Origin of the sequence: Collinsella aerofaciens, assembly GCF_001405375.1 — a bacterium.
Lineage (GTDB): Bacteria > Actinomycetota > Coriobacteriia > Coriobacteriales > Coriobacteriaceae > Collinsella > Collinsella aerofaciens_F.
Window position 1 is genome coordinate 89,746 of the sequence record NZ_CYYP01000004.1, and the last position, 57,671, is coordinate 147,416.

Annotated in this window: 49 protein-coding genes (1 of these 49 running past the window's edge); 32 read left to right on the top strand and 17 right to left on the bottom strand. The window is 59.0% G+C overall.

Annotated elements, in window-relative coordinates:
• Window positions 1-266: hypothetical protein (locus tag ARB25_RS03265; RefSeq protein WP_055285749.1), on the top strand; the 266-nt coding region annotated here is incomplete at its 5' end.
• A 94-nt stretch (window positions 267-360) separates the two neighbouring features.
• Here the strand turns inward: ARB25_RS03265 and ARB25_RS03270 are convergent.
• Both ARB25_RS03270 and ARB25_RS03275 read right to left on the bottom strand, forming a co-directional pair.
• Window positions 361-2,847: a phosphatidylinositol-specific phospholipase C gene (locus tag ARB25_RS03270; protein WP_055285751.1), complete on the bottom strand. Its 2,487-nt coding sequence runs from the start codon at window positions 2,845-2,847 to the stop codon at window positions 361-363.
• Between the two features lie 305 nt (window positions 2,848-3,152).
• The gene (locus ARB25_RS03275) at window positions 3,153-3,746 is read right to left on the bottom strand and encodes a hypothetical protein (protein ID WP_055285753.1); all 594 of its coding nucleotides are present in this window, start codon (window positions 3,744-3,746) and stop codon (window positions 3,153-3,155) included.
• Between the two features lie 460 nt (window positions 3,747-4,206).
• Here ARB25_RS03275 and ARB25_RS03280 point away from each other — a divergent pair, with 460 nt between their 5' ends.
• The 7 genes from ARB25_RS03280 (at window position 4,207) to ARB25_RS03310 (ending at window position 14,628) form a co-directional block, all read left to right on the top strand.
• Complete coding sequence (locus ARB25_RS03280) at window positions 4,207-4,839, top strand: cyclodeaminase/cyclohydrolase family protein (protein ID WP_055285754.1); 633 nt, start codon at window positions 4,207-4,209, stop codon at window positions 4,837-4,839.
• Between the two features lie 2 nt (window positions 4,840-4,841).
• Window positions 4,842-5,696 (top strand): bifunctional 5,10-methylenetetrahydrofolate dehydrogenase/5,10-methenyltetrahydrofolate cyclohydrolase, encoded by an 855-nt coding sequence (locus ARB25_RS03285; protein ID WP_055285757.1) that lies wholly within the window; start codon window positions 4,842-4,844, stop codon window positions 5,694-5,696.
• 354 nt (window positions 5,697-6,050) lie between these two features.
• Window positions 6,051-7,574 (top strand): C69 family dipeptidase, encoded by a 1,524-nt coding sequence (locus tag ARB25_RS03290; protein WP_055285758.1) that lies wholly within the window; start codon window positions 6,051-6,053, stop codon window positions 7,572-7,574.
• Between the two features lie 99 nt (window positions 7,575-7,673).
• On the top strand, window positions 7,674-8,090 hold the full coding sequence (locus tag ARB25_RS03295; RefSeq protein ID WP_055285760.1) for a hypothetical protein: 417 nt from the start codon (window positions 7,674-7,676) through the stop codon (window positions 8,088-8,090).
• Window positions 8,091-8,098: 8 nt separating this feature from the next.
• Window positions 8,099-9,862 carry an ABC1 kinase family protein gene (locus ARB25_RS03300; RefSeq protein WP_055285762.1) on the top strand — a complete coding sequence of 588 codons (1,764 nt, stop codon included), beginning with the start codon at window positions 8,099-8,101 and terminating at the stop codon, window positions 9,860-9,862.
• A 431-nt stretch (window positions 9,863-10,293) separates the two neighbouring features.
• The gene (locus tag ARB25_RS03305) at window positions 10,294-13,710 is read left to right on the top strand and encodes a DUF4430 domain-containing protein (protein ID WP_055285764.1); all 3,417 of its coding nucleotides are present in this window, start codon (window positions 10,294-10,296) and stop codon (window positions 13,708-13,710) included.
• A 9-nt stretch (window positions 13,711-13,719) separates the two neighbouring features.
• A complete protein-coding gene (locus ARB25_RS03310; protein WP_055285766.1) occupies window positions 13,720-14,628 on the top strand; it encodes a DUF4430 domain-containing protein in 909 nt (302 codons plus the stop codon).
• 471 nt (window positions 14,629-15,099) lie between these two features.
• Here ARB25_RS03310 and ARB25_RS03315 read toward each other — a convergent pair whose 3' ends face one another.
• The 3 genes from ARB25_RS03315 to ARB25_RS03325 all read right to left on the bottom strand — a co-directional run bounded on the left by ARB25_RS03315 (window position 15,100) and on the right by ARB25_RS03325 (window position 18,117).
• The gene (locus ARB25_RS03315) at window positions 15,100-15,507 is read right to left on the bottom strand and encodes a GtrA family protein (RefSeq protein WP_022095123.1); all 408 of its coding nucleotides are present in this window, start codon (window positions 15,505-15,507) and stop codon (window positions 15,100-15,102) included.
• Window positions 15,508-15,726: 219 nt separating this feature from the next.
• Entirely contained in the window at window positions 15,727-16,122 is a 396-nt protein-coding gene (locus tag ARB25_RS03320; protein ID WP_022095122.1) for a GtrA family protein, read from the bottom strand.
• Window positions 16,123-16,200: 78 nt separating this feature from the next.
• Window positions 16,201-18,117 carry a fructose-1,6-bisphosphatase gene (locus tag ARB25_RS03325; protein WP_055285767.1) on the bottom strand — a complete coding sequence of 639 codons (1,917 nt, stop codon included), beginning with the start codon at window positions 18,115-18,117 and terminating at the stop codon, window positions 16,201-16,203.
• Between the two features lie 320 nt (window positions 18,118-18,437).
• Here ARB25_RS03325 and ARB25_RS03330 point away from each other — a divergent pair, with 320 nt between their 5' ends.
• The gene (locus ARB25_RS03330; RefSeq protein ID WP_055285769.1) at window positions 18,438-19,328 is read left to right on the top strand and encodes a DegV family protein; all 891 of its coding nucleotides are present in this window, start codon (window positions 18,438-18,440) and stop codon (window positions 19,326-19,328) included.
• Window positions 19,329-19,408: 80 nt separating this feature from the next.
• Here ARB25_RS03330 and ARB25_RS03335 read toward each other — a convergent pair whose 3' ends face one another.
• A complete protein-coding gene (locus ARB25_RS03335; RefSeq protein ID WP_055285771.1) occupies window positions 19,409-20,500 on the bottom strand; it encodes a beta/alpha barrel domain-containing protein in 1,092 nt (363 codons plus the stop codon).
• A gap of 191 nt (window positions 20,501-20,691) precedes the next feature.
• Between ARB25_RS03335 and ARB25_RS09935 the strand changes: the two genes are divergently transcribed.
• Entirely contained in the window at window positions 20,692-20,862 is a 171-nt protein-coding gene (locus tag ARB25_RS09935; protein WP_156327664.1) for a hypothetical protein, read from the top strand.
• 24 nt (window positions 20,863-20,886) lie between these two features.
• Here ARB25_RS09935 and ARB25_RS03340 read toward each other — a convergent pair whose 3' ends face one another.
• Both ARB25_RS03340 and ARB25_RS03345 read right to left on the bottom strand, forming a co-directional pair.
• Window positions 20,887-21,990: an RsmB/NOP family class I SAM-dependent RNA methyltransferase gene (locus ARB25_RS03340; protein WP_082421842.1), complete on the bottom strand. Its 1,104-nt coding sequence runs from the start codon at window positions 21,988-21,990 to the stop codon at window positions 20,887-20,889.
• 151 nt (window positions 21,991-22,141) lie between these two features.
• Window positions 22,142-24,292: a class I tRNA ligase family protein gene (locus tag ARB25_RS03345; protein ID WP_055285773.1), complete on the bottom strand. Its 2,151-nt coding sequence runs from the start codon at window positions 24,290-24,292 to the stop codon at window positions 22,142-22,144.
• A 132-nt stretch (window positions 24,293-24,424) separates the two neighbouring features.
• Here ARB25_RS03345 and ARB25_RS03350 point away from each other — a divergent pair, with 132 nt between their 5' ends.
• Window positions 24,425-24,991 carry a DUF3267 domain-containing protein gene (locus ARB25_RS03350; protein ID WP_055285776.1) on the top strand — a complete coding sequence of 189 codons (567 nt, stop codon included), beginning with the start codon at window positions 24,425-24,427 and terminating at the stop codon, window positions 24,989-24,991.
• Between the two features lie 10 nt (window positions 24,992-25,001).
• Complete coding sequence (locus ARB25_RS03355) at window positions 25,002-25,577, top strand: epoxyqueuosine reductase QueH (RefSeq protein ID WP_055285778.1); 576 nt, start codon at window positions 25,002-25,004, stop codon at window positions 25,575-25,577.
• A 60-nt stretch (window positions 25,578-25,637) separates the two neighbouring features.
• Here ARB25_RS03355 and ARB25_RS03360 read toward each other — a convergent pair whose 3' ends face one another.
• Both ARB25_RS03360 and ARB25_RS03365 read right to left on the bottom strand, forming a co-directional pair.
• Window positions 25,638-26,294: an XRE family transcriptional regulator gene (locus tag ARB25_RS03360; RefSeq protein WP_055285780.1), complete on the bottom strand. Its 657-nt coding sequence runs from the start codon at window positions 26,292-26,294 to the stop codon at window positions 25,638-25,640.
• Window positions 26,295-26,296: 2 nt separating this feature from the next.
• Window positions 26,297-27,547 (bottom strand): arginine deiminase, encoded by a 1,251-nt coding sequence (locus ARB25_RS03365; protein ID WP_055285782.1) that lies wholly within the window; start codon window positions 27,545-27,547, stop codon window positions 26,297-26,299.
• A gap of 253 nt (window positions 27,548-27,800) precedes the next feature.
• Here ARB25_RS03365 and ARB25_RS03370 point away from each other — a divergent pair, with 253 nt between their 5' ends.
• The 4 genes from ARB25_RS03370 to queA all read left to right on the top strand — a co-directional run bounded on the left by ARB25_RS03370 (window position 27,801) and on the right by queA (window position 32,904).
• A complete protein-coding gene (locus ARB25_RS03370) occupies window positions 27,801-29,243 on the top strand; it encodes a YfcC family protein (protein ID WP_035137320.1) in 1,443 nt (480 codons plus the stop codon).
• 28 nt (window positions 29,244-29,271) lie between these two features.
• Window positions 29,272-30,516, top strand: coding sequence for an arginine deiminase (locus ARB25_RS03375; protein ID WP_035137319.1), 1,245 nt, complete (start codon window positions 29,272-29,274; stop codon window positions 30,514-30,516).
• Window positions 30,517-30,548: 32 nt separating this feature from the next.
• Complete coding sequence (gene argF / locus ARB25_RS03380) at window positions 30,549-31,559, top strand: ornithine carbamoyltransferase (protein WP_055285784.1); 1,011 nt, start codon at window positions 30,549-30,551, stop codon at window positions 31,557-31,559.
• Window positions 31,560-31,692: 133 nt separating this feature from the next.
• Entirely contained in the window at window positions 31,693-32,904 is a 1,212-nt protein-coding gene (gene queA / locus ARB25_RS03385; protein ID WP_055285786.1) for a tRNA preQ1(34) S-adenosylmethionine ribosyltransferase-isomerase QueA, read from the top strand.
• Between the two features lie 334 nt (window positions 32,905-33,238).
• Here the strand turns inward: queA and ARB25_RS03390 are convergent, their stop codons facing one another.
• A complete protein-coding gene (locus tag ARB25_RS03390) occupies window positions 33,239-35,002 on the bottom strand; it encodes a coiled-coil domain-containing protein (protein ID WP_055285788.1) in 1,764 nt (587 codons plus the stop codon).
• Between the two features lie 294 nt (window positions 35,003-35,296).
• Here ARB25_RS03390 and ARB25_RS03395 point away from each other — a divergent pair, with 294 nt between their 5' ends.
• The 6 genes from ARB25_RS03395 to ARB25_RS03415 all read left to right on the top strand — a co-directional run bounded on the left by ARB25_RS03395 (window position 35,297) and on the right by ARB25_RS03415 (window position 39,254).
• Window positions 35,297-36,097 (top strand): SDR family NAD(P)-dependent oxidoreductase, encoded by an 801-nt coding sequence (locus ARB25_RS03395; RefSeq protein WP_006235414.1) that lies wholly within the window; start codon window positions 35,297-35,299, stop codon window positions 36,095-36,097.
• A 63-nt stretch (window positions 36,098-36,160) separates the two neighbouring features.
• Complete coding sequence (locus tag ARB25_RS09945; protein WP_156327666.1) at window positions 36,161-36,415, top strand: hypothetical protein; 255 nt, start codon at window positions 36,161-36,163, stop codon at window positions 36,413-36,415.
• The gene (tgt, locus tag ARB25_RS03400) at window positions 36,396-37,535 is read left to right on the top strand and encodes a tRNA guanosine(34) transglycosylase Tgt (RefSeq protein ID WP_055285790.1); all 1,140 of its coding nucleotides are present in this window, start codon (window positions 36,396-36,398) and stop codon (window positions 37,533-37,535) included. Before ARB25_RS09945 ends, tgt begins: the two co-directional genes overlap by 20 nt.
• 235 nt (window positions 37,536-37,770) lie before the next feature.
• Window positions 37,771-38,529 carry an LOG family protein gene (locus tag ARB25_RS03405; RefSeq protein ID WP_055285792.1) on the top strand — a complete coding sequence of 253 codons (759 nt, stop codon included), beginning with the start codon at window positions 37,771-37,773 and terminating at the stop codon, window positions 38,527-38,529.
• Between the two features lie 114 nt (window positions 38,530-38,643).
• On the top strand, window positions 38,644-38,943 hold the full coding sequence (locus ARB25_RS03410) for a type II toxin-antitoxin system RelB/DinJ family antitoxin (protein ID WP_055285794.1): 300 nt from the start codon (window positions 38,644-38,646) through the stop codon (window positions 38,941-38,943).
• Window positions 38,944-38,945: 2 nt separating this feature from the next.
• Entirely contained in the window at window positions 38,946-39,254 is a 309-nt protein-coding gene (locus ARB25_RS03415; RefSeq protein ID WP_055285799.1) for a type II toxin-antitoxin system RelE/ParE family toxin, read from the top strand.
• 121 nt (window positions 39,255-39,375) lie between these two features.
• Here the strand turns inward: ARB25_RS03415 and ARB25_RS03420 are convergent, their stop codons facing one another.
• On the bottom strand, window positions 39,376-42,303 hold the full coding sequence (locus tag ARB25_RS03420; protein WP_055285800.1) for a TOTE conflict system archaeo-eukaryotic primase domain-containing protein: 2,928 nt from the start codon (window positions 42,301-42,303) through the stop codon (window positions 39,376-39,378).
• A 335-nt stretch (window positions 42,304-42,638) separates the two neighbouring features.
• Here ARB25_RS03420 and ARB25_RS10215 point away from each other — a divergent pair, with 335 nt between their 5' ends.
• Window positions 42,639-42,878 (top strand): hypothetical protein, encoded by a 240-nt coding sequence (locus tag ARB25_RS10215; protein WP_199409509.1) that lies wholly within the window; start codon window positions 42,639-42,641, stop codon window positions 42,876-42,878.
• Between the two features lie 167 nt (window positions 42,879-43,045).
• Here ARB25_RS10215 and ARB25_RS03425 read toward each other — a convergent pair whose 3' ends face one another.
• Window positions 43,046-43,906, bottom strand: a complete 861-nt coding sequence (locus ARB25_RS03425; RefSeq protein WP_055285802.1) for a DegV family protein — start codon at window positions 43,904-43,906, stop codon at window positions 43,046-43,048.
• Window positions 43,907-44,029: 123 nt separating this feature from the next.
• On the opposite strand from ARB25_RS03425, the gene ARB25_RS03430 reads away from it, so the two are divergent.
• The 9 genes from ARB25_RS03430 to ARB25_RS03470 all read left to right on the top strand — a co-directional run bounded on the left by ARB25_RS03430 (window position 44,030) and on the right by ARB25_RS03470 (window position 53,657).
• Window positions 44,030-44,725 carry an HAD hydrolase-like protein gene (locus tag ARB25_RS03430; protein WP_253276039.1) on the top strand — a complete coding sequence of 232 codons (696 nt, stop codon included), beginning with the start codon at window positions 44,030-44,032 and terminating at the stop codon, window positions 44,723-44,725.
• A gap of 55 nt (window positions 44,726-44,780) precedes the next feature.
• On the top strand, window positions 44,781-46,217 hold the full coding sequence (locus ARB25_RS03435) for a M20 family metallopeptidase (protein ID WP_055285806.1): 1,437 nt from the start codon (window positions 44,781-44,783) through the stop codon (window positions 46,215-46,217).
• A gap of 386 nt (window positions 46,218-46,603) precedes the next feature.
• A complete protein-coding gene (locus tag ARB25_RS03440; protein ID WP_055285808.1) occupies window positions 46,604-47,542 on the top strand; it encodes a phosphate ABC transporter substrate-binding protein in 939 nt (312 codons plus the stop codon).
• A 24-nt stretch (window positions 47,543-47,566) separates the two neighbouring features.
• Window positions 47,567-48,475, top strand: a complete 909-nt coding sequence (gene pstC / locus ARB25_RS03445; RefSeq protein WP_055285810.1) for a phosphate ABC transporter permease subunit PstC — start codon at window positions 47,567-47,569, stop codon at window positions 48,473-48,475.
• The gene (pstA, locus tag ARB25_RS03450) at window positions 48,468-49,394 is read left to right on the top strand and encodes a phosphate ABC transporter permease PstA (protein ID WP_082421845.1); all 927 of its coding nucleotides are present in this window, start codon (window positions 48,468-48,470) and stop codon (window positions 49,392-49,394) included. The genes pstC and pstA overlap by 8 nt, the downstream gene beginning before the upstream one ends.
• Window positions 49,391-50,263 (top strand): phosphate ABC transporter ATP-binding protein PstB, encoded by an 873-nt coding sequence (gene pstB, locus ARB25_RS03455; protein WP_216595104.1) that lies wholly within the window; start codon window positions 49,391-49,393, stop codon window positions 50,261-50,263. Before pstA ends, pstB begins: the two co-directional genes overlap by 4 nt.
• A gap of 163 nt (window positions 50,264-50,426) precedes the next feature.
• A complete protein-coding gene (locus ARB25_RS03460; protein ID WP_055285812.1) occupies window positions 50,427-52,283 on the top strand; it encodes an ABC-F family ATP-binding cassette domain-containing protein in 1,857 nt (618 codons plus the stop codon).
• A 6-nt stretch (window positions 52,284-52,289) separates the two neighbouring features.
• On the top strand, window positions 52,290-53,060 hold the full coding sequence (locus ARB25_RS03465; RefSeq protein WP_055285814.1) for a Cof-type HAD-IIB family hydrolase: 771 nt from the start codon (window positions 52,290-52,292) through the stop codon (window positions 53,058-53,060).
• A 207-nt stretch (window positions 53,061-53,267) separates the two neighbouring features.
• Entirely contained in the window at window positions 53,268-53,657 is a 390-nt protein-coding gene (locus ARB25_RS03470) for a metal-dependent transcriptional regulator (RefSeq protein WP_055285816.1), read from the top strand.
• A 279-nt stretch (window positions 53,658-53,936) separates the two neighbouring features.
• On the opposite strand, the gene ARB25_RS03475 is transcribed toward ARB25_RS03470, so the two are convergent.
• The 4 genes from ARB25_RS03475 to ARB25_RS03490 form a co-directional block, all read right to left on the bottom strand.
• The gene (locus ARB25_RS03475; protein WP_055285818.1) at window positions 53,937-55,889 is read right to left on the bottom strand and encodes a heavy metal translocating P-type ATPase; all 1,953 of its coding nucleotides are present in this window, start codon (window positions 55,887-55,889) and stop codon (window positions 53,937-53,939) included.
• 100 nt (window positions 55,890-55,989) lie between these two features.
• The gene (locus ARB25_RS03480) at window positions 55,990-56,208 is read right to left on the bottom strand and encodes a cation transporter (protein WP_035137286.1); all 219 of its coding nucleotides are present in this window, start codon (window positions 56,206-56,208) and stop codon (window positions 55,990-55,992) included.
• Between the two features lie 63 nt (window positions 56,209-56,271).
• On the bottom strand, window positions 56,272-56,637 hold the full coding sequence (locus ARB25_RS03485) for an ArsR/SmtB family transcription factor (RefSeq protein WP_055285819.1): 366 nt from the start codon (window positions 56,635-56,637) through the stop codon (window positions 56,272-56,274).
• 389 nt (window positions 56,638-57,026) lie between these two features.
• Window positions 57,027-57,671 carry the 3' portion of a putative endonuclease domain-containing protein gene (locus ARB25_RS03490; protein ID WP_156327667.1) on the bottom strand. It continues 477 nt past the right edge of the window, so the window shows 645 of its 1,122 coding nt (coding positions 478-1,122); the start codon falls outside the window, past its right edge — the gene reads right to left on this strand; it ends in the stop codon at window positions 57,027-57,029.

Sequence of the window (57,671 nt, forward strand, 5' to 3'; positions counted from 1 at the left end):
ACAACAACACGCTGCTATTCCAGGACAAAGGTTCGGGTAGGTATAAAGACGTCAAGATCTACCCCAACCGTATTGAGGTGCTCAAGAAGGGCACTTTTGGTGGCAAGCACACCGAGATTGTCTATCTTAAGGACATTACGGGGGTCAACAGGATCAAGGGCCGCGATGTTTTTCTGCGTAACAGGCTGTTGACTGCTTGTGTTTTTAGCCTGAGCAGCCGTGCGAAGGCCCAGGAGTTTGTTAACGCGCTGAACATGGTGATGTAGCCTATGGCGGCGTTTGGGCCAAGGTAAAAATCGGGGGCACAGAACGGTGTCCTGCGCCCCCCATTGAGTCGATGTGTCTAAAAGGCCGGCTTGCCTATTCGCTACCGTCCCCAGCGTTTTCGCGGTCGTTGGCAAGCATTGCCGCGCCGGCGACCGTTGTCGCTACGGCGGCGGCAGCGAGCCCGGCGGCAATGCCGGAGCCGTCGCCCGTGTCGGCGAGTTTTCCGCCCGAGTTCTTGCCCTTGTTGCCCTTACCGTTCTTATCAGCGCTGCCTGCGTTGGAACCCGTGCCACCGTCGGTGCCGGTGCCGCCTGCACTGCTCGAGGCCGCTACGGTAAAGCTCGCGGCTCCGTCATTAGCAAGCTTGTAGTTTTGCGCCGCGTCGCCCAAAAGACCGTTCGCGCGCACCCAGTACGTTCCCGCGGTAAATGCCTCGCCCTCGGCCATTGCCGTGCCCGGAGCGCCGTCCGCGTCGTGCACAAACTCGAGCTGAGCCGTGCAGGCATCGTTTTCGAGTTTGCCCTCGAGCAGCGCCGCGACCTTTGTGCGCACATCCTCGCCGGCCTTAAGGCCTTCGAGCCCCTCAAAGTGGGGTGTCAGTGCGCGCGGATCGATATCGATGGGCACGGATCCCTGCAGCCCCGTAACGGTCTCGTTGCCCAAGGCGTCGACATCCACGTATTCGATGGTAAACGCATGGCCCGAAGCCGCCACGTTGAGTACGTTGCTGCTGTCGACAAGGCGGAAATGGCCCTCGCCAACGGTCTTGCCATCCTGGAGCGTGGCATCGCTCAGCGAGTCGCCGTACGTCATGCGCATGCGGGTCGGGAGGCAGCACGAAGCCGACTGCGTGTGCTTCGTATCGTAATTGTAATTGCGCTGGTAGATGCTCCGGGCCAGCGCCGCATCAACAAAGTCGGATGCGATGATGCCAATGTGCTTGAGGTAATCTGACTTTGTATCTTCGGTGCCGCTGGGATTGATGTACGGGCTCTTGTACAGATGCTCGTTGACTACTCGTGCCGAGGTAAAAGGATTGCCTCCGTGCGACAAGCCCGTGCAGCTGGTGTAGTTGATAGACCAGCAACGCTCCTGGACTTGCACCTCGGCCCCGGCATCGTCCACGATGTCCACCTTGTTGCACGTGCGCCCGGTCGTTTCCTTCAGCGCATTATCGACCCAGCTGAGCTTGTCGGTTCCCGCGAGTTTGTACTTGTCCTGGGCATATACCTTGGTGCAATAGGGCTCTTCATTGCCCGTTTCCCCTATGGCTTCAAATCCCCGCGCGTCTTGGACGAGACACATCGACTGCCCGGAATGCGCCTTGATCTTGTCATCCCATTGGGTGAGGTCGAGGCCCCACGTGTGGCCGCTTACGCTGTTGCCGGCGAGCCCAAATCGACGCAGCAGGACGATCTTTCCGCGCACCTCGCCCAGCGTGGGGACGTGGCTCGACGTGTAGAACAGGTTGGGGTTATCGGCCATAACCTTGGCGAAGGCCGTCGTTATGCTTTCGTCGGTAGCCTCATCGTTGCCGCGCGATGCGAGCATGATGAGCGCTTCTGACGGGTTTTCGTTCAAAAACGTTTTGAAGTACCCGATGACATCGGAGAGATGCAGATAGTTCCCGTCTTTTTTGAGTAGGTAGAAAATCCCGTGGTCGATGCCGGGGTCATCGCCCTTTCCGAGCCGGATATCAAAATAGCGAATGCCTTCGAGCAACTGCGTGGGAATGTAATCCTGCTGGCATTTTACTTGCGAGGATTGGGGCTCAGTGTCGTTGTCCACGCTGCAGGTGCCCGAATCGTGCGTACCCGGGATGCTCAGCTCGTCGAGGAACTTGTTGTCGTCGACGTATTTCATCCAACATGGTCCGTCGACGTAGCTGCTGTACGTGATCCAGTCGAGGCTGCTAACCGTGGCATCGTTCTTTTTCATGTCGTAACCGATAAGTTCGAGCTCCCACGGAATGCTCTTACTCTTATGGCAGATCTTATTGTTGTCCTGGTCTTCGCCGTTCGATTCTATTGCCAGGTACTTAATGTCTTTTTTCTCGGTTTCTTTCTCGACCGTGCGGTCTCGGATGATATAGGTTCCGTTTGATTGCCGCTCGAACGCAAAAGCGCGGCTGGGCTTGTTGTCATACTCGCCGCTCCATACGTGGATGACCTTTCCGTCTTTGTCCGAGTCGCCATCGACCGACCAAATGCTGTAGCCCGTCTTTTTATGCTCTTCGAAATTGAGCAAGGTGCGGATAGCATACCAGTTTGTATCGTCATTCTTGGTCGTTACGTTCTCAAGGATGAGCTTGCTGGACGTGCCGTCATTAAACAGATGGCAGACGTTGCCGATGACGTTGCCGTCTTCGTTGACGCTCGCGGTGCGAAAATAGCCCGCGGGGCGAAGGCGAATGACGAAATTGTCGAGGCTGACCGACGCTGTGGCAGCGTCGTCTGCAAATGCCGCTCGTGGGCAAATGCCCAATGCCGCGGTTTCGGGCAGGCTTGCAAGTGGCGACAACGCCGCGAGTCCAAGGCCCAACGTAAATGCTCGGCGGCTGATGGCGTGGTGTTCGGTCATAACTTCTCCATTCGTAGAGTGCGGTTATGCGATAGTTTTGGTCACTATACTGCTCAGATGTTTAAAGATGCTGGTTTAATTGTCTGCGCGGCGCAATAAATCGGCGGGCGGACGTGTTGGGGTGTTTGTCGTTTTCGTACTGTTGCTACATTTGGAGCGGTTCCGGCGTCCGGCATCCTCGCGTTCGTTGGCTACCGGCATAAGAAAGGGAGGGTCGGTTTACCGGCCCTCCCTGGGTACGAAGCGCTGGGGTACCGCCGCTTGTTAGCACTGCGCCCGTGTTTCCCGCTGCGTTCGCCAGTCGTTTAGCGCTTGATCTCGATATCCTCGAGCTTGACGTCCATGGCCTCGGTCTTTGCCTTGGCGATGTCGTCGGCAAACTCCAGTGACTTCATCATGGTCTCGACGGCGTCCTTGTGCTCCTCGACGTTGTCGATGCGCACATACACGCTGCCACCGTCAACGTCGGTGAAGTACTCGGTCGTCACGCCGCCCGAGTGCGTAAAGTAGGCGTTGCGCCAGGTCTTGCCGTTGTACTTAACGGGATCGCTCTCGGTCCATCCGGAGTTGGCCTTCCACTTTGCCTCGTAGTCGAACAGTTCATCGGCGTTCTTGTCAGAGTCGAAGACGGGGATGAAGCGATCGCTGGCGTGCTCGCTCTCGGTGAACTTAAACTGGGCCCTGTCGGCGGTGTCGCCTGCGACGTCGGTGATCTCGACGCCCTCGGGGACCTCGACCTTAAACCAAATGAAGTCGGTCCTCATATCCACGGCTGGCTTTTCTGCCCCGCCGCCACCGCCACTTCCGGTAGCGCCGTCGCTGCCACCGCAACCCACCAAGGCAACTGCGGCAAAGAGACTGATGCAGAGGGTGAGAATCGCAAAGGCCTTCTTTTTCATGGTCGTGTCCTCCTCGATCTGTAACCGCCCATGGATTACCTGCCTTTACTGTACGCGCGAGCGGCTCGCTCGGGTGGGCCATGTGTCCCATTCTGAGGGCTGGAATTGCGCCGACAAGTGGCAATATGCGCGGGTCCAAAAGAGGGGAGAGCCGATGCTGTCGGCCCTCACCGGGGTTGGGCGCCCAGTGCTTTAAAGGGGCGCGTGTACGCGGGCATTGCCCCAATAGGTTCCTTGTTTATAGATATGTCCCAGTTTGTGACGTCCGGAAGTCCCGAAAGTTGAGCCATGTGCCCCATGTTTGCGTTGGCATGGTCTATCGTGTGCCACAGAAATCCGCGATGGCCAGGTGCGCTGACGCTTGAGTACTTATGGGCTAGACTTAGCACCATTATGTGATCGATGCGGTCGGTCGGTGGTTGCCACCCGACCGATGTATATGACTTGAAGGTGCGTGCGTATGAGCCAAGAGATGATGGACAAGACCTGCCGCGGGTTTGCCGAGGCGCTTGCCGCGCGCGAGCCGGTTCCCGGCGGTGGCAGCGCGAGCGCCTTTGTGGGCGCGCTGGGCGCCTCGCTGTGCGGAATGGTTGCCCGCTACGGTGCGACCAATCCCGCGCTTGCTGATCGTGCGGATGACCTGACGCGTGCGTTTGCCCAGGCGGATGAGCTGGCCCAGGAGCTTGTCGAGTTGGTTGCCGAGGACGTTCGTGCCTACGGGCGGGTGTCCGCGGCGTACGGTATTCCGCGTGACGATCCGGCTCGAGCGACCGCGATTCAGGATGCTCTGCATGTGGCCGCTATGCCGCCGTATCGCATTATGGATGCCTGCGGGCGTGCGCTGGCGCTGCTCGAGGACATGGCCGACAAGGGTTCGCGTCAGCTGCTGTCCGATGTGGCGTGCGGCGCCGTGTTCTGCCGTGCTGCTATGCAGGGCGCGAGCTTGACGCTCTTTGCGAACACCACGTCTATGAAGGATCGCGTTCGTGCTAAGGAGCTCGAGACCGCGTGTGATGAGTTGCTCGACACATGGTTGCCGCGCGCCGATGCGCTGGCGCGCCGCGCCTCCGACGCTGCAAGGAAGAGAGGATAGCTATGGTTGAACTGCTGAAGGGTGCTCCCGTTGCCCGTGCTTTGACTGAGGAGCTTGCCGCTCGCTGCGCAGCGCTGCGCGAGCGGGGCGTTGTTCCGACGTTGGCTATCGTGCGTGTGGGTGAGCGCGAGGACGACCTATCCTACGAGCGCGGCGCTCTCAAGCGCTGCGAGAAGGTTGGCATTGAGGCGCGCCGCGTTTTGCTTTCTGCCGATGTTTCGCAGGATGAACTGCTGGCGGCTATTAGGGACATCAATGCCAACCCCGCTGTTCATGGCTGCCTAGTGTTTCGCCCGCTGCCCGCTGGACTTGACGAGGATGCGGTTGCCGCGGCGCTCGATCCCGCCAAGGATGTTGACTCCATGACGCCGGCCTCGCTGCTTACCACGCTTTCGGGTCGTGGCGAGGGCTTTGCTCCCTGCACGGCCGAGGCCGTGTTGGCGTTGCTGGACCATTACAGTGTTGAGCTGGATGGAGCTAAGGTTGCTGTGGCCGGGCGTTCGCTGGTGATCGGGCGTCCTGTTGCCGCCATGCTTACGGCGCGCAATGCGACCGTGACGACGTGCCATACGCATACGCGCGACCTTGCTGCCGAGTGCCGTGCTGCCGACATTGTGGTTGCCGCCGTTGGACGCGCGCGTACGATTGGCGTGGATGCCGTTCGCGAGGACCAGACGATCATTGATGTGGGCATTAACTGGGATGAGGACGCTGGCAAGCTGGTCGGGGACGTCGATTTTGATGCTGTGGAGCCGGTTGTTGGTGCCATCACCCCCGTGCCGGGCGGCGTGGGCGCCGTGACAACGGCGATTCTCGCCAAACACGTGATTGAAGCGGCGGAGTGTGCATCGAAATAGGCGTTTTTGGCTGTTCAGGGGGTTAGATATATACCTCGTGGTCAAAAAATGCCAAATATGAGTACTGCTGCCAATATGGTCACATATAATTTAGCTCTCTTTGGCTCTCTATCGGTATTTATTATCGATAGAGAGCCTATTTTATTGGACCTATGAGGAATTACATTGTCCAGCTTTTGAACAAATGTAGATTATCGACGCCTGTGCCCAGAGAAATTGCTGCTACTAAATTGGTGACAGTACTCATATTTGGCATTTTTTGACCACAGGGGTTGCTGGGGCTGTGGTTTCGCCCTTTTTTCGCCGAAGCGATACACTGTTGCCGTTTGATTTCTTCGCTTAAGGAGGATGCGCATGCCGTGCACAACGATTTTGGTTGGTAAGAACGCGAGCTACGACGGGTCGACGCTTGTCGCCCGCAACGAGGACTCGTCCAACGGGGTGTTTGAGCCCAAGCGCATGCGCGTGGTGCATCCCGACGAGCAGCCGCGTGTCTACACGAGCGTTCTGAGCCACCTGACCGTTGAGCTGCCCGATAACCCCATGCGCTATACGAGCGTCCCCGATGTTGTCCCGGGCCACGGTATCTGGGCCGAGGCCGGTTTCAACGAGCTCAATGTTGGCATGTCCGCAACCGAGACGCTTACCACCAACGAGCGCGTCCGCGGCGCCGATCCGCTCGTGGACTACGTGCCCGCCAAGGGCAACGAGGGTGAGGACGGCTATGTGCCGGCGCAGCCCGGTGGCCTGGGCGAGGAGGACATGGTGACCCTGGTGCTGCCGTATGCCAAGTCCGCCCGCGACGGCGTGCGTATCTTGGGCGACCTGCTCGAGCGCTACGGCACTTACGAGAACAACGGCATCGCCTTTAGCGACGTGGACGAGATCTGGTGGCTCGAGACCATCGGCGGTCACCACTGGATCGCCAAGCGCGTGCCTGACGACGCCTATGTGACCATGCCCAACCAGCTGGGCATCGACAGCTTTGACCTGGATGACGCCGAGGGCGCCCAGGCCGACCATATGTGCTCCGCCGACCTGCGCGTCTGGATGGCCGAGTGGCATCTGGACCTGACGCTGGGTGTCGAGGGCGACGGCCCGGCTGCCGTCTTTAACCCGCGCGAGGCCTTTGGCTCGCACAGCGACAGCGACCATGTCTACAACACGCCGCGCGCCTGGTACATGCAGCGCTGCCTCAACCCCAGCGACGTGTGGGATGGCCCCGACGCCGACTACACGCCCGAGAGCGACGATATCCCCTGGAGCCGCGTGCCCGAGCGCAAGGTGACCATCGAGGACATCAAGTACGTGCTCTCGAGCCACTACCAGGGCACGGAGTACGACTGCTACGGCAGCAAGGGCACGCCCGCTACGCGTGGTGCCTATCGCCCCATCGGCATCAACCGCAACAGCCAGCTTGCCGTGTTGCAGCTGCGCCCCTATGCGCAGCCGGCCTACCGCGCCGTGCAGTGGATGGCCTTTGGTTCCAACTCGTTTAACGCGCTGGTTCCGCTGTACGCCAACGTCGAGACTATGCCCGAGTACTATGCCGACACGCAGGCTCGCGTGACGTCCGAAAACTTCTACTGGGCCAACCGCCTGATCGGCGCGCTGGCTGACGTCCGCTTCCATGAGTGCGGCCGCGCGGTCGAGGATTATCAGGAGAAGATCGGTGGCATGGGCCACAAGCAGATCCATGACGTCGACGCTGCCGTAGCCGCTCTGCCCGAGGCCGAGGTGTCTGCCGAGCTTGCACGCGCCAACGAGGCCTTTGCCGAGCGTGTCCGCGTGGAGACCGATGCCCTGCTGGGCAAGGTGCTTTACACCACGAGCTGCGCCATGAAGAACTCTTTCGCGATGAATGACAACGTGAGGTAGGGATTTCCCGTCGATCGAATAGCGCTAAAACGCTTTGTCGCTTTCGCTCAATCTTGGGTACAAGAACGCCAATGCAGTTGTTTGTGATTGGAGATAACCATGGTTATGAAACTCGATCAGCTTGTTAACGGCGCCATTAACGTGGGCTTTGGCGCTGCCGCCGTTGCTGTCGAAGGCGGCAAGAAGGTCCTCGACGACCTTAACACCAAGGGCGAGCAGGTCCGCAAGGACACCGCCACCCCCGATATCGCCCGCAGCGTGTCCGACATGTTCGAGCAGGCCGGCGGTACCATCTCCGATCTGACCGAGCGCTTGGGCATGCAGGGCGAGACCGCGGCCCAGCGCGTGCTCGACGAGCTCATCCTTGCTCGCGTCCGCGTTATGACCGCCCCCGAGCGCACGGCCTTCCTGGCCCATGTGCGCGACATTGTCGATTCAGTCGAGGACAATGTGACCTCGGTGCCCGTCGAGTCCGTTGAGCCCGACGATGCGAAGGATACCGTAGAGGCCGAGTAGCAGCGCAGATGGCAGATTCCACCACCGATTACAACAATCTAGATCCCTTGGGTGACGAGGCAGCGGTTGTCGATGAGGTCGATGCCGTCGTCTCGGGCGCTCGCAAGAAGCCGCGCGCTGTCGATATGGTCCCCGAGGAGCCCGACGCGATGGCGCCGGACGAGGAATACCAGCTCACGCCGGCGGGTCGTCGCGAACGCATTGGACAGATTGTTCGCCTGGTCAAAAAGTACCGCGTATGGGATAACCTCACGCCGGTTCGCCTGCGTCGTCTGCTCGAAGAGCTCGGCCCCATGTTCGTTAAGATGGGGCAGATTCTGGCCAACCGTTCCGAGATCTTGCCGCAGCGGTTTTGTGACGAGCTCCGTCGCCTGCGCTCCGACGTAGAGCCGGTGCCGTATGAGGTAGTGCTCCGCTGCCTGGAAGAGGAATACGGCCAGCGTCTGGGGCAGATGTTCGACGCGATCGACCCCAACCCGCTCGGTAGCGCGTCGCTCGCGCAGGTGCACCGCGCCCGCCTGGTGACCGGCGAGGACGTGGCCGTTAAGGTGCAGCGCCCTGGCGCGCAGCAGGTGATGGCTCAGGACATCGACATCATTCGCTCGGTGGTGCGCATCGTATCCAAGTTCGTCAACACCGATCAGTTTGTTGACCTGCATGGCGTGGTCGAAGAGCTGTGGACCTCGTTTCGCGAGGAGACCAACTTTTTGGCCGAGGCAAAAAACCTCAACGATTTCTATGACTTCCACAAAAGCGTGCATGGCGTGTCGTGCCCCAAATCCTATCTGGACCTTTGCACCGAGCACGTGGTGGTCATGGACTACATCGACGGCATCTCCATCGCTGATCCCAAACGCCTTGAGGCCGAGGGTTATGACTTGGAGAAGATTGGCGCCGCGATCGTCGAGGACTACTCGACGCAGGTGCTCGACGATGGCTTTTTCCATGCCGATCCGCATGCGGGAAACATCATTCTCAAGGACGGCATTGTCTACTTTATCGACCTGGGCATGGTCGGGCGCATGTCGAGTCACGACCGCGGTATCGTCAAGGATATGATTTTTGCCGTGGCCGAGGGCGACGTGCCCAAGCTCAAGGATTCGCTTATGCGCTTTGCCGTGACGCGCGGCGACTCTGCCGAGCTCGACCATTCGGCCTTTTTGTCCGACTTGGACTTTATCGTCGCCGACTTTGCCGGACTTGACCTTAAAGACCTGGATATCGGCGAGTTTTTGACCTCGCTGCTAAACCTGGCGCGCAAAAACGACGTTGAGCTGCCGAGCGTGGTGACGATGTTCGCCCGCGGCATGGTGACGCTCGAGGGTCTGCTGACCGAGTACATGCCCAACGTCAACATGATCCAGATCATCCAAGCGCATATCAAAAACGAGAAAAGCGCCTATGCGCGCGTTCGCGAAATGGGGCGCGATCTTGCCGCGAGCAGCTATCGCGCGGCAAAGGGTTCGCTCGAGGCGGCCGAGTATCTGGGTTTGGCGTCGCGCATGCTCACACGCGGCCAGCTTAAGGTAAACACGCAGATCATGAGCAGCGATAAGGCGCTGCGACAGTTGGGTGGGATTATCGACCGCATGTCGATGGCAATTGTGATCGCCGGTCTGTTTATCGGTTCGTCGGTGGTGTACTACGCTCGCATCGAGCCGGTTGTGTTCGGTATCCCGGTCATTGGCTTTATGGGCTATGTGAGCGCGCTGGTGCTGGCGCTGATGCTGGGCCGCGAGATCTGGCGCAACAGTCACGGCGGCAAGCATTAGAGGCTGCGACCGTCACCGCATTTTCCTTTCGCAAACAATAGCTTTTACCTTGGGCTTCGCCTGCGTGCGAGGCCCTTTTGCGTGATAGCATATTGACGGTTTTAATCGATGGCCTAGATGGTGGTGCGGAGACGCACGAATGCGCGGTTTTCCTGCGCGTTTGGGAGAATCGGGGTGCAAGTCCCCGGCTGTACCAGTAACCGTAATTCCTCTTGGCTCGGGATGTTCGCGTCGCAGATCGGACGGCGCGCCTGAGCCGTTAAGGTTAAGTCGGATCGCCTCCCATCTTGCATGCGGCTGCGGCGTATGCCGCCGGTGTGCATAGGGCTCTGGAGGGAAGGGGGACCCCGATGGGGGAACTCGGGCGCAACATGCGCGATGACGTGGGGCAGCTTCAAGGCAACGCTCCAAGTACAGACAGTAGGAGACAAATGGATATGTTTGAGGACGAGTGCCAGCGTGCCTCGCTTCGTCGCCGTGGCGTAATCGCACGCGGTGTAGCCAAGCGCGGCCTGGTGGCATTCCTGGCCTTCGCGATGGCCTTTGGCACCACGCCGGCTCAACTGTGGGCCGAGGGCGCCGAGGGCATTGCCGAGGCTGTGGCTCAGGCGGCACCGCCTGCCGAGAATGGCTCTGGTGAGTCCACGACAAGCCCTGCTGCCGACCTCAATGCGAGCGGCGTGGTGGCGAATGGGGGCACTGCCGAGCAAGATGCCGCCGCGACAGCTTCGGGCCCTACCGACAAGACTGAGGACGATAGCGCTGCCGGCAATGAGGCGTCGGCTGCATCGACGTCCGATGCCTCGAAGCAGGACGCCGCCGTTGTCTCTGCCGCTGGAGAGGCCAAGGCTCAGCCTGCCAAGGCCGCAAGCCAAGAGGTCACGGCCACGTGCTCCGTCGTCGGCACCGACGCCGAGGGCGCCCAGCAGACCTGGGCCGCCGCCCAGCGGATCACGCTGAAGGAGGGCTCGACCGCGGCCGACCTCTCCGAGCAGCTCTTCAAGCAGGCCGGCCTGACCACCGATTACGATCCCAACGGCACCTGGGGCTGGGCGCTCAACACGATCACGTCGCCCTTCGATAAGGACCGCAAGCTCGGCTACGACCCGGCGACCGGCGCGTACTGGCAGCTGTTCGTCAACGGCAGCGCCTCCGAGGTCGGCGCGGGCGGCTACACGCTCAAGGACGGCGACTCCGTCGTCTGGTGCTACTCGAAGTACGGCGACCCCGCGCCCGTCGCCAAGGTCACGGCCACGTGCTCCGTCGTCGGCACCGACGCCGAGGGCGCCCAGCAGACCTGGGCCGCCGCCCAGCGGATCACGCTGAAGGAGGGCTCGACCGCGGCCGACCTCTCCGAGCAGCTCTTCAAGCAGGCCGGCCTCAAGGCCGACTACGACCCCAACGGCTCCTGGGGCTGGGCGCTCAACACGATCACGTCGCCCTTCGATAAGGACCGCAAGCTCGGCTACGACCCGGCGACCGGCGCGTACTGGCAGCTGTTCGTCAACGGCAGCGCCTCCGAGGTCGGCGCGGGCGGCTACACGCTCAAGGACGGCGACTCCGTCGTCTGGTGCTACTCGAAGTACGGCGACCCCGCGCCCGAGCAGGTTTCCGTCACGATGGAGATTATTGGCAAAAAGGCCGAGATGGCTCAGCGTTGGACGAGCCCTTCGACCCAGGTGTTTGCTAAGGGCACGTCGATTAAGGATGCCTCTGCTGCTTACTTCGATGCCCTTGGCATAAAGTCAAAAATGTACGACCAATTTGGCTATTGGGGCGTCTATAGTCTCGTATCTCCGCTTGATGGCACCGAGCTGTCGGGTGCATGGTCGTTCTTTGTCGACGGCGTTCCTGGGTCTCAGCTCGATAGCGATTACGTGCTCAAGTCTGGCGACAAAATCGTCTGGGCTTTTGCTCCCGGCGATACTGTGCCTGGCGTCGACAGTGTTGTTGTTGACCCGGGTGCCGCACGTCCTAACTGGGATAGCGATTGGCCTGGTTATACGAGCGCCGACAAAGTAACCGACGCTCCTGTGCCTACGAAGGACGCTGAGGCAAAATGGGTGAGCGAGCTCAAGGGCTCGAACGAATGGAGCAAGGGTATTTCCGACCCGTTGCTGGTCGGTGACTACCTCTACGTGGCCGTTGGTTCCAAGCTGCTCAAGAAAAATGTCGACACGGGTGAGACCGTTGCCGAATCGCCTTTGGCGGCAAAGATCGATTCGACCTCGCGTATGGTATACACCGGTGGCGTGATACTCGTGCCGCTTTCGAGCGGTCGCCTGCAGGCGCTGACGGTTGATGCTCTGGCGACAGTTTGGGTAACCGATGAGTTGCCTGCTGGCCCCGATGGTGCTCAGCAGTCCCTTGCGTCCATTACGGTTCGTGACGGCTTTGCCTACTTTGGGACGGCATCGGCTAGCTGGTCCGACTCGAGCGACGGCTACCTGCTCTGCGTGCGCATCTCCGATGGCAAGGTTATGTGGCAGCATAAGAACGAGAACAGCAAGGGCTATTACTGGGCCGGCTTAGCGTTCTCGGGCAATTATGGCGTCATCGCAGATGATTCCGGTACGGTGAGCACGGTCGACTCCGAAACTGGAAAGACCGTTGCGTCGCTCAAGATTGCCGAGCGCGTGCGTACGACGGTGCTGGTCGATGGATCGATCGCTTATGTCGTGAGCGCCGATGGCGTTTTGCATAAGCTATCGGTTGGAACGGACGGAACGCTTTCCGAGCTTGGCAAGGTGACGTTTGGCTGCAGCTCGACCTCGACGCCGGTGCTGGCCAACGGCAAGATTGTGGTCGGAGGCGCATCGACCGAATCCTTTATGGACGGCTACACGAATAAGAACACGTATCACTACGGTCAGCTTGCAGTGATTGATGCAGAGACGCTTGCTGTGGACTATTCCATTTGCAAGGCGGACGGCAGCTATATTCGCCAGGGGACTTCGGGCGGCGGTGACGTAAAGTCGCAGCCGGTTGTTTCTGTCCAGAATGGCGAGACGTACGTCTACTTTACGTCTAACAACAACCCGGGCGGCATCTATCGCTACCGTATTGGCGACGACGAGGCCGAGCTGCTTTATACGCCCGCGGCGGGCGACCAGCAGTACTGCATGGCTTCCATTTCGGTCGGATCCGATGGCTCACTCTACTATGTCAATGACTCGGGCAAGTTGTTTGCTGTCAAGGGTAATGGCCAAAGGGTCAAACGCTATACCGTGACGTTCGACGCCAACGGTAAGGATGCGGCGATGCCCGATTCTCAACGCGTGAAGGAAGGTAAAGCGGCGACGGAGCCCTCGACTAAGCCGCGGTGCAAGGGCTACACCTTTGCCGGTTGGTACACCGATGTTGCCTGCACAAAGGCGTATGACTTTAGCGCTGCGGTGACGGCCGACCTGGCGCTGTATGCCAAGTGGACCAAGAATGCCGTTAACCCTGGCGGTAATGGTGGCGCTGGTTCGAATGGCGGCGGTTCTGGTACCGGTACTGGTTCCGGCACTGGCGCTGGCGCGGGTTCTGGCTCCGGCTCGAAGGGCGGCGCTATTGCCCCGGGCAAGAAGCCGGTGACCAAGACGACGGTGTCGACCAAGACCGAGACCAAGGAAAACAAGTCCGACAAGAAGGATGAGAAGAAGTCTGACAAGAAGGACAACAAGTCAGACAAGAAGTCCGATTCCAAGTCCGATACGGGTGCTGCTTCCACGACCACTGCTAAGAAGTCCTCTAGTGCTTCCGAGCAGGAGACTGGCACCAACCCGCTCGCCATTGTTGGCGTTGCCGCCGGCGTCATCGGTCTCGCCATCGTCGGCGTGTTCGTGTTCACCAAACGTCGGTAGGTGAGGGCTGTGTCCAATAAATCCAAGGACGCTGACCCCAAGCAACCAGATTCCTCGTTCATTCAGTTCGATGATGCAAAGCAACAGGGCGCCGTTTCGGCGGCGTCCGCCCCTCGACGGAAGGCGCTCCTTGGCGTTCTGACTGCCGCATGCGTCGTTCTGATCGTGGTCTCTCTGGGCTTTGTCCATCCCTCCGAGAGCGGTGCTTGGTCCATTGATTGGATCGTCCAGACCGTGGCGGGGGAGAGCATCGTCGCCAAGGATGGCAATGGGTCCGGCTCGACTGTCGCTTCGGGCAAGGCCGGGTCCAAGGATTCCAAATCTTCTGATGATACGAATGACGGGTCTAGGGGTTCTGACAAATCTGACTCCAAGAAAGATTCCGAGTCTTCGGACAAGGAATCGGACAAGAACTCGGATAGCAAGAAGTCTGAGGACCAGGACGGCAAGAAGTCTGGCGATAAATCTGCTGCCCAAAATACGGGAGCCGGTGATACTTCCAATGTGTCTGGCGGTGCTTCTTCGGGCGGTGGCCAGTCGTCTAATGGAGCCTCATCCTCTAATGGTGGAAACGCCTCCTCGGGCGGCCAGAGCGGCTCACAGGAGTCTAACTACGTTACGGTGACGGTTTCGGTCACATCGAGCGCTGTGGGCAATCCTGTGTCCTCTGGTGGCACCTTTACCTTTAACGAAGGCGCTACTGTCTACGATGCCCTGTGCGCGCTGGGCCTTTCTGTCAACGCACATGGCTCGTCGTACGGCACGTATGTCTCCGCGATTGGTGGTTTGGCCGAGAAACAGCACGGCGGCACGAGCGGCTGGATGTACTCCGTCAACGGCACAACGCCCATGACAGCCTGCAGCAACTACGTTCTCTCAAACGGCGACAACGTGATCTGGTATTACGTGACAGGCTAGGGGCCTCGACATATCGCATCAAACGGGCGTTTCGGACAAACATCCGAGACGCCCGTTTTTATGCGAATGGGACGTCATTTCCCAATCGAGGCTCAACCGGAAATTGCATCCCGCCCTGTAGGCGAATTCCGGGACGCAGTTTCCCGTTGGGGCGGGTTTCGGAAAGCGTGTTCCGCTCTGAGGGCTCATTCCGGGATAGACTTTCCGAAGCAGCGCCCATTGGGAAGCTGCGGACCGTATTGGGCATCGATTTTGGGATGCGCTTTCCGCTAGAGCCACGTTGCGGAAGCTGTGTCCCGTTCTGAGGCTGCAATCTGGGACGCGCTTTCCGCGGGGCGACCATGGGGAAACTACTACCCATTCCGACGCTGCGGCCCGCCTTGTGCGCCTTCCTCGGCAGGCTCTGCAAACAAAAAACCGGTTGGAATGGGAATTCCAACCGGTTATACATTCAAGCAAATAGTGAATCGACTATGACCGTGCGCCCTCGAGGAAGAAGCGGCGGCTGAAGTAGTTGTACCAGGTGACGAGGAACGTGGCGATGGCCTTCATGGCTTGGTAGCCGATGCTCAAAAACGTGACGCCCACAAACATATACAGGTCGTTGAGGCCCAGGCCGATCACCGACAGGATGGTGAAGATCGTGAACTCACGCTTGCGGCTCATGCCTTCGCGGTGGTCGAACACGTACTTCATGCTGAGCCAGTAGTTGACCACGACGGACGTGATAAACGAAACCGTGGTGCTCATCAAAAAGTCGAGGTGGAACAGCTCGACGAGCGCAATGAGCATGCCCCAGTCGATGCCAAAGGAGATAAGACCCACGACAGCAAACTTGAGGAACTGCTTGGTATGAGGTTGTGCCAGCGCCTTGCGCACGTAATCACATCCAATGCGTTGATGAATCGAGCAGAGGATACTTTAGAGCTTTTACAAGGGAAACGTAAGGTCTTTGCCAAGAACTATATGAACTCGCCAAATTTTCAAGAGCTAATCCGCAAACGTTGAAAATTTGCCCGTAAACGAGCGGCACCCACGGACGATACTGCGCTGAGTGCACGTCGTCCGTGGGCGCCGTAATGCTGCAGGGGTTTCGAGCTACTTGGTCTCGTCGCCCTCCAGGAAGATTTTTCGGGTCACAAAGTTGTAGACCATGACAAGCGCGGTGGCGCAGATCTTGGCGATATTGGCCTCGAGTCCCAGGCCGGCGTTGAGCGCCAGCACGATGCCGTCGTTGAGCACCAAACCGATCACGGACAGCACGACAAAGATGATGAACTCGCGGCGGCGGCTCATGCCTTCCTTGTGCGCAAACACGTACTTCATGCTTGCGAGGTAGTTAAAGATGAGTGAGATGATAAAGCCGCTGGTGTTGGCGATTAGGATGTTGAGGCCCAGACCGTAGTGGAGCAGATTCATAATGCCAAAGTCGATAACCGTGGCAATGACACCGACGACGCCAAATTTCATGATCTGCGCAAGGAGCTTTTGCATGGTACCTGCCTTAGGGTGGCGCGGGGACGCCGTGGGGATGACAAACTCAGCAAGTTTAGCCAATCCCCGCGGGTGGGGCTAGACGCGCTCTTCGATAGCACCGTTTCTATATGCATCGAGCAGCTGGCGCAGATCCTGGATCTGGCTGCGAATCTTGGCGCCAGTATCGGTGTCGCTCACCATGCGGCGACGGTCTGCTTGGTCAAAACGGTTGGTCTCGCTTTCGATGTCCACGTTGCGCGTGAGTGCCTCGGCAACCGTCGTAAAGGCCCGGTGCGACTTGAGGCGGCAGCCGCGCGAGCTCGAGATGAGCGTATAGCCGGCGATGCCCGTCTTGGGATGGTAAGCGCGGCAGAAGCCGCCATCGATGACCAGCAGCTTGCCCTCGGCGCGGATGGGCTGCTCGCCCTTGGTGGTTTTAACGGGCGTGTGGCCGTTGATGATGTGGCCGGTCGGCGAGCATGCCATGGGCGCGACGCCAAACTCGCGCATGATATCATCGCAGACCGAGGGCGACTTGGTAAGCGTAAAGTACGGGTCCATCGGCTCGACCCAGGTGCTCTTATCGGCGATATAGGCGCGCTCAAAGGTACGCACCAGGCGTCCGCTGGCGGGTGAATTGAAGCCAATCCACAGGTACCACATCCAGTCGAGGGCATCGCGGTCGCCCACGCGCCACGCGCGGCGGGCGATGTGGTCGCAAAAATCGAGATAATCGCGGCCAGCGTGCCAGGTGCCCAGGCAGTTCATGCTGCTAAAGGTGCCGTCTTCGTTGAGCGGAACGCAGCCGTGGAAGAGCAGGTTGCCGTTGGCGACCTTGTACATCGAGCCGTGGGTGTAGAGGAAATCGATATGGCGATGCAGGTGATCGGCGGTTACAAACTCGGACACGAGCTTGTCGATGATGTGCTGCTCCTGAGACGTGAGCGTGTAGGGGTCCGCCGGGTCGACGGTGGGGAAGTCGTTGGTCGTGAGCGGCCACACGCTGCCGTCGGCGAGCGTGACCGTGCCGGTGTCGTGGTCGATCTTGTCGAGTAACAGGCGGTCGGTCATATCGAACTCGGGGTGGCGCTGGATAATCTGGCCCTCGAGCTTAAAGAGCAGCACGTTGATGGCCTTGATCAGCGGGGTGATGGACTCACCGGCGGTGTAGGTGGCATCGGCAAAGGCGACAAGCTCACGCAGCGAGATGCCGTAGTCGTTCTCCAGGATCTCGTAGTTGTCGTAGCGTAGGTTGTTGCGCAACACCGTGGCGATGCAGGCGGGCTCACCGGCCGCAGCGCCCATCCACAGCAGGTCGTGGTTGCCCCACTGGATGTCGAGTGAATGGTAGGTGAGCAGACGGTCCATAATTTTGGCCGCGCCGCCGCCGCGGTCGAAGATGTCGCCCACCAGGTGCAAGTGGTCGACGGCCAGGCGCTTGATGAGCGAGGCGAGCGACTCGATAAAGTCGTCGGCGCTGGCGGTCTCTAGGATGGACTCCACGATGCGCTCGTGATAGCGCACGCGATAGTTGTTCTCGTCCGGGTGCGTGTGCAACAACTCGTCGATGATGTAGGCGTAGTCGCGCGGGATGGCCTTACGCACCTTGGAGCGCGTGTAGCGGCTTGAAAGTGAGCGAGCGACCATGATGAGCTGGTCAAGCATCGTCTTGTACCAGGTTGGCGAGTCCTCGCGCCGGCTGCGGACCAGGTCGATCTTCTCGCGCGGGTAGTAGATGAGCGTACACAGCTCGCCCTTTTCGTCAAAGGAGAGCGTGTCGCCAAAGATCTCGTCGACATGTTCGCGCACGACGCCCGAGCAGTTGTTGAGGATGTGCATAAAGGCTTCGTACTCACCATGCACGTCGCTCATAAAATGCTCGGTGCCCTTGGGTAGGTTGAGGATGGCCGAGAGGTTGATAATTTCGGTAAATGCGGATTGTTCGGTGGGGAACTGTCTCGACAGCAGGCGCAGATACTTGAAGTCTTGCGGGTTGCGATCGAATGCGACCATGAAACACCTTCCGATGGGGCTGGTAAAACTGATAAACAGCGTCAAACGTTTACCAGTATGCGCCGCTTTTGTTTCGATTTTGCGCCAGCGGCTGAATTGTCGGCTGAACGGTTTGGTAAATCGATTTAGTGAAGGTAGATGTGTTGGTCGGGTGGAGACGACAGAGGGTGTTTTCTCAGATATTTATGCGTCGGGTCGGTGGAGACGATGGTGGTAAAGATGTTCACTATTTTTGGTTCGATTTGGTAAATAGTGGACATATGTACCGCATGTAGGCTCACTGTGCGATAATTTGCGCAGCAATGAGTAAGGAGCCTCATATGAGTGATTTTGTCCTGACCTGTGAATCCGCCGCCGATCGAACCCGTGAGTTCTTTGCGTCGCGCAATATCCCTGTCGTGTGTTTTCATTACGAGATCGACGATGTTGTCTATACGGACGATCTGTATCAGTCGATTACGCCGGACGAGTTTTTTGCCCAGATTGCCGCGGGCGCCATGCCCAAGACGTCTCAGGTGAGCGTGGGTGAGTACGAGGAGTTTTGGGAGCCGTTTGTTGCCGAGGGTAAAGACGTGCTGCACCTGACGTTGTCGTCGGGTATTTCGGGCACGTATGGATCGGCCTGCGTCGCGGCGCAGATGCTTGCGGATCGCTATCCCGAGGGCGGCAAGGTGCGCGTCATCGATTCGCTGGCGGCGTCTTCGGGCTTTGGTCTGTTGCTGGAATATGCCGCCGACGTGCGCGATAGCGGGGCTTCACTCGACGAGACGGCCGCTTGGATTGAGGAGCATAAACTCAACCTGCACCACTGGTTCTTCTCGACCGATCTGTCGAGCTACCTGCGCGGCGGTCGCATTTCGGCCGCGAGCGCGATCATCGGCACGGCGCTTAAGATTTGCCCGCTTATGACGGTCGATTGCGAAGGTAAGCTGTCGCCACGTGAGAAGATTCGCACTAAGAAGCGCGCGATTTCCGAGATGGCTAAGACCATGATGGCACACGTACAGGACGGTGCAGATTATTCGGGTAAGTGCATCATGTCGCAGTCGGCGTGCCGCGAGGATGCCGAGGCGGTCGCGGCGCTGATTGAGGAACAGGTTCCGCAGCTTAAAGGCAAGATTGAGATCAATGACATCGGTACTCTGATTGGCTCGCATACCGGACCTGGTACGGTGGCGCTCTTCTTTATGGGCGACAAGCGCGTGGATTAATTTGCCCCATCACGTCGCTGCATGATTGCTCAAACGAAAACGGCCCGCCTCACGTTTGTGGGGCGGGCCAAGATGTTTTGCTAGCGTTTCTTTCCGCGGAAGAAAAAGCCGTGCAGTGACGGCTTGAGGCCGCGGTTGGCGCGATGCTCCTCGACGCGCTCGTGGATCGAAGCGACGCGCTCGATGACTTCGTCGGGAATCGGCACATCGGGATTCATGTTCTCGACTTGGCTGACCTCGGCGGCGGCGACCTGGTCGATAATGGGCACGTCGTCGCGCGAGATGACAGGTGTGGCGTCTTCCTTCATCTTGCGATAACGCTGCATCATGTCGGTCTGTAGCTGCTGGGCCGAAGGCGGTGTCCAGATGATGGCGTTGGCGCCGGCGGCGATGGTCTCGCGAATGCTCTCGGGCGTCTTGCCGCCCGGCGCGATAAGCGGCAGGCTGGGATAGTGCTCGCGCAGCTCGCGTAGGACCTGGGGCGTGTTCTTGCCGGCGGCGATGTTGAGAATCTTGGCTCCAGCGCGCACCTTGGCGTGGGCATCGTCGTCGCAGCGAACGACCGTGGCGATGACGGGGATGTCGGCGATGTTGGTGATGTGCTCGACCATCTCGGCAGTAGCGGGGGAGTTGACCACGCAGCCCGCCGCGCCCTGCATCTCGGAGACGGCTGCCATCTGCACGGAGCGCTTACCGGTCGTAGTTCCGCCACCCACGCCTACAAAGACCGGGCACTCGGCGACGGTCAGCAGCGCTTGCGTAATGGCGGGCTGCGGCGTGAAAGGGTAGACCGCAAAGACGGCGCTGGCGTTGGAGTTGCGGATAACCGCGACATCGGTGGTGTAAATGAGCGACTTGATGCGTCGGCCAAAGAGCGTGAAGCCGCTGGCCTCCTCGATCTCGTCGGGCATGCGAAGGGCAGCCTTGCGTAGGCGTCCGTCGATGGGCAGGGGCTCCATAGGGAGCAGGCCGTTGGGCGTGACGGCTATTTGGGGCTCGGTGAACTCGTCTGCAAGCTCGACCTCGGAAAAATCGACCGAGGCGACGATGTCCTCGTGCACCTCGGCGGGCACATCGATGGGAGCTTGGTCGTTTGCCGCCGCAGGCGTGTCGAAGGAGCTGGTGCCGACGAAGGCGTCGACGCGCTCATTTAGATCGTTGAGGGTATCCATGGAGGCTCGATTCTATGTGATGATGGCCGGCGCGATGCAGCCGGAATTGCGAATGCTAAATCGTTTGACGAGTTGATTTTTCCCCGCCGCGCCATCCGTTAGACCGAAGGGCCGGCGAACGTGAAGGAGCTGTGGTGGCGGGTATCGAGGTGCTATCTTGAAAGCCCCGTTTAAAAGAGAGGTGACGCGGTATGGAATTGACAGCAATGTTTGGCTCGATTGGCCTGTGTGTGGCCGCAATCGTTGCCGCCGCGGTCATCTACTTTGTGGTCACGGCCATTAAGGGCAAAAGGGCCGAACGCAAGGAGCGCGCGATGCTTAAACAGCATCGCGACCAGCAGGGCAAACGCGCACAGAGATAGCTTGTTGAGTTTTGGATCCGTGCGCTAGCTGCGTTTTCGGATCAGGGCAATGTAGAAGCCCTCAAAGTCGCGGCTAGGCGGAATGGTGAGCGTGCCGGGCAGGCCGTTGACGATGGCCGATACCTGACCCGCGGCAATGGCTTCGGTCAGAGCGTTGGACTCGATGCGCGGCTCCTCACCAGCTTCCTGGGTGCGTCGTGCTTCACTTTCGCTTGGCGTGCCGTCGAGGGGGATGAGCTCGCAGTCCATATGCTTGTCGAGGGCCTCTTGCAGGGCGTCCTCGTTTTCCTGCGGCAAGATCGAACAAGTCGAATAGACGAGCGTGCCGCCCGGTTTGAGGGCCCCCATGGCGCGGTCCAGAAGTGCTCGCTGCGAGCGGGCGCACTTGCTCAGCAACTGTTCGGTGAGGCCGCGCAGGCTTTTCTCGTTGCCACTGATGACGGTGCCCGTGCCGGTGCAGGGAGCGTCGAGCAGGATGCGGTCAAAGCGGAAGAACTCGTCGAGCTCGCGTGCGTCGATGCGCATGACGGGCACGTTTTTGGCACCCTGGCGATGGAGGTTCGACTCGAGCTTTTCGGCGCGGGGAATGCTCATCTCACAGGCGGTGAGGTGCGCCTGTCCCTGGGTGAGGGCGGCGATCTGCGTCGTCTTGCCGCCGGGGGCTGCGCACATGTCCAGGATGTCCTCGCCTGCCTGGGCGCCCAGGACCAACGGCGGCATCATGGATGACAGGCTCTGCAGGTAGATTTTGCCGTCGCGGTAGATGTCGAGATCCCACAGATCTGAAACCTGGGCCTCGGGCAGGATAAAGGCGTCCGGATACCAGGTAACGGTTTGGTGGGCGATGCAGGCGGCATCGAGCGCCGCAGCGATGTCCTCGGCGGTCGCCTTGAGCGTGTTGGCGCGCAGCGTGACCGGGCGTGTGGCCGCGGCGCCGAAGCCCTCGATCATGAGCTTGGCATCGGCGGGCGCATAGGCGCCGGCGACCGTGTCGACCATAAAGCGCGGCAGGTCGGCGGCGCAGGGAAGGGCGGCAAGCTGGTCGGAAAGCTCGGTAGCGGCAAACTGCCTGAGCTTGAGCTCGGGCTTAGCCTGCTTTTTCTGCTTACGACGACGTGGCTTGGACATCCGTCTTTCCTTCCCATTCCATTAAAAGTAGTCAATTTGGGACGGGGCTATTTTAGCTGCCCGTCCGTTTCGGCAGGCGTTGCAGTTAAATTTGGGACGGGGTAGCTAAAATAACCCCGTCCCAAATTGACTACTCTGCCTTGGCGATTGCCTAGTACTGGCTCTCGTGCTTGCTAAAGAAGTCGAAGCGCGGGGGCAACGGCTTAACGCGGTGCTCGCCGGGCTTCTCGCCCAGGCTCTCCACAAACTCGTCCGTGGAGGCAAAGATGTTGTCCCAGCTAAAGAAGGCGACCGGGTCGACGTCGAAGTACTCGCAGATGAGCTCGCAGCCGGCCGGGACGATGCCGTGCATCAGGACGGTCGCCACACGCAGCTCGGTAAAGGCGTCGACCAGGGCCTGCGTCATGGCGGCGTTGGCCGGCTCGCCCTCGAGCTTGTTGGCGGCCTTGGAGGCATCGCTCCAGCGCTTGTTGGCGGCGCGCAGGTAGTCGTCGCACACGGCGAGCGCGCGGTGCGTCTCGAACTTGTACATGGCCTGCTCAAAGGCAAGGGCGGCCTGCTCGGCAGCCTCGACCACGGCAGCAGAGGCGGCGCCGGCCGGAATACAACCGTTGCGATAGGGGCTCTCGTCGCCCTCCTTGACGGCGACGCCGTAGAAGCAGCTGCGGGCCAGGCGGTTGAACACGCCGGTCAAAAGGGCGCTCTCCTTAAGGGCCGGGTCAATAACGCGCTTGTCGTCGCAGGCGCGCACCTCGTTGCCGTCCTTGTCCTTGCCGGTCACGCGCGTGTCATATGCCTTGGGGCTAAAGCTCACCGGCTTCTCGGACAGGCCGAGCGACAGCCAATGCGCGCGCATCTGCTCGCAGGTGTAGTGGTTGAGCAGGTCGTCTGCCGGCGGGGGAGGCGTCTGCGAGGACGAGCTGGCCTTTTTGCCCATGTAGAGCAGGTGGTAGCAGGCGCTGACGGTGCTCTGCGTGAGGTTCCAGCCCAGGGCCTCCCACATGGCGGTCTGCGCGATGCAGTAGAAGTAGATGTTGTCCTGGCCGATGAACTGGTAGATCTGCGCGTCGTCCGAGCACCACCAGTCACGCCAGTCGAGCGAGCTGTGCTGGTAGGTGGGTGCGGGTACCTGCGTGGAATCGGCGGCGGGCTCGCCCATGAGAGCGGCGTCCTGGGCGGCGACACCCTCGGTTACACCGGCAGCCTTGGCATCGCGTGCGAGCACGGTGCGCGTATAGCTGATGGGCGCCCACAGGCTCTCGGGCCAGCACCAGCATGTGACGTCGGAAACGCCGTCGACCTCGGGCACCGGAACGCCCCAGTCGATGTTGCCGGTGATGCGGAAGGGCACGAGCGCCTTGCCGCTGCGGAAGCGCACGCCGCCGTTGGCGAGCACCGCGTGGGCGTCGTCGCGCTCCTTCCAGCTGGGGAAGGTGACGGTAAAGCTGCTCTTGTTGCCCTCGGGTTCCAGCACGGTGTGCTCGGGCAGCTGGTCCTCGACGGCGTCGAAGGCCTCGCGGAACTTGTTCTGAATATAGAGTTGTGCCGGCAGCAGCCACTCCTCCATGGTCTTGGAGACCACGGAACGAACCTGCGGGTTCTGGGCGAGCTTGGCGGTGTAGGTCTTCATAAAGTCGAGGTAGGCCGGCAGGTCGAAGTAGAGGTTGTCGACCGGGCGCAGCTCGGGCACCTCGCCGGTGAGCTGGCTCTTGGGCGCAATGAGCTCCTCGGGCTCAAACTGGTGACCCAGATCGCACTCGTCGGCGTACGCCTTCTCGGACTTGCAGCCCTGAATGGGGCAGCGGCCGATCACCTGACGGCCGTTGAGGAACGTGCCGGCCTTGGCATCGTAGAACTGCAGCGTGGAGCGCTTGGAGATGGTGCCCTGCTCGTGCAGGCGCTTGATAATCTCGGCGGTCACCTCGTTGTGGATCTGGGCCGCCGGCTCAAGGCCCGAGCCACCGTAGATGTCGCAGCTGATGTTGTAGTTGTTGAGGGTCGCGGCCTGGCGGGAGTGATTGGACTCGACATACTCGCCGATGGACTTGTCGTAGCCTTCGTTCTCCTTGAGCTTGCGGTAGCTCTCCATGATGGGCGAGCCGTAGCAGTCGGTGCCCGAGGTGAAGATGACGTTCTCGCGGCCCAGACGGTCGCGCAAGAAACGGGCGAAGAAGTCGGCCGGGACAAAGACACCGCCGACGTGGCCAAAGTGAAGGCCCTTGTTGCCGTAGGGCTCGCCGGCGGTAACGATGGCGCGGCGAGGCCAGCTGGGACGGTCGTTCATGGAGTATTTGGATGCCATGGGACTCCTTCGCATATGGTGAGAGCGCGGCCGGGCGCAAGGCCTGGCGACGCGGTGGTCAATTCGTGCATATCGTTCGACATTATCGCACATGCGGACGGGTACGTGGCAGGGGCGCTATCCTAAGATGCTATGAATGAGATTTCCAACATACATGCGTTTGAAGACGAGGATTTTCTGCACGCCTGCTTTGTGTGGGGGATGGCCGTGCTCGGCGCATTTGCCGTGTGCTTGGTGCCGGTGTTTATGCTGATGGGCGGGCCTGCGGACTTGGATGCGGCTGACGCGGGCGGCTGGATGGCCGTCTTGGGATGGATAGTCGGCTTGGCTGCGATCTCAATGGCGTCGTTCGCCGTGCACGAGCTGGTGCACGGTGTGTTTTTTAAGCTGCTGGCGCCTGCGGGCGCGCAGGTGACCTTTGGGGCGAATCGCGAGACGGCGATGATCTATGCCTGCGCCGAGGGCGTGGTGTATTCGCGCCGGCGGTACATGGTGGTTTGCCTGGCGCCGACGGTTGTTGTGACGTCGGCGTTTGCCCTGGGGTTTGCGTTTTCGGGCTATCCGCTGCTGTGCTACCTGGCGACCGGCTTGCATTTATCGGGTTGCGTGGGCGATTGGTATTACGTGCGGACCATTTTGCGCGACCGCCGCATTGTCGCCTGCGAGGACACGTCCTTCGGCGTGCGCTTTTTTGGGTGAGGAGATGTCGATGAAGCCGTTGTTGTTGCACGCCTGCTGTGCGCCGTGCTCTCTTGAGCCGGTCCGCCTGCTGCGCGAGGAAGGGTTTGAGCCCACAATCTGCTGGACAAACCCCAATATTCAGCCGCACGATGAATGGCAGCGGCGTTTGGACGAGCTGCGTCGGTGGTGTGCCGATGGCGATATCGAGCTCATCGAGGCGGGGGAGGACCGCGAGCGCTGGGAGGCCGGCGTGGCCCCGCTGGGCGCCGATCGACCCCGTCGCTGTCGCGCGTGCTATGCCCTACGCCTGGCCGAGGCCTGCCGCGTGGCCCGGGAGCGCGGGTTCGAATATGTGGGTACGACGCTCGCCGTCTCGCCGTATCAGCTGTTCGATACCTGTAATGACGTGTTGGAGCGTCTGGCTGCCGCCCGCGGTCTCACTCCGGTGATTCGCGATTTTCGCCCGTATTACCCCGAGGCGACACGCCGTTCGCGCGAGCTGGGTATGTATCGGCAGAATTACTGCGGCTGCCGCTTCTCGGCTGTCGAGGCGGCCATGGACCGCGCCCGCATCCGCGACGAGCGCAAAGCGTCCAAAAAGTAGTTCATTTGGGCTGGGGCTTTGAGCTGTCTGTGCGGTACGGTCGTTTTTGGGAAAGTCGATTTAATTAAGCGTGTGATCGTGGCTCGCTTGATACCAAACGACGACTCCTATGATTCTAATCCTCCGTTTGTTAAACATCAGATCCGGACTTGCTGTTGCATATGAATGGGACGACAGCACAATCATGTCGTTTCCTTCTGCAAATCGCCTAATTACCGGTGTTTTACCGTCTGCGAGCGCCAATACAGCACAGCCGTTCCAAGGCTTTGCGGTGGTATCGACAAGTAGTAAGCTGCCGGGAGGGTAAATGCGGGACATTTCGTCACCTTTGATTTTAACGAAAACGCTATGTGGGTGACGCTTGGCTACGTCTACAGGCGCGCAAGCATTTTGTTGGCTGTGCGTGATGCGGCGCTTTTGCGATTCGATATCGATGACGGGAAATGCGCCCTCCATTTCGCGGATAGCAGGGTCTTCGTCGGTGACGATTCTTTTATTTGCGAGCTTTACGGCCAAACCGTTTTCCTCGCCAACAAGTTCATCGCGGGTGCAACCGAAGAGCGCTTGTAACTTTTCAATATGGCGCTCACGGGGGGCATACCGACTTTTTTCCCAACGACAAACGGTCTCTTTAGATACCCCCAACATCTCTGCAAGTTGCGCCTGACCAAGATGCTCCATGGTGCGGAGTTTACGAATATTTGCCCCGAAGCCCATGGCTATAGATCCTCTCGCCACAGAGGGAGGCATAGACAGTTTGTGCCACCATAGCCTTTGGTGAGCTCGTCAATGGATAACGGGAATAATTCCATTCCTGCTTTCTCAAGCGCTTCGTTGGTCCAAACGTTTTCTTCATATACGCATAGTTTTCCTGGCGAGAGCGCAAGGATAGACGTTGCGTTGTTCCGGCGCTCTCTTTCGTAGGCGGTTTGATTCCCGCCTCCGCAGTCAATTACTTTTATTGGTTCGCAACAGGCTACAGAGAGTATTTCCGGAATCGTGCGATCGATAGGAGTGATCGTAAGGCCCTTTCCGGATCGTTTTAGTTGAATGCTGTATGCATCAACGGCATTGCATATCTCACGATCGATGAGGAACGCGTCGTGATCAATTCTACTTATGAACGTATCGAGGTGGATACGCAGCCCGTCAGAGGGGACTCGAATCGCAATTAGCTCGGTGGTCTGGAATTTATTTGAGGTCAGGAGCTCTTTGGCAAGTGACTCGACGGCGGCGGGTTCAGTTCGGTCAGAGATTCCAACTAATAATGTCTTAGCACTGATAACAAGAACGTCTCCGCCTTCGATATGGTAACTACTCCTGTTCAAATCACATACCGGGGTTTCTCCCATGATCTTGTGGTGGGTGAATATCTGCCGGTATAAGGCGACCTCACGATCACGCTCAGGCCAATACATATGATTTAGGATGATGCCGTCTCCGACTACCACAGCAGGATCACGAGTGAAAAAAAGCGTATTGAGGGGATTGACCAAGAGCGAGGCGGGGTCAAATTGCTCGTGCACGAGCGCCCGTAGTGTTTCCGACTGGTTTGAACATAGCTCAGTGTCTCCAAAGCGAATGCCGTTAAGTACTATATTCACCAATTCCTGGGTGTTCTTAGCGTTCTCAAACAGCTGGGTTATTGTCTCGAGGAACTCTCTGCCTGTTGCCCCACTGCAACGGAGGTAGTCATCAATAAAACATTTAAGTGATTGGGGCTCAGTTTCAAGTGAGTCTTCGAGAAGGTCCCTAATTTCAATGGTTTCTACGCCATGCTTCTCAAGCAATTGAACCATGGAATCGTGCTCATATATTGCTTTGTCGAGGTCAAAACGACCGCTCCATTTTCGCAGGGAGAAAACTTGGCTGAAGTCGGCATCAGGGTAGTTTTGTGTTTCAGTTCCTGGTCGATGGACAAGTACGGCTTTTAAATGACCGATTTCATTTGTTATGTGTACGCCTTGCATGTCTGTCTCCTGTCCTGCTGGTTTTTATATAAGGCTAAGGCAGGTTCCTTGTTGTGTTGCGGAAAAGTTAAAAGACGTATGTAATTGATAAATAACATCAATTTTAAATATCAGATTGATTAATAACGTCACTTTAGCTGCCGTTCATAGGTGAAAAGCGACACGATGGCGATGGTTGGCCGACCACCGCTGAGCAACCTCATACATTTATGGTGCCAGCTGGATAGATGGGAAAAGGAATGAAGGAGGAGATATGGCAGCGGAAAGTTCGAAAGGCATCAAGCAGTTCAAGGTCCCGCACGTATATGCGATCATCTTTGCACTTATGGTCATCTTCGCTGTTCTCACGTGGATTGTTCCCTCTGGGTCCTATCAGCGTCAGGAGGTGAACGGTCGCGAAGTCACTGTCGCAGGTACGTATGAGCAGAGTGAAAAGACATATATTGACGAGGAAACCGGGGATGAAGTAGATCTCAGACAAGGCGTCTTCGATGTTCTTCAGGCTCCAACGCGCGGTATACAAGAGGCAATTGAGGTCGTTGCATTCATCTTGATTGTGGGCGGTTCGTTTCAGGTTATTACTAAAACGGGCGCTATCACGAGCGGAATGGGTCGTGTCGTTCGCCGCTTTAAGAACAAAGACATTCTAATTATTCCTATTGCGATGGTTCTCTTTGCATTGGGCGGAACGAGCTTTGGCATGGCGGAAGAAACTCTCCCGTTCTTTGCGATCTTCATGCCAATTATGATGGCTATGGGCTTCGACTCGATGACGGCGTTCATGGTCGTGTTCGTTGGAGCGCGCACGGGTTACATCGCCTCAACGATTAATCCGTTTAATGTTCTCATTGCGCAAGGTATTCTTGGTATTCAGGGCAACCCCCAGCTGTGGCTGCGTATGATTGCCTGGGTTGTTTTGACTGCCGTTGCAATTACTTGGGTTGTCCTCTATGCACGAAGGGTAAAGAAGAACCCTGAGTCATCGATCACATTTGAGGATGATATCGCCAAGAAAGTCGAGTTCGCTGCCGATGAATCTGCCCTTGACGCGGAATTTACGGGTCGTCAAAAAGGCGTGCTTGCGGTATTTATCGCTGGTATGTGCCTTATCATCTGGGGACTTGTGACCCAGGGCTGGTATATGAACGAGATTTCTGCGGTCTTTTTGGCCATGGGCCTGTTGGCCGGTGTTATTGCGGGCTTTAGTCAGGACGTCATCGCTCAGGAATTTGTTGCGGGTATCGCTGACTTTGCTTTCTCGGCAATTGTCGTTGGACTTGCGCGTGGCATCCTTGTCATTGCCTCTGACGGCATGATCATCGATACCATCCTCAATGCGCTCGCCACTGGTCTGGGCGGCATCCCGGCGGTTCTCTTTACTACGCTTCTTTATGCGGTTGAGAACCTCCTGGCGATTCTGGTTCCCAGCTCATCTGGCCTTGCAGCACTGACCGCTCCCATTTTTGGACCTTTGACCGAACTCATGGGCCTTAATCCCGAGGCCGCCGTGTGGGCTCTCTCCATGGGTAGCGCGACGATGTCTTTGATCTGTCCTACTAGCGCCATTCTTGTAGCGGGTTTGGGCGTGTGCAAGATCAAGCTTGGCCAGTGGTGGAAGACCGTTTGGAAATTCTTCTTGGTCGTGTCGCTCATCAATATCGTATTCGTAGCAATCTCGGGACTTATTGCCCTGTAGGTTTCATGGCTGAAATGGAGTAACAGGAATGTCTAAAGGACTGAATGTACACAGCGAGATTGGTAAGCTCAAGAAAGTTGTGCTTCACCGCCCCGGTCGTGACCTTGTGAACGTAAAGGCAGAAGAGTTCGAGGATGTCTGGATTCACGACTGTTTCTATCTTGATGTGGCTCAAAAGGAGCATGATGCCTTTGCGGATCTTCTGAGGAGCGAAGGTGTTGAGGTTCTCTATATGGAGAAACTCGTTGCTGAAGCGCTGGATGCATGCCCCTCGGCTCGCGCTGAGTTTACCGATACATTTATGGCTGAGAGCGGGATTGTCAATCCTATGCTTGAGCAGGCTGTTCGTGAAAAGCTCGACGCTATTTCAGATTCGTATCAGTTTGTACTTGAGGCTATGGGGGGGTATCGTTATCGTGACCTTGAGCTGCCTCGCGTTTCGACTACGCTTAGTATGATGGATAATGAGGATGCGAAGCCCGATGATTTGGTGTTGAAGCCTCTTCCGAGTTCATATTTCTCTCGCGATCCTCTTGCTTCCGTGGGCAAAGGCGTTCTGCTTCACCATATGTATTGGAAACAGCGAGATCGTGAAGTGCCCTTCTACGAAGCGATTTTCAAATACCATCCCGATTATGCAGGGACTCCGATTTGGTACGACCATAAGAATCCCTGGCATATCGAGGGCGGTGATGTACTTAACATTAACGCTCATACCTTGGCTATTGGAATTAGCCAGCGAACTGAGGCGGCTGCGATTGAGGAGCTTGCAAAGAATTTGTTCTGGGGATCTGGGAATTCTGAGATCGATACCGTTTACGCTATTAAAATCCCCAACGGCTATGCTTACATGCATCTTGACACCGTTTGCACCATGGTGGATTTCGATAAGTTCACAGTTTATCCCGGTATTTTTGAGACCCTTCGTGTTTATCGTCTGACTCGTGGTGACTCTGAGGGAATGGTCGCTGTTCAAGAGATTGATGACACGCTTGAACATATTCTTGAAATGGCTACTGGCGTGGAGAAGGTGCAGCTTATTGAGTGCGGTGCTGGCGATATGGTTGAGGCATCTCGCGAGCAGTGGAACGACGGGTCGAACACTCTTGCCGTTGCTCCTGGTAAAGTCTGTGTTTACGAGCGCAATGTTGTCACAAATGATGAGCTCTACAAGAACGGTTTGGAACTTTTGGTCGTTCCCTCCGAGGAACTGTCCCGCGGTCGTGGTGGCCCGCGCTGCATGAGCATGCCCTTCTGGCGCGAAGATATTTAGTTGCAAATCCACTGTGATGGGAGATGGCGAATATGGGTGTTAATATCGCTGGGCGCAGTTTTCTGAAGCTGCTTGATTACACGACGGAAGAGATTGAGTATCTGCTTGAGCTTTCTGCTAACTTCAAAAGCATGAAGCGTGCCGGTGTTCCGCATAAATACCTTGAAGGCAAGAATATTGTTTTGCTATTTGAGAAGACTTCCACGCGTACTCGCTGCGCCTTCGAAGTTGGTGCACTTGACCTTGGCATGGGTGTAACTTATTTGGATCCGGGCTCGTCTCAGATGGGCAAAAAGGAGTCGATTGAGGACACGGCTCGCGTCCTTGGCCGCATGTATGACGGAATTGAATACCGCGGCTTTGAACAGGCGAAGGTTGAGGAGCTTGCTGCAAAAGCTGGGGTTCCCGTTTGGAATGGGCTGACTACTGAATTTCACCCGACTCAAGTGCTTGCCGATATTCTGACCATGCGTGAAGAGTTTGGAGAGATTAAGGGCAGGAAACTTACATTTTTTGGTAAGGCGGCCGGAAACGTCGCTGATTCGCTCATGGTCATTTGCGCTAAGCTCGGCATTAACTACTGTTCTTGCGGCCCAATCGGGGGAAATTCGGAGGGGGCTACATCCTATGATCCTGAACTCCTTGCAGAATGTAGTCGTATTGCGGCCGAGCATGGATCGACGATTACCATTACAGAGGATATTGAGGAAGGCGCTCGTGATGCCGATGTAATTTACACGGATGTTTGGGTTGGCATGGGTCAGCCCGCAGAGCTGTGGGAAAGCCGCATTAAGCTCATGTCGCCGTATCGTGTGACCGCTGAGGTGATGTCTATGGCAAAGCCCGAGGCGATTTTCCTCCACTGCCTTCCGAGCTTCCACGATACTAATACTACTGTTGGTGCCGAAATTGCTGAGAAGTTTGGAGTTACCGAAATGGAAGTCACGGACGAGGTTTTTGAGTCCGATAAGTCTCGTGTTTTCCAAGAAGCGGAGAATCGCATGCATACGATCAAGGCGGTGATGTACGCAACGCTTAAGTAGCGGGGCGTTGAGAAAACAGTCGCAAATCTGTTCCCATACTATATTTCTCTCAACAAGCTGATAGGATACAGAGGAGAATGATGCGCGCGTCAGTCGATTTTTTCGACTGACGCGCTTTGTGAAAGAGGCAAAGATGCGTACCGATGATTTTGACTATAACCTGCCCGAAGAGCTCATTGCCCAGGCTCCTGCCGAGCCGCGCGACTCCTGCCGCCTGCTGGTGGTGGATCGCAAGGGCTCCCAGGCGGGAACGCCACTGGAGCACGGCGGTACCGTTGAGCACCGCATCTTCCGCGACATCATCGACTATATCGAGCCGGGCGACGTGCTCGTCATCAATCAGACGCGCGTGATGCCGGCCCGTCTGATCGGTCGTAAAACGGGATCGGGCGGCGTGGTCGAGACCCTGCTGCTCAAGCGCCGCGAGGACGTGGATCCGCTGGGCCATGTTTGGGAGTGCTTGGTCAAGCCGGGCAAGCGCCTGAAGCCCGGTGCTCATATTGAGTATCGCGCCGGTGGCGCCCATGCGCCCGAGGGGGCTCCCGTGGTGCTGACGGCCGAGGTTGTCGACTTTGTCACCGATAGCCGCGGCGGCCGCCTGGTACGCTTTGAGCCGGCCGGTTGCAATGCCGCCGGCGAGCCGCGCACGCTCGACGAGGCCATCCATGCTGCCGGCCACGTGCCGCTGCCGCCCTACATTACCGATTACGAGGGCGATCCCGAGAAGTACCAGACCGTCTACGCCATGAAGGAGGAGCACTCGGCCGCTGCTCCCACGGCGGGTCTGCATTTTACTCCCGAGCTCATGGCTGCCATCGAGGCCAAGGGTGCCAAGTTTGCCGCCGTCGAGCTCGAGGTGGGTATCGATACCTTCCGTCTGGTGGAGGAGGACGACCCCGCGCAGCACGTGATGCACACCGAGCGCTACCACGTGTCGCAGGAGGTTGTCGACGCCGTGCATAAGGCGAAGGCCGAGGGCCATCGTGTGATCGCCGTCGGCACTACCGCAGTGCGCTCGCTCGAGAGCGCGTTTGACGCGGACGCGCCGGTGTCCGATCCGGCTGTGACGGCGCGCTATTTTGAGGGCCGCGAGGACGGGGCCGACACGCTCGGCCGCGGCGACATCGTGGTGCGCGAGAACGCGACAACGCAGCTCTACCTTATGCCCGGCTCGACCTATCACGTGGTCGACGCGCTGATCACGAACTTCCACGTGCCGCGCTCCACGCTCATGATGCTCGTAAGCGCACTTGCCACCCGCGACCAGATCATGGATGCCTACGCCGCTGCTATCGAAGAACGCTACCGCTTCTTCAGCTTTGGTGACGCCATGCTCATCTTGTAGGTTACGGCGTTTTACAAACGCCGTAACCGGTCGACGCTGCGCGGGCCGCATTTGGACAATCTGACGTTCAACTTCAAGGGCGCGACCAGAAGGCCAGCGCCCTTTCGTTTCACGTCACCTTGCCTCAAATGCGACCCGCTCGCTGTCGTTGCCAAAACACCGGCATTTCTTTGGTTGTCAACAAAACATCGGTGTAGTCATTGGGGACGTTCTTAAACGACTACCTTGCATCAATCTAAATAAGTTGCGGTGAGATAGTTCTTGAATTGGCCTTTTTGGGCTAAACAGGAACTATCTCACCGCAACTGCGTTGAGCGTTTTTTTGGCGGCTGGTTTACTTGCTCGCGAACAGCCAGACTAGGATGATCACCAGGATTGCGGCGACGATGCAGACGATGGCGCCGGTGAATTTGATGCGTGAGTCGCGGGTGCGCTCGCGCACCGCGTCCTCGGTGGCCTCGAGCTGGGCGACTTCTCGCTCGGTCTCGGCGTGTTCGGCTTTGTCTCGGGCCAAGGATCCTGCAAGCGACTCAGTGATCTCTGGATGGTCATGTACCTCGGTCGCCTGCTCGATGATCGACTGTGCATGTGCGGCATCTGCTTGGGCGTTGGCGATGCTTTGCTCTTGGTCGCGGCGTGCCTTGTCCTCGGCGGCGATCTTCTCGCGCAGTTCGCGCTGGCGCGTCGTGGCGGCAGTTTTCGCCGTCTGCAGCTCGTCGCGCGCGGCATCAGCCTCAGTCGTCACGGCTTGGTGCGCGCGTTTGGCTTCGGCAATGGGGGCTTGAGCCTGCTCGACGGCCTGCTCGGCTGCGGCAAGCGAGTGCTCAAGGTCGGCGGTGATGCGCGGGACATCTTCTTCGGCTTTACGCAGGGCATCTGCCGTGTCGGAGATCTGCATCGAGAGCTCGCTGGTGCGCACCGTATAGTTGGCGGGATTTGCCGAGGGATTGCGTTGCAGCTCGGCATACTCATGACGCAGCGTCTCGAGCTGGGCGCGCGTGGCGTCGACGGTTTGTTGTGCGGCGGCAATGCCGGCGTCTCGCTCGGCCTGCACCTTGTCGCGGATGCGCTTGGAATCCTCAAGACGTCGAACGAGGCGGTTGCCGGTCTCGCGCGAGCTTGCCTCGCGGGCCTCCACGGCGTCGAGCGCGGCCTTCAGGCGGAGCTCGGTCGCGTCATCCTCTGTCTTCATTTGTTCGAGCTGACTCTTGAGCTCTGTCGCTTTGGCGGCGTGGGCATCACGGTCAATCTCGGCTGCCGCAGCGGTCTTTTGCGCTGTGGCGATCGCCTGACGCTGGTCGGCGACGATCTGGTCGTAGCGGCCTGCGATATCCTGGCGCGTCTCGAGCTCCTCGGCCTGATCGACAATGCGCTGCTCAAGTTCGGCCAGGTGGGCGCGGGCATCGGCAAGTGCCTTTTTCGCGGCGTTCATCTCGCGCATGGCCGAGGCGCCCTGGGCAATAAAGGTGCCCACGGCGTTCGCGGTGTTCGAGACAGCGGTCCCCAGATCGCGGTTCGCGTCGGGGGAGTGCGGGGCGATCGGGCGAGCGGTGTCGACAGCGTCCGCATCGGCAGCCTGCGGCGCGGCGATATTGCCGGTACCGCCCTCGACCACAGAAAAGCCCGCTGCGTGCGGATCGACCGCATCGGCGCCAATCGTGGGGTGCTCGAGCTGCAGAAACGAGGGCATGGTGCTGCCCTGGTCGGCAACGGGGGTCTCGCCGGGTACAAAGGTCGAGGCCGCCTCGGCGGCCTCCTCTTCCTCGGCATCAATATCGGCATCGGCCACGGCGTCTTTCATCGCTTTGACGGCATCCATCATGGAGTCCATGACGGCATCGAGCTCTTCTTCCGAAGACACCTCGATGGGGCCCGCTGCTTGCGGGGCGTCGTCCTGTACAGGGGCGTCGTCCTTAGCGGGCGCATCGTCGTTTTGCTCATCGGCGTTTTCTGTTTCGGGGGTTTCCGCCGTAGCGCTTTCGTCCAAGATGGGGTCGTCGATGTCGATACCATCGCAGGTCACAGCGTCAGTATCTGCGGTGACGTCTGCGGGATCATCAATATGCTCTTGAGTCTGGGGGTCCAGCTCGTCTGTCATAGGCATGTGCTCCTCATCGTTGTTTGTCACCCTATGATAAAGTCTCGCGCCGACATCCCGCGCGCCGCAGCAAAGTTTCAAAACGTGTTCGATGGCTCGTCTCGTTAACAAAAACTCGGCCGCTCTATTCAATTATTACTTGACATTCCCTTCGCCGAAAGACGTTGCGCCGTTCGCCTGCCATGGGCTTTATTTTTCACTTGAAGAAGCTAAAGTTGCATTTCAGCTTTTGGCGCGTGAAGTTGGATGCGCGCAGTCGGCGGGCGTGCCCGTCGCGATTTGAAAGGACTTTGTATGGGACTTTTCACTGGTAAGACCGTGATCGTCACCGGCGGTGGCAAGGCCACGCTCAAGGACGGTTCCGCTGGCTCCATCGGCTACGGCATCGATATCGCATTTGCCAAGGAGGGCGCGAACCTCGTCATCACCGGCCGCAACGTCGCCAAGCTCGAGGCCGCCAAGGAGTCTCTCGAGGCCGAGTACGGTGTCAAGGTTCTGCCTGTTCAGGCCGATGTCTCGGCTGGTCAGGACAACGAGGCCGTCGTCCAGAACGTCATCGACAAGGCCATTGAGGAGTTCGGCCGCATCGACGCCGTCGTCAACAATGCTCAGGCCAGCGCCTCGGGCGTGACCATCGCCGATCACACCATGGACCAGTTTAACCTGGCCATTTACTCCGGTCTGTATGCTACCTATCTGTACATGCAGAAGGCCTATCCGCACCTGAAGGAGACCAAGGGCTCCGTGGTCAACTTTGCCTCGGGCGCCGGCCTGTTTGGCAACTATGGCCAGTGCAGCTATGCTGCCGCCAAGGAGGGCATCCGCGGCCTGACCCGCGTTGCCGCCAACGAGTGGGGCAAGGACGGCATCAACGTCAATATCGTTTGCCCGCTTGCTTGGACCGCTGCGCTCGAGAATTTCCAGGATGCCTATCCCGAGGCGTTCAAGGCCAACGTCCACATGCCGCCGGCGGGTCACTACGGCGACGTCGAGAAGGAAATCGGCCGCGTGGTCGTTCAGCTCTGTGGTCCCGACTTTAAGTACATGAACGGCGAGACCGTCACCCTCGAGGGTGGCATGGGCCAGCGGCCTTAGGGGTTACGGCGTTTTACCAAACGCCGTAACGGGCCGACGCTGCGCGGCCGCCAGGGCGACAACTTGTCATTCAAAGAGGGCGGCATGACCAGAAGGTCTATGCCGCCCTCTTTTCATGCCAATTTGTTCGCCCTGGCGACCGCTCGCTGGCATTGCCAGAGCATCGGCGTTGCCTTGGCTGTTGGAAATGATCCCAATGACTATGACCCCTTTGCGCCAGTTTCTGTCGAGTCGGTGCTTCTTGCGGGTTGCCCGTATAATGGTTTGCGTATGAACCGCAACCAAGGAGTTCCAGTTTATGGACCAGAGCCTTTTTAAATTCGACCTGATCGCCGAGGACCCGACGACGCACGCGCGCGCCGGCGTACTGCACACCCCGCACGGCGACATCGAGACGCCAATCTTTATGCCCGTGGGCACCAAGGCAAACGTCAAGGGTATTCCTACCGAGACCGTCAAGCAGCTCGGCGCCCAGATCGTGCTTGCCAATACCTATCACCTGTCCATGCGTCCCGGCGAGGATACCATCGCCGAGCTGGGCGGCCTGCACAAGTTTATGAACTGGCACGGCCCTATCCTCACCGACTCGGGCGGTTTCCAGGTGTTCAGCCACAACGACGCGGTCAAGCTCACTGATGAGGGCGTGCGCTTTATCGTCAACGACTACGACGGTCGCCACGTGTTCTGGACGCCCGAGGACAACATGGAAATCGCCATGAAGCTCGGCTCCGATATCTGCATGCAGCTCGACCAGTGCCCGGGCTATCCCGCCACGCGCGCCTACGTCGAGCGCGCCGTTGAGCTGTCGAGTATGTGGGCCGAGCGCTGCTATAAGGCGCATACCCGCGATGACCAGGCGCTCTTTGGCATCGTCCAAGGCGGCATGCACCTGGACCTGCGCCTGCGCTCGCTGCGCCATCTGGAGGAGTGCGGCGACTTCCCGGGTTACGGCATCGGCGGCTATTCGGTGGGCGAAGACCACGAGACCATGTTCGAGACGCTGGCACCGCTGGTTTCCGAGTACATGCCTAAGCACAAGCCGCGCTACCTCATGGGCGTCGGCAACCCTACCACGCTCGTGCGCGGCGTTGGCGTGGGCATCGACATGTTCGACTGCGTGCTGCCGACGCGCACCGGCCGCATGGGTACGGCGTTCTCCAGTGAAGGTCGCCTTAACTTCCGCAACGCGCGCTTTGCGCACGACGACGGCCCTATCGACCCCACCTGCACCTGCCCGGTGTGCACGGGCGGCTACAGCCGTGCGCTCATCCGTCACATGGTCACGCAGAAGGAGATGCTCGGCGGTATTCTGCTGTCGATGCACAACATTTACTACCTGCTCAACCTTATGCAGCGTGCCCGTCAGGCCATTATCGAGGGCCGCTACGGCGCGTTCGTGAGCGACTGGATGAATAGCCCTGCGGCGGTGGACTACTAAGAGCTGCGGGCGTGCTTGTGGGGGCGTTCGCGCGGTGTCGAGATCGTGTGCCAATCGACCGCGCGCAACCGGCGCCGGCCATCGCATGCGCCGGCATCGGTTGCGCGACCGCTGACCGATGCCTTGCAAGCGCTTGATGCAACGTGGGTACCATACCGAATAGTTGATGTTCGGGCGGGTGTTTGGCGCATGGCGTCGACCCCGCCCGCTTTTCTTTTTCTCGATAGGAGTACCCATGATTAAGAATGAGAACGTCGAGGGCGAGCCGGCCTACGACGAGACGTACCGACGCGGTCCCGTGGTCATGCGCGGCCCCATGATTCCTAAGGACAACACCTACGCCAACCTGCTGGCGCCCGAGGAGTCGACCGACTGGTTGCATGCCGATCCGTGGCGCGTGCTGCGCATTCAGGCCGAGTTTGTCGATGGCTTCGGCGCGCTTGCCGAGCTTGGTCCTGCGGTGACCATCTTCGGTAGCGCTCGCACGCCCAAGACCGATCCGCTCTACAAGGCGGCGCGTACCGTCGGGCGCAAGATCGCACAACGTGGCGTGGCGGTCATCACCGGTGGCGGCCCCGGCATCATGGAAGCGGCCAACAGGGGAGCGGCGAGTGTCAACGGCAAGTCAGTTGGCCTGGGCATTGAATTGCCGCACGAGCATGGGCTCAACAAATACGTGAACCTCGGCATGGACTTCCGCTACTTCTTTGTGCGCAAGACCATGTTCGTCAAATACAGCTCGGGCGCCATCGTGTTTCCCGGCGGGTTTGGCACGCTCGACGAGATGTTCGAGGTGCTCACGCTGGTGCAGACGCACAAGGTCAAGCGCATGCCGCTCGTGCTGGTGGGCAGCGAGTACTGGCAGGGCCTGTTCGACTGGCTCAACGGCCCGGTAATGAGCGCCAGTATGATTAGCCCGCTCGACCCGGATCTGGTACACATTACCGACGACCTCAACGAGGCCGTTGACATTGCGCTCAGCGGGTTGATGTAGAGCAATCGTGTCTACCGCGACATGAATATGCATGGCAATCTGATGCTATCTAACGTCAGGTTGCCATTTATATTGGGTATACTGATGCAAAAGACGAGGGCAAGGAGGTCGCGTATGTCTACTGCAACGGTTAAGCCTACGACGGTTCGCCTCGAAGAGGGGCTCAAGGAGCAGGCGACTGAGTTCTTGGATTCGGTCGGCCTCAGCCTCAATTCCTATCTCAATCTTGCCGTTCGGCAGCTGGTAAATCAGCGAAAGATTCCTTTTGAGATTGTAGGAAGGGCGGAGATGCCCAACGAGGCGACGAGGCGTGCCATGGTGATCGCCGAGGCTCATGAGTTGGGGATTTTGCCGGACGATAGCCCGTCATTCAATAACGCTGATGAGCTTATGTCATTCCTCGATGAGGAATAGCGATGTTCGAGATTAAAGTCGAGGCTCAATTTAAGGCGGACTACAAACGAACGATGCGCATGCATCCGCAGCTAAAAAGTGAGTTTAAAGCGGCGGTTGCAGAGCTTGTGGCTCATGGGTCACTTCCGGCGGAGTATGGCGCCCACGAGCTCTCAAACCCGGGCGGAAACTACAACGGCCACATCGATTTCCACCTATCCGATGGCTTGGTCGATGTGGTCGTTCTTTATCTTCCCCATAAGACTAACCCAGTGATTAGGCTGGTGAGAATGGGCTCGCATGAGGAACTGTTTCAGGGTCCGCTGGGCTGATCGCCGATTTCCAAGTTGCGGTGGAATAGGGACTGATTTGCGGTCGATTGGCCAAAAACAGTCCCTATTTCACCGCAACTGATAGGCGCGCCCCGTTCGCTGCTGCGGCCCCCGGTTCTCCTCATTGCTGGATTTCGCTCAAAAACTCAGCGGCGACTTCGTTGCTTTTGAAACGGATGCTGCGGTCTTCTTTCTTGGGGAATGCCAGCAGCGGGATAGTCCCGTACCAGACAGTTTCCTCGTCAATCACGGCCGCGCACAGCCGCCCTTTGGCCTTGACGGAATAGTCGACGTTCATCTCGGCAAAAATCGCTTTCGCGTCATCGCGCGGAGGTGAGGCAACATAAACCTCAAGGGTAATCCCACGGGCGGCTGCGCCTGCGAGTGTGGTGGTGAGTTTCGTGAGGCATGCGGCGGATGCGTAGGATGCGGCTATGAAGGCACTCTTTGTGGCACCGGTGATGTCTTTAATTAATGCCTCAATAGCGTTTGCCGGCTCTATGAGAATGTTGTAATCGGGTTGCTCGCTGTCCTCTGCTGAATAAATTTCGTACCCCAACTTGGCGTACGTCTTGAGTCTTTTCTGGTACATGCGGGCGAGCATGGGTATCGACAGGTCAATGTAGTCGAATATCTCAACCTGTTGCTTGCCCTCGTGGCTTCTATGCAGTCTGCCCACCTGCTGCGTTATGCTGCCGTCCCAAGATATCGGCGTGGCAATGAAAAGGGTGTCAAGGTAGGACAGATCGAAGCCCTCGCTCAGAAGGCTTTCGGTGGCGACGATGATTCGATGTTCATGCTCAAAGCCGGGAAGACTGTTCAGTATCGCTTTTCTTTCTTTGGCGCCGATTTCTCCGGTTAAGAGTATGGGCTCGTGTCTGCGATCATTAAGCAACCTGAACAGTTCCTCAGCATGCTTTTTCCTTTTGGATAGTATGAGCGGATGTCGACCGTTTGACGCTGCTTCGAGGGCGTCATCGACAATCAATTCGTTTCTTGCCGCATGTGCACACAGCATATCGAGAATCTGATTGAAGCTTGCATCCGGCTCGTAGGCGGATAGCCGAATGCCGGTAAATCTCGGTCGAACGATGCGCTGGATGCCCTGCTGAATTGCCTGCGTTTTTGGATCGATGACATAGCGAAGCGGGCCGCAGAGCATCGAGAGCGCCCGCGTGAGTCCGTCGGAGCGCTCGGGTGTCGCGGAGAGGCCATATATATATTTGGCTGGAGCGGACTTGAGGACGAGCTCGAGCTGTGGCGCGGCAGCATGGTGGCATTCGTCGCAGATAATGAGGCCGTAATTACGAACAAGGTTCTTAACTATCGGCTCCCCGGTTTGGGAGTCTTTGCCAGATAGCGACTGAAAGGAAGCGACGTCGATAAGGCCGCTGACGGCGGTTTTGCCCCCTCCGATTTGTCCAATAAGGGGAGGTTGCTTTTTGCTGATTCGTCCTTTTGGCGTTCGGACCGGCTCTCTGGTGTCCGTAATGTCGAGAAATCGTTCGAGCTGCGATTTCCATTGGGCTATGAGCGCGGTCTTTGGAACAATGACGAGCGCCGGAAGACCAACGGCGGCAATAAGATAAGCTCCGATGACGGTTTTACCGAAGCCCGTTGGCGCAGACATGATTCCGTCTTCGTATTCAAGCATCTGGTCGGCGGCAATTTGCTGTTCGGGATGAAGGGTCCCTTTGAATGCCATCTCAATTGGATTGCCTGTGCTGCGTTCGTCTGAATAATGGGCAGTAACGTGGGCTTCTTGAATCAGCTGCTCAAGTTGGGCTTTGCAGCCTCTGGGAATCGCGACGCGGCCATCTCTAAGTTCGCTGAGGTCTATGAGTCGCGGTTTGCCGAATACTGATTGATGCATAGATTGCGCACGGAAGAACTCCGGGTTGGCAAATGTCGCAAGCCTGCGGATTTCCATTTGAGCTGCCGGGCTCAGAGACTTTTCGGGGATGTAGAGCATATCGGCTTGTGTGACGAGCAGGTTCGAGGGGAAGTCTCGTGGCGTGAGCGGGAGCCGCTTTCGAGGCTTTTGGACATTGCGCCTGGTTTTGTTTGTCGCTGCAGCTGTTGCTATTCCAAGCGGTTTGTTTTTGGTGTCCTCGATCAGACGATCCACCGTCGCACGCGAGATTAGTTGGATTTGCGAAAGGTAAAGCCATTGGTCGGGAAAGGGCTCGAATCGTTCGTCAACAAATACGCTGTTTCCTTCCCGCTGCGCTTTTCCCTGAAAGGGCAGCGCAATGAGATTTCCAAAGCCGCCTTCAGGAATGGTGGACTGCGCGGGTATCATTCGGTCAAAGGCTTCGAAGGTGATTGTCTTGTTGAGTGCCGCTGCTTCGGCGATAAGGCAGCTACCGAAATCTCGTGCTGTCTTTGCGTTTATAGGTTCTAGGAAGAAAAACCAGATATGCGCGCCGTTGCCTGACCTTGATCGCTCGACCGCAGCGTTAATTCCATGGTTTTTTACGACAAGCCTGATAGCGTTTGTCGCTTCTTTCCAATCGGCTTTGTCAAAATCAATGACAAGGACATTTGTGTTGCAGTCTTTGTCGAGAACATATTGACCTATGACGTCCCGGAGCCTGTCGTCGCTGCCTTTGAAATGGGCGATAATGGCGGCATCGTTCAGCTCAAGGAATGTGCGGCTGCGACATTCAGCGCATTTAATTCTGTGATGGTTTGCTTTGGGGCAAATGCCTGGCTTCCACTCATTTGCGCAGGCGGGTGTATAGCCGATGCCCCCGTCTTTTCTGCGATACCCGTGAGCGTGCACATCTTTGCGGCCGGTAAAAAGATTGCGAAAGAGCTCGAGTTTGTCGCGCGCTGGGCTCGCGCTGGTAACGATGCCCTCGGTCTGTGCACGTTCGCCGAAAGATTTGCCGGCTTTGTCCCATTCTTCGAGTGTTGCGTAACGGATGTCTGGACCGTTGCTACAGATTACGATCTGCTTACGCGGATCTGAAGCGTGGACAACCGTTTTATTGAGTTTGAATAAGGCGTTCCCGAAAAGGGCGTATTGATGCACGGCGTTGCTCATTTGAATGCCATTCTTGTCAGCGTTCATTGGGATGAGGGTACGTCATTTCAGCTTTATGAGATATGCGACTTCGATTTTGGTTCGGTAATAGTGGGGTACCGATCCGTGAGTGGCAATTAGCCGGTGCCAAAACGTGCGGCGGCTGTTGTTAAAGGTGTTTTGGCGGCTATGGGGCGTGTTGGCGGCGTGGGGAGGGGTCCTCGAATGACTCCGTGGTCAAATAACGTCAAATATGAGTACTGTTGTTAATGTAGTCTCATAACATTTGGTAAGAATAGAATACCAATTCCACATTATTCTATATATCTAACCCACTAAACACGGAATTTTGAGCCTTGGCAAGACGTGGAATTGATCGAAATGATCAATTCCGGCGAGATTTTGCTGCTACTAATTTGGTGGCGGTACTCATATTTGCCATTTTTTGTCCAGTGGGTACCGCGAGGGGCCTGTTCGACTGGCTCAACGGCCCGGTGATGGATGCCGGCATGATCAGCCCACTCGATCCAGACCTTGTCCACATCACCGACGACCTCAACGAAGCCGTCGACATCGCCCTGAGCGGGCTGATGTAGGGTAGGTAAAATGGGACGGGGCTAAAAGACTGGTCTGAAACGTTTGATACCAGTCTTTTTAGCCCCGTCCCAAATGAACTGCTTCTAAGTTGCGGTGGAATAGGGATTGATTTGCGGCTGATAAGCCAAAAACAGTCCCTATTCCACCGCAAGTGGTATGGGTAGCCCTAATTGGCAGGTTGGTAGCGGGGGCAGTAGCTGATGGCGATGGCGTCGACGCCTACGTGGGTGGCGATGGTGCAGCCGATGGGGCCGGTGCCGGCGTCTACGTAATCCTGACCCGCGAGTGCCTCGTTGACAAGCTCCTGCTCCTCGGCGGCGCCGGTCGTGAGCACGCGCACGCTGGAGCCCGGATACTCGGCCAAAAATGCGAGGCAATCGGCCATGGTGTTGGTAACGATGCGCTTGGCACCGCGGCCCTTTTTTATGGCCTTGATCTCGCCCGATTTCCACTCCGGCGAAACGGCCAGGCGAATGTTGAGCATCTGCGTGAGCTGGCCGGCGAGCTTGGGCGCGCGGCCGTTCTTGACCAAGTTCTCGAGCGTGCGCGGAATCAGTAGCAGATGGGCGTCGGGCAGCGTCGCGCGGATCCGCGCCTCGGTCTCGTCTAGGCTGCGGCCGTCCTCGCGCATGGCGAGCGCGTACTCCACCAGCAGGCCCTCGGCGCCCGAGCCGGTGCGCGAGTCGATGCAGCGCACGTCGAGCTCGTGGGTCTCGGCGACCAGGCATGCGTTGGAATAGCAGGCGGACCATTCGCTGCACAGCGAGATAAAGATCGCGCTATCGTGGCCGTCAGCACGCACGCGGTCAAAGAGTGCCTTGAACTCGCCGGCGCTCGGCTGCGAGGTGTGCGGCAGTTGCTCGGAGCCGGCCATGCGCGCGACGTATTCCTCGGCGGTAATCTGCACCTGGTCGAGCAGGTCCTCGCCCTCGATAATCACATGCAGCGGAATCACGTAAATGCCGAGCTCTTGAGCGCGGGCGGGGGAGATGTCCGACGTGGAGTCGGTTATGATGGCAAAAGACATAATTGCACCTTTCGTTGGGGCGCTTGCGCGCCGCCTTCTTAGAGCAAAGTGCGACAAGTATAGTGGAGTTGCTCTACATTGCTAGGTTCAATTGTTGAATAGTCAACAGTTTGAAGTGACGGTGTGGAAATCATCAACTGGGGAAGAGGGATGCCGATGGCGGCATTACAGCTATGCGAGCGGCCGGTTGTGCTGTTCGATTTTGACGGCACGGTGGCCGATACGGGCCGGGCGGTGATGACCTCGACGCGCAAGACGTTGGCCGCGCGCGGGTTTTCGGAGGCGCAGATGGGTGACCTGCGCCGCATGATCGGGCCGCCCCTGTGGAAGAGCTTTCACGACTTTTATGGCTTCTCCCGCGAGGAGTCGCTTGTGGTGGCTGACGAGTACCGTGCCTTTTTTGATGAGCTGGGACCTGAAGAGTATCCCGTGTTCGACGGAATCCCCGAGCTGCTCGATGGCCTTGCCGCGCAGGGGCATCGCATGGCGGTCGCGACGTCTCGCATGGAAGCAAAGTGCATTGACATGGTGCATGAGCTGGGGCTTTCTCAGTTTGAGGCGGTGGTCGGCATGAATCCGTCGCAGGGGCGCGAGACCAAGGCCGATTCGGTTCGCGATGCCCTGGCGGCGCTCGGCGCGACGGCGGGCGATGCCGTGATGATCGGCGATCGCTTTAACGACGTGGAAGGCGCGCACGCGATGAGCGTGCCGTGCATCGGCATTTATTCGGGTGCGGCGGCGCCGGGGGAGCACGAGGCAGCGGGCGCCGATGCGGTGGTGCACTCGGTGGCCGAGCTTGCTAAACTTTTCGCTATCTAATAGACGTAATGTGAGGGGCGGGCACGCTCGCCGCTCATTGCTAAGGAGGTCGTCCATGAATCAGGTGGAGCAGAGCGTCGCCGAGTATGTCGACGAGGTCTGGGAGGATGTCGTCGCCGATATCGAGCAGCTGGTGAGCTATCCGTCCGTGGCCGTTGCTGCCGATGCGGAGCCCGGTGTGCCGTTTGGCCGCCCGGTCCGTGATGCGCTCGATTGCGCGCTCGGCATTGCGCAAAAGCTCGGCTACCAGACGAGCGATGACGAGGGTTATGTGGGCATCGCCGATATCCCGGGGCGCGGCGATAAGCAGCTTGCGACCATCTGCCATGTGGACGTGGTGCCTGCCGGCCCCGGTTGGAACACCGACCCGTTTGCGATGGAGCGTCGCGAGGGCTGGCTGCTCGGTCGCGGCGTGATCGACGACAAGGGCCCGGCGGTGCTGTCGCTCTACGCTGGTGCTTATCTGCTCAGGCACGGCATTGTGCCGCGCTATACCTTCCGCGCGCTGCTGGGCTGCGATGAGGAAGTGGGCATGTCCGACGTTCACCATTATCTGGAGGACCACGCAGACCCCGACTTTTTGTTTACGCCCGATGCCGAGTTCCCGGTCTGCAATGCTGAGAAGGGCCAGTTTGGGGCGACGTTTGTGAGCCCCAAGATCGACGGCGGGCGCATTGTGTCCTGGAGCGGTGCCGAGGCGAGCAACGCCATTCCGTCGCAGTCCATCTGCGAGCTCGCGATTGCCGCCGATGAGCTGCCGGCGCCCGTTGAGAACGCCGACCGCCTGGAGATCACGGCGCTCGACAATGGCCATGCGCAGATTTTTGCCCACGGCATTGGCGGTCATGCCTCGATGCCAGAGGGAACGATTAATGCCGTCGGCCTGATCGTGGCGTATCTGCGCGAGGCCGAGGACGCGTTTAGTGCACGCGACGAGCGCCTGCTGACGCCTGCCGAGCACGAGTTCGTCAAGTTCCTGGCCTTTGTGCATGCGGATGCCTATGGCCGCGGCCTGGGTATCGATGCGACGAGTCCGGCGTTTGGCCCGCTTACCTGCAATGCTGGCGTCATTCGCGTGGCGGATGGCCATATTGAGCAGGTCATCGACGTGCGCTTCCCCGACAGCACGAGTGCCGATACCATCCGCGAGCAGCTCGACCCGCTCGTGGGCCGTTTTGGCGTGACGTGCCAGCTGGGTCGCGCTAAGGTGCCGTTCTCGGTGTCTGCCGACGATCCGGCCGTGAAGGCGCTTATTGATACCTATAACGAGTTTACGGGCAAGCATGCTGAGCCCTTTGCCATGGGCGGCGGCACGTACGCGCGCAACTTTGCCCGCGCCGTCTCGTTTGGCCCCGAAGAGACCGGCCTGGAGCTGCCCGCGTGGGGCGGCCAGATGCACGGCCCCAACGAGTGTGCCAGCGAAGAACAGCTCAAGCAGGCGCTCAAGATTTATATCGTGGCGATCCTGCGCCTCAACGAACTGGAACTTTAGGGCTTCCCCAGGCACCCGACCTTGCCCCTCAAACCGTCGCTTGCGTCAAAGTACGCGGCGCTCCTCTTTCGGGGCAATCTCGGGCACTTGGGAAACCCCTATATCCTGCTTGGATACAAACTTGCATTACGAGCCCGGTGCTTCGGCCCGGGCTTTTTCTGTTGCGGTGGGGTAGTCATTGGGGACGTTCCTTTGGTGTAAAAGGTGCGCCATGTTCGGCGCTGGATTGTTATCCGTTTGTAAAGCCGAGCCGCGCTTGCGGTAAAGGTCTATCAATAGCCCGTAAAAAACCGCAGTTGGCGCGGGCACTGCCCGATCGAGGCCGTATCTTTCCAAACAGCAAAGCGGGCAGGGTGCCCGCGAATCGCATGTATGAAAGGAAGATCATGCTCGATCAGGCTTATTCTCGTCGTCAGTTCCTCGGCCTCGCTGGTGGTCTCGCCAGCATCGTCGGCCTCGGTCTCGTTGGGTGCGGCGGCTCCGGCGCTTCCGACGCCGCCGACAAGGGTAGCGCCGCTGCTGCCGAGTCCGTCTCCGGCGAGGTGACCTACGACGGTGCCTCCTCGTTCCAAGCTCTCGTCGAGGCTGCTGCCGAGAAGTTCATGGATGCCAACCCGGACGTCTCCGTTTCCGGCTCGGGTAACGGTTCGGGCAAGGGCCTGACCGCTGTCGCCGCCGGCACCGTCACCATCGGCAACTCCGACGTCTTCGCCGAGACCAAGCTCGAGGCCGACCAGGTCAAGAACCTCGTCGACCACGAGGTCGCCGTCGTGGGCATGGGCCCCGTCGTCTCCAAGAACGTCAAGGTCGACGACCTGTCCCTCGAGCAGCTCAAGGGTATCTTCTCCGGTCAGATTACCAACTGGAAGGAGGTCGGCGGCGGCGACGCCACCATCGTCGTCCTCAACCGCAAGGCCGGCTCCGGCACCCGTGCCACCTTCGAGGCCGCCGTTTTTGGCGACGAGGCCGTCGACTTTAAGGGTGACGCCGAGCTCGACAAGTCCGGCGATGTCCAGACTCAGATGGGCAGTACCGACAACGCCATCTCCTACCTCGACTTCTCGCACTTCGATGACTCCAAGTTCAACGCCATCAAGGTCGAGGGCGTCGAGCCCAAGAGCAAGAACGTCACCGACGACTCCTTCAAGATCTGGGCGACCGAGCACATGTACTGCTCCAAGGACGCCGACGAGGCCACCAAGGCCTTCCTGGAGTTTATGCTCTCCGACGACGTCCAGGGCAAGCTCGTCGAGGAGCAGGGCTTCATCCCCGTCTCTGCCATGAAGGTCGTCAAGGACGCCAGCGGCAAGGTCTCCGCTAAATAAGTAATCGCCCCGGAAAGGTTTGCAATGGCAAAACAGCTGCCAAAGCGCGACCTTGAGAACGTGGGCCTGGGCGTCACGGGCGCGTGCGTTGCGCTCGTGACGCTTGTCGTTGCCGCGCTCATCTTTATGGTCGCCCAAAAGGGCCTCTCGGCTTTTGTCAAAGACGGCGTCTCGGTCGTCGAGTTTTTCACCGGCACCAAGTGGGACCTGGCCAACACGGCCAAAAACGGCCTGCCCTACACCGGCGCCCTGCCCCTGATCGTCACCTCGTTTGCGGTCATGGCGCTCTCCACGCTTATCGCGCTGCCCATCGCTATCGGCTCTGCCATCTTTGCGGTTGAGATCCAGCCTAAGTTTGGTTCCAAGGTCTTTCAGCCGCTTATTGAGCTTTTGACTGGTATTCCTTCGGTCGTCTTTGGTCTGATCGGTTTTCACGTGGTCGTCGGCCTTATGAAGAGCGTTTTCCACGTAAGCACGGGCTTGGGCATCTTGCCCGGCGCCATCGTGCTGGCCGTCATGATCCTGCCGACGATGACCACGCTTTCGGTCGATGGCCTGCGCGCCGTGCCCGACAGCTACCGCCAGGGCTCGCTCGCGCTGGGCTACATCCGCTGGCAGACCATCTGGCACGTGGTGCTCAAGTCCGCCATGCCGTCGCTCATGACTGCGGTCATTCTGGGTATGACCCGCGCCTTTGGCGAGACGCTCGCCGTGCGCATGGTCATCGGCGGTATCGAGGCCATGCCGACGTCGCTGCTGTCGCCGGCCTCGACCATCACCACCACGCTCACCACGTCCATGGCGGTCTATGCCGAGGGCTCGGCCCAGGACGATGTTCTGTGGGCGCTCGGTCTGCTGCTGATGGGCATGAGCCTCATCTTCATCCTGATCATCCACCTTATCGGCCGCAAGGGGGCGAAGGCTCGTGGCTAGCACGCGCATCCATATCGACGAGGCGAGACTCGGGCGTGTCCAAAAGCAGGACCGCATCGCCACGGGCGTGCTGACGGCGATCGTCGCCATCGTCATGCTCATCGTCATCTCCATGGTGGCCTATATCCTGTTCGAGGGCGTCTCGACGCTGTTCCAGCCGGGTTTCCTCACGCAGCCGTCGCGCGCCAACGGTACCCAGGGTGGCGTGCTCTACCAGCTGTTCGACTCGTTCTACCTGCTGCTGATCACTCTGGTCATCTCGGTGCCCATCAGTCTGGGCGGAGCGGTCTTCCTGGTTGAGTACGCGCCGAACGGCCCCATCCGCGACATTGCCTCCACCGCCATCGAGACGCTGTCCTCGCTGCCTTCCATCGTCGTCGGCATGTTCGGCTTTCTGGTGTTCTCGGTGCAGCTGGGCTGGAAGTACTCCATTATCTCCGGCGCCGTCGCGCTCACCATGTTCAATATCCCCATCCTGGTGCGCGTGATCCAGCAGGCGCTCGAGGACGTGCCGCAGGCCCAGCGCGATGCGTGCCTGGCCATGGGCCTCACCCGTTGGGAGGCCACGCTGCACATCCTGATTCCCGAGGCCATGCCCGCCATCGTGACAGGCATCGTGCTTTCGGCCGGCCGTGTGTTTGGCGAGGCCGCAGCACTGCTCTTTACCTCGGGTATGAGCTCGCCGGTTCGCCTGAACTTCTTGAGCTTTAACCTGTCGAGCCCCACCTGTGCCTGGAACGTGTTCCGCCCTGGCGAGTCGCTCGCCGTGCATATCTACAAGATCTATGGCGAGGGCAGCCCCGAGGCCCAGCAGATCGTTTGGGGTACCGCAGCGCTGCTGATGATTTGCGTGCTGCTGTTTAACGTAATCGCCCGCATTGTGGGCAAGCAACTGGCAAGGAAGATGACGGCCGAATGAGCGAGATGAATGTAACGCCCGCAACCGAAGCGGCATCGTCCGACACCCGGGACTTCCTGTCGAGCGTGGGGGAGAGCGAGAAGCGCGTGCGCGTGAGCGGCAAGGCCGTGAGCGACGAGGTTGTGCTCTCCACCAAGGACGTCAACGTGTACTATGGCGACCACCATGCACTGCACAATACGTCGCTCGACTTCCACAAGGGCGAGATCACGGCGCTCATCGGGCCTTCGGGTTGCGGCAAGTCGACCTTCTTGCGTAGCCTCAACCTTATGAATCGCGAGATTCGCGGCTGCCGCGTGGAGGGCGAGATCAACTATCGCGGGCGCAACGTGAACACCAAGACCGAGAACACCTACGAGTTGCGTCGCTCCATTGGCATGGTGTTCCAGCAGCCCAACCCGTTTCGCAAGTCCATTCGCGACAACATCACGTTTGCGCCTAGGCGCCACGGCATCACCGACCGTGACGAGCTCGACCGCATGGTCGAGGAAAGCTTACGCGGCGCGGCGCTGTGGGACGAGGTCAAAGACAAGCTCGATAAGAGCGCCTGCGCGCTTTCGGGCGGTCAGCAGCAGCGTCTGTGCATCGCGCGCACGCTGGCGCTCAACCCCGACGTGATTCTGTTCGACGAGCCCTGCTCGGCGCTCGACCCCATCTCGACGCTGGCGATCGAGGACCTCATGTCGTCGATCGTTGCCGACCGCGCCATCGTCATCGTGACGCACAACATGGAGCAGGCGTCGCGTGTGTCCAACCGCACGGCGTTCTTCTACATGGGCGATATGGTCGAGTACGACGAGACTGACGAGATTTTCCAACGGCCCAAGGACAAGCGGCTGAATGATTACCTCACCGGCATGTTCTCCTAGTCCGGGACATGCTTGAGGCCCGCGGTGGCCACGGTCGCCACGGGACTGATTGGAGAGGCGGGTCATCTCTTGTGGGAGATGGCCCGCCTTTTTGTGTCGTGTGCGGCCCGCCTTTTCGCTGCTATCATGGACAACGTTGAATTTCTACGAAGGAGCAGGGCATATGGCGATTCTTTTGGGATGCGATTCCGTCAGCCTAGAGTTTCCCACCAAGCATATTTTCGATAGCGTGACGCTCGGCGTGGGCGAGGGCGACCGCATTGGTATTGTCGGTAAAAACGGCGACGGTAAGTCGACGCTGCTGAGCGTGCTCGCCGGCACGTTGGAGCCCGACGACGGCCGCGTGACGCACCGCCGCGACACGACGATCGGATTGCTCGGCCAAAAGGATAACCTGGTCGATACCGACACCGTGCATCATGCCGTCGTCGGTGACACGCCCGAGTACGAGTGGGCCTCGAGCCCGCGTACGCGCCAGATTCTGGCCGGCCTCATTAGCGATGTGCCTTGGGAGGGCACGGTGGGCGAGCTTTCGGGCGGCCAGCGCCGTCGCGTGGACCTCGCGCGCCTGCTGATCGGCGACTACGACGTGCTCATGCTCGACGAGCCCACCAACCACCTGGACATGCGCACCATCAACTGGCTCGCGCGTCACTTAAAGGCCCGCTGGCAGCGCGGTCAGGGCGCCATGCTCGTGGTCACGCACGATCGCTGGTTCTTGGACGAGGTCTGCACCAGCATGTGGGAGGTCCACGACGGCCAGGTCGATCCCTTCGAGGGCGGCTACTCCGCATATATCCTGCAGCGCGTGGAGCGCGACCGCATGGCCGCGGTTACCGAGGAACGACGTCGCAACATGGCGCGCAAGGAGCTCGCGTGGCTGAGCCGCGGCGCCCAGGCGCGTTCCACCAAGCCCAAGTTTCGCGTTGATGCCGCTCGCGAGCTGATCGCCGACGTGCCGCCCGCGCGTGACGAGCTGGAGCTCAAGCGCCTCGCCGTGAGCCGCCTGGGCAAGCAGGTTATCGATGTGGTCGACGTGGACGCCGGCTATGCGGATACCGATGGCGCGCCCAAGCAGGTGCTCTCTGACGTGACCTGGCTCATTGGTGCGGGCGACCGCTATGGCCTGCTGGGCGAGAACGGTGCCGGCAAGTCGACGCTGCTCGACGTGATCCAGGGCAAGATTGAACCCACGCGCGGCCGCGTGAAGATTGGCCAGACAGTGCGCTTTGGCGTGCTGTCGCAGCAGCTCGAGGAGCTCGAACCCTACATGGGCGACACGATCCGCGAGGTGCTCGGCAACTATAAGAAGTACTACGTCATCGACGGCAAGGAGACTTCGCCCGAGAAGCTCTGCGAGCGTCTGGGCTTTACGACGCAGCAGCTCTGGAGCCGCATCGGCGATCTTTCGGGCGGCCAGCGCCGTCGCCTGTCGCTGTTGCTGACGATTCTGGACGAGCCCAACGTGCTCATCCTGGACGAGCCGGGCAACGACCTGGATACCGACATGCTCGCGATTGTCGAGGACCTGCTGGACGGCTGGCCCGGCACGCTGATCCTGGTGACACACGATCGCTTTTTGATGGAGCGCGTGACCGACCAACAGTGGGCACTGCTCGATGGCCATCTGACGCATATGCCCGGCGGCGTGGACCAGTACCTGCGCCTGTGCAACGCTACCGCCGAGGGCGAGCCCGTGGGCGCGCCGAGCGCTAAGACCGGCACGTTCGACACCGGTGCGGCGGCTGCTGGCGACAAGCCCAAGTCGAGCGGTCAGCCCAACGGCCTTTCCAACGCCGAGCGTCAGAAGCTCCGCCGCGAGGTGAGCTCGCTCGAGCGCAAGATGGAGACGCAGCGCGCCCGCGTGGAGGAGGCCGAGGCCGCCATGGCCCAGGTCGATCCCATCAACTACACGGCGCTCGGCGAGCAGCAGGCAAAGATCGACGAGGCTCACGCCGCCATGGACGAGCTGGAGATGGCGTGGCTCGAGGCGAGCGAAAAGCTCGAGGGCGAGGAGTAGGCGAGAATGATCAAAGCCGCGTTTTTCGATATCGACGGTACGCTGCTGAGCTTTAAGACCCACCGGATTCCGGCGTCGGCGCAGCAGGTGCTCGACAGCTTTCGCGAGCAGGGGATTGCGTGCGTGATCGCCACGGGCCGTCCGACCTACCAGATGCCGGACTGGCTGTTCGACCTGGGCTGGGATGCGTACATTACGCTTTCGGGCCAGCACTGTTTTGATGCCAAGGGCGTCTACCGCAGCTGCCCGATCGATCCGGACGACGTTGCGGTGATTGTGGACCAGGTGGCGCAGGGGCGCTACGACTCACTGTGCATGCAGGGCGAGAACTCGTTTGTGAACCGCCTGTCCGAGCGCGTGGTGACGGCTGGCAGCAACGCGGGAATCGTCTACCACGAGGAGCCGTTTGAGCATGCCTTTGACGCGCCGGTCTATCAGTTCTGTGCCTTTGTTGACCCAGTTGACGAGCATATCGTGACCGATGCCGTGTCGCATTCGCTCACCACGCGCTGGTGCGACCTGTTCTGCGACATTATTCCGGCCAACGGCGGCAAGGACCTGGGTGTGGCGGCGACGCTGGAGCGCCTGGGCATCGACGCGAGTGAAGCGATTGCCTTTGGCGACGGCGAGAACGACCTGTCGATGTTCTCGGCCGTGGGCACAAGTGTGGCCATGGGCAACGCGCAGGACACGGTGAAAGCTGCGGCGACCTACGTGACGACCGCCGTGGACGACGATGGGATCTACAACGCCGCAAAGCACTTTGGCCTGTTATAGCTGCGGCTCGGCACTTTGGGACGCTCCTTTTCTGCCGGCACCTGGGGACACTCCTTGCGGGGCGTCCCCATTTTGTTTTCGTCCCGCACGTTTTGTGAAACACGGCTAACTTTTAGGCAAAGTAGTAAGACATGGGCAACTTTTGCGGTAAAGTAAGCTGTGAAAAGTATCCAAAGGCTAACTAGCAATCATCGCGAAAGGCGGCCCATGGCCCTACGTGAATCCGGAGAAGACTATCTCGAATCGATCTACGTTCTGTCGGAACGTCAGGGCATCGTGCGCTCGATCGACGTTGCGGAGCACCTCGGCGTAACCAAGGCGAGCGTTTCCAAGGCCATGGCGACGTTGGAAAGCAACGGCTATGTCGAAATGGGCAAGCGCGACGTTCATCTGACGGAGCGTGGTCTGGAGGTCGCGCGCCAAATGTGGGAGCGTCACTGCTTTTTCGTGGGGCTGCTAGAGGATGCGGGTGTTTCGGCTGAGGTCGCGTCGCAAGAGGGCTGCCACATGGAGCACTGCCTAAGCGAGGAAAGCTTCGAGAAGCTACGGGCGATGTTGGGCCGGGAAGATGTAGCGGGTCCAACAACGGAAGCCTAACTGTCCCACAGTAGCGCGGAGTTCACGCAAAGCGCGAACCAGCGACTGGGACCAGCGGCCCTTTCGGCCAAGTCCATTTCAGCAAAGGAACCCCGCCAGCAAGCGATGCCCAAGAACCGCCAGCTGTGTCAATGCAGGCCGGGGCCGGGCTTGGTTTTGAAAACACTCCGCAGCGCGAGGCCCGCCTTTCCGTTGCTCCGCAGGAGCAGGAAAGACGGGCCTCATGCGCGAGGACGTTTTCAAAACCAAGCCCGGCCCCAGCCGGACAGCCCACGAACGCTACAGGTTCTTGACACCCATCGCGCGCATGGCGTTCAGGATGGCGATGATCGCCACGCCCACATCGCCGAACACGGCAAGCCACATGTTGGCGATGCCCAGTGCCGCAAGCACCAGAATCAGCAACTTAATGCCCAGCGCAAAGATGATGTTCTGCCAAACAATCGACATGGTCTTGCGCGCCACGCGGATCGCGCGGGAGATGTTGGACGGCTTGTCATCCATGAGCACGACGTCCGCCGCCTCAATTGCGGCGTCCGAGCCCATAGCGCCCATGGCGATGCCAACGTCTGCGCGGGTAAGCACGGGCGCATCGTTGATGCCGTCGCCGACAAAGGCGAGCTTGCCCTTGCCCGATTCGGCTGCCAGCAATGCCTCGACGCGCTCGACCTTGTCGCCCGGCAGCAGCTGTGCGTGGAACTCGTCGAGGTGGAGCTGCTTAGCCACCACAGCAGCCACTTCCTCGCGGTCGCCCGTGAGCATGACGGTGCGCTTGACGCCGGCGGCGTGCAGGTCGCGGATTGTCTGCTCGGCATCGGCCTTAACGGTGTCTGCAATCACGATGTGGCCGGCGTACACGCCGTCAACGAGCACATGCAGAATCGTTCCGACAACATCACAGTCCGGTGCTTCAACGCCGGCCGCGGCGAGCATCTTGGCGTTGCCGACGACGACATGCTTGCCGTCGATGGTCGCCGTCACGCCGTGGCCCGCGTCATTAGTGGAATCCGTTACGCGCGTGGGGTCAAGCTCGCCCTGGTAGGCGACACGCACGGACTGCGCGATGGGGTGATCGGAGAACGACTCCGCAAGGGCTGCGACCTCGAGCAACGACTGCTCGGTATAGCCAGCCTCGGGGTGCACCGCGACCACCGAGAACGTGCCGTTGGTGAGCGTGCCGGTCTTGTCAAAGACGACGGTGTCCACATCGGCGAGCGTCTCGAGGTAGTTAGAACCCTTGATGAGAACGCCCAGCTTGGATGCGCCGCCAATGCCGCCAAAGAAGCTGAGCGGGACGCTAATCACGAGCGCGCACGGGCAGCTGACGACCAGGAAGGTCAGGCCGCGCAGGATCCAGTCGGACCAGGCGCCGGTGACCAAGCCGCCGCCGAGCGCGAGTACCGCGGCAGCGCCGGTGACGGCGGGCGTGTAGACGCGGGCGAAGCGCGTGATAAAGTTCTCGGTGCGTGCCTTCTTTTCGCTGGCATTTTCCACGAGCTCCAGGACGCGTGCGACGGTGGACTCGCCAAAGGGCTTGGTGGTGCGCACGTGGATGAGGCCCGTCATGTTGATGCAGCCGCTGATGATGTCGTCGCCGGACTTGGCGGGGCGGGGGATTGACTCGCCCGTGAGAGCGGCGGTGTCGAGCTGGGTTTCGCCCTCGACGATGACGCCGTCGATAGGCACGCGCTCGCCGGGCTTGACCACGATCACGGTGCCGACCGCGATGTCATCGGGGAAGACCTGTTCGAGTGAGCCGTCGGGTTGCTCGACGTTAGCGTAGTCGGGCGCGATGTCCATCATGGCGCTGATCGACTTGCGGCTCTTGCCCACGGCGTATGCCTGGAACAGCTCGCCGACCTGGTAGAACAGCATGACGGCGGCGCCTTCGGCCATGTGCGGGTCTGTGTCGGGGAAGAGCACCATGGCAAATGCGCCGATGGTTGCGACGGCCATGAGGAAGCTCTCGTCGAAGGCCTTGCCGCGGCGGATGTTATTGAATGCCTTTTGCAGTACGTCGTAGCCGGCAATCAAAAACGGCACGAGGAACAGCACAAAGCTGGCGTAGATGTCGCCCGGGGTGCCGAATGCGGCGGTAAGGGTGCTGAACTCATCGAGGGCGTACACCACGGCAAAAATGCCCAGCGCTACCAAGATGCGGTTGCGCTTATGCTCGAGCGACTCTTTTTTCTTGCGCTTTTTCTTTTTCTTCTTGGGGTCGGCGGTGGCCATGACTCGTTTCCTCCCATTTGAATGTATGAACACTCGCTCATATAATTTCGCGAGCAAAGGCCGCGGCAAGCGCGGCCTTGCAGGTTGGCGTAAACCTGGGCTAGAGAATGATCTCGCAGTCCGGCTCGGCGTCGGCCGTAAACTCTACAACGCGGTTGAGCACCTCGTCGAACTCGGCGTCATCGGCCTCGAGCGTCAGCTTCTGGGTCATAAAGTTGACGGACACGGATTTGACGCCCTCGAGCTTGGCCAGCTCGTCCTGAAGCTCGCGCGCGCAGTTGGCGCAGTCGATCTCGTCGAGCTTAAACTGCTTTTTCATGGTGGGTTCCTTTCCCTGTATTTGCGGCTTGGGTGCAGGCCGCGCTGGTACCGTGGTTGGTTGCTATTCGCAGATATGGCTCATGCCCTGGTTGAGCATGGTGTAGACGTGATCGTCGGCAAGCGAGTAGAGGATGTTGCGGCCGTCGCGGCGGAACTTGACCAGGTGCGACTGCTTAAGCGTGCGCAGCTGGTGCGACACCGCGGACTGCGAGGTCTCGGTCGCTTCGGCGATGTCTGCCACGCAGAGCTCGCGGCCCATGAGGGCATAGAGGATCTTGATGCGCGTGGTGTCGCTGAAGACCTTGAACAGGTCGGCGAGGTCGTAGAGAAGTTCCTCGTCGGGAAGGTCCTCGGGCGAGCAGGTGGTGGGGATCGCGGGTTCGGTGGCCTCGATGTCGGGTTTCGTTTCATCAACGCGGATGCTCATTGCAATATCCTTTCATATGAACATGCGCTCATATAACTTGCTTTCGATTATATGAGTGTATGTTCATATGTCAATACAATTTGCGTTAATTTCGATGACTGCTTGCCGCCTCTGCGATTTTCTGTGGGTTGGGAGACATCGACGCAATGCTCGCCAACATATTTCGAGATGTTCGGCTAGCATGCTAAGAAAGCCACCTTGAGAAGCATTAGAACTGTTCATATTTGTACTTTATCGTGTCAAATACCGCGAGAATCAGTTCTTCCTCTACGGGAGTTTCTGCAGAATCAGTTTTATCTAAAGATATATTGAGCATTGCTGCAGCCAATCTGGCACATCGGTGGCCGAATAAGTCGAAAAATGTAGGTGGACATCCGCAGAGATCGCCTTTAGAAGAGCGAATTCTCAATTAGATCAATAATCGTGTCGTCTTCCGTGCGGTTTTCATCGATTTTTGCGAACATGTCACATTCCCAAGTCCCATTGATTTCCTCAGCAAGGGCCCCGACGTGTTGCATGTCGTCGGGTTCGGGCACATCGTTGATGCTCGGGTCATCAGCTTGCGGATATTGGCTTGCAATTTCGCGCTTGGCGGCCTCTTCTTCTTTGAGTGTCTCCAGGACGCGGCGACCGTATTCGAAGTAGCGCCGCAAGACAAATTGACGAAGAGTTTCTTGCAGGATGGCGAAGTTATCCGGGAGTCGACCGGGCCAGATCTTCTCGCGAATGCGAATCGCTTCCATGACCCGCCTAAAAGCGGACTGCTTGAAAAACGAATGACGACTAACTGTGATAACGGCATATCCCATGTTTCGCAGCGTGTTTCGGCGCTCCTCGTCAATTGATTGCTGCTCGGGTTCGTCGTGGTAAAAGCCGTTGTATTCGATATCGGTCATCGAATTTTCGAGCAGCGCGTCGAGGTAGAAAACCGTCCGTCGCGTTAGGGCGGCGTATCTTTTGGGGACTGGGATCGGATAATCCGTTTTGATAGCGCGTATGGCTAAGCCACCCATTGACTTGGGCATTGTCAGCAT

Coding starts and splice junctions, on each gene's coding strand:
- ARB25_RS03270 (WP_055285751.1), bottom strand. CDS start 2,847: ATGACCGAACACCACGCCATCAGCCGCCGAGCATTTACGTTGGGCCTT.
- ARB25_RS03275 (WP_055285753.1), bottom strand. CDS start 3,746: ATGAAAAAGAAGGCCTTTGCGATTCTCACCCTCTGCATCAGTCTCTTT.
- ARB25_RS03280 (WP_055285754.1), top strand. CDS start 4,207: ATGAGCCAAGAGATGATGGACAAGACCTGCCGCGGGTTTGCCGAGGCG.
- ARB25_RS03285 (WP_055285757.1), top strand. CDS start 4,842: ATGGTTGAACTGCTGAAGGGTGCTCCCGTTGCCCGTGCTTTGACTGAG.
- ARB25_RS03290 (WP_055285758.1), top strand. CDS start 6,051: ATGCCGTGCACAACGATTTTGGTTGGTAAGAACGCGAGCTACGACGGG.
- ARB25_RS03295 (WP_055285760.1), top strand. CDS start 7,674: ATGGTTATGAAACTCGATCAGCTTGTTAACGGCGCCATTAACGTGGGC.
- ARB25_RS03300 (WP_055285762.1), top strand. CDS start 8,099: ATGGCAGATTCCACCACCGATTACAACAATCTAGATCCCTTGGGTGAC.
- ARB25_RS03305 (WP_055285764.1), top strand. CDS start 10,294: ATGGATATGTTTGAGGACGAGTGCCAGCGTGCCTCGCTTCGTCGCCGT.
- ARB25_RS03320 (WP_022095122.1), bottom strand. CDS start 16,122: ATGCAAAAGCTCCTTGCGCAGATCATGAAATTTGGCGTCGTCGGTGTC.
- ARB25_RS03325 (WP_055285767.1), bottom strand. CDS start 18,117: ATGGTCGCATTCGATCGCAACCCGCAAGACTTCAAGTATCTGCGCCTG.
- ARB25_RS03330 (WP_055285769.1), top strand. CDS start 18,438: ATGAGTGATTTTGTCCTGACCTGTGAATCCGCCGCCGATCGAACCCGT.
- ARB25_RS03335 (WP_055285771.1), bottom strand. CDS start 20,500: ATGGATACCCTCAACGATCTAAATGAGCGCGTCGACGCCTTCGTCGGC.
- ARB25_RS09935 (WP_156327664.1), top strand. CDS start 20,692: ATGGAATTGACAGCAATGTTTGGCTCGATTGGCCTGTGTGTGGCCGCA.
- ARB25_RS03340 (WP_082421842.1), bottom strand. CDS start 21,990: ATGTCCAAGCCACGTCGTCGTAAGCAGAAAAAGCAGGCTAAGCCCGAG.
- ARB25_RS03345 (WP_055285773.1), bottom strand. CDS start 24,292: ATGGCATCCAAATACTCCATGAACGACCGTCCCAGCTGGCCTCGCCGC.
- ARB25_RS03350 (WP_055285776.1), top strand. CDS start 24,425: ATGAATGAGATTTCCAACATACATGCGTTTGAAGACGAGGATTTTCTG.
- ARB25_RS03355 (WP_055285778.1), top strand. CDS start 25,002: ATGAAGCCGTTGTTGTTGCACGCCTGCTGTGCGCCGTGCTCTCTTGAG.
- ARB25_RS03360 (WP_055285780.1), bottom strand. CDS start 26,294: ATGGGCTTCGGGGCAAATATTCGTAAACTCCGCACCATGGAGCATCTT.
- ARB25_RS03365 (WP_055285782.1), bottom strand. CDS start 27,547: ATGCAAGGCGTACACATAACAAATGAAATCGGTCATTTAAAAGCCGTA.
- ARB25_RS03370 (WP_035137320.1), top strand. CDS start 27,801: ATGGCAGCGGAAAGTTCGAAAGGCATCAAGCAGTTCAAGGTCCCGCAC.
- ARB25_RS03375 (WP_035137319.1), top strand. CDS start 29,272: ATGTCTAAAGGACTGAATGTACACAGCGAGATTGGTAAGCTCAAGAAA.
- argF (WP_055285784.1), top strand. CDS start 30,549: ATGGGTGTTAATATCGCTGGGCGCAGTTTTCTGAAGCTGCTTGATTAC.
- queA (WP_055285786.1), top strand. CDS start 31,693: ATGCGTACCGATGATTTTGACTATAACCTGCCCGAAGAGCTCATTGCC.
- ARB25_RS03390 (WP_055285788.1), bottom strand. CDS start 35,002: ATGACAGACGAGCTGGACCCCCAGACTCAAGAGCATATTGATGATCCC.
- ARB25_RS03395 (WP_006235414.1), top strand. CDS start 35,297: ATGGGACTTTTCACTGGTAAGACCGTGATCGTCACCGGCGGTGGCAAG.
- tgt (WP_055285790.1), top strand. CDS start 36,396: ATGGACCAGAGCCTTTTTAAATTCGACCTGATCGCCGAGGACCCGACG.
- ARB25_RS03405 (WP_055285792.1), top strand. CDS start 37,771: ATGATTAAGAATGAGAACGTCGAGGGCGAGCCGGCCTACGACGAGACG.
- ARB25_RS03410 (WP_055285794.1), top strand. CDS start 38,644: ATGTCTACTGCAACGGTTAAGCCTACGACGGTTCGCCTCGAAGAGGGG.
- ARB25_RS03415 (WP_055285799.1), top strand. CDS start 38,946: ATGTTCGAGATTAAAGTCGAGGCTCAATTTAAGGCGGACTACAAACGA.
- ARB25_RS03420 (WP_055285800.1), bottom strand. CDS start 42,303: ATGAGCAACGCCGTGCATCAATACGCCCTTTTCGGGAACGCCTTATTC.
- ARB25_RS03425 (WP_055285802.1), bottom strand. CDS start 43,906: ATGTCTTTTGCCATCATAACCGACTCCACGTCGGACATCTCCCCCGCC.
- ARB25_RS03435 (WP_055285806.1), top strand. CDS start 44,781: ATGAATCAGGTGGAGCAGAGCGTCGCCGAGTATGTCGACGAGGTCTGG.
- ARB25_RS03440 (WP_055285808.1), top strand. CDS start 46,604: ATGCTCGATCAGGCTTATTCTCGTCGTCAGTTCCTCGGCCTCGCTGGT.
- pstC (WP_055285810.1), top strand. CDS start 47,567: ATGGCAAAACAGCTGCCAAAGCGCGACCTTGAGAACGTGGGCCTGGGC.
- pstB (WP_216595104.1), top strand. CDS start 49,391: ATGAGCGAGATGAATGTAACGCCCGCAACCGAAGCGGCATCGTCCGAC.
- ARB25_RS03460 (WP_055285812.1), top strand. CDS start 50,427: ATGGCGATTCTTTTGGGATGCGATTCCGTCAGCCTAGAGTTTCCCACC.
- ARB25_RS03465 (WP_055285814.1), top strand. CDS start 52,290: ATGATCAAAGCCGCGTTTTTCGATATCGACGGTACGCTGCTGAGCTTT.
- ARB25_RS03470 (WP_055285816.1), top strand. CDS start 53,268: ATGGCCCTACGTGAATCCGGAGAAGACTATCTCGAATCGATCTACGTT.
- ARB25_RS03475 (WP_055285818.1), bottom strand. CDS start 55,889: ATGGCCACCGCCGACCCCAAGAAGAAAAAGAAAAAGCGCAAGAAAAAA.
- ARB25_RS03480 (WP_035137286.1), bottom strand. CDS start 56,208: ATGAAAAAGCAGTTTAAGCTCGACGAGATCGACTGCGCCAACTGCGCG.
- ARB25_RS03485 (WP_055285819.1), bottom strand. CDS start 56,637: ATGAGCATCCGCGTTGATGAAACGAAACCCGACATCGAGGCCACCGAA.